Origin of the sequence: Halostella pelagica (assembly GCF_004762015.1) — an archaeon.
GTDB lineage: Archaea > Halobacteriota > Halobacteria > Halobacteriales > Natronoarchaeaceae > Halostella > Halostella pelagica.
Map to the genome: position 1 here is coordinate 110215 of NZ_SJES01000001.1, position 55341 is coordinate 165555.

At 65.9% G+C, this 55341-nt stretch carries 58 protein-coding genes (2 of these 58 cut by a window edge); 37 read left to right on the forward strand and 21 right to left on the reverse strand.

Translation table 11 applies throughout. The features are described from left to right. Positions 1-2525, forward strand: the 3' portion of a protein-coding gene (locus EYW42_RS00620) for a DUF2298 domain-containing protein (protein ID WP_135533324.1). It extends 217 nt beyond the left edge of the window; the window shows 2525 of its 2742 coding nt (coding positions 218-2742); the start codon falls outside the window, past its left edge; its stop codon occupies positions 2523-2525. Positions 2526-2557: 32 nt separating this feature from the next. On the opposite strand, the gene EYW42_RS00625 is transcribed toward EYW42_RS00620, so the two are convergent. Next, the gene (locus EYW42_RS00625) at positions 2558-2824 is read right to left on the reverse strand and encodes an HAH_0734 family protein (RefSeq protein ID WP_135533325.1); all 267 of its coding nucleotides are present in this window, start codon (positions 2822-2824) and stop codon (positions 2558-2560) included. A gap of 229 nt (positions 2825-3053) precedes the next feature. Here EYW42_RS00625 and EYW42_RS00630 point away from each other — a divergent pair, with 229 nt between their 5' ends. The 5 genes from EYW42_RS00630 to EYW42_RS00650 are packed head-to-tail and all read left to right on the forward strand — an operon-like array spanning position 3054 to position 5345. After that, positions 3054-3335: a 50S ribosomal protein L44e gene (locus EYW42_RS00630; protein WP_135533326.1), complete on the forward strand. Its 282-nt coding sequence runs from the start codon at positions 3054-3056 to the stop codon at positions 3333-3335. Between the two features lie 3 nt (positions 3336-3338). Continuing rightward, entirely contained in the window at positions 3339-3557 is a 219-nt protein-coding gene (locus tag EYW42_RS00635; RefSeq protein WP_135533327.1) for a 30S ribosomal protein S27e, read from the forward strand. Further along, on the forward strand, positions 3554-4354 hold the full coding sequence (locus EYW42_RS00640) for a translation initiation factor IF-2 subunit alpha (RefSeq protein WP_135533328.1): 801 nt from the start codon (positions 3554-3556) through the stop codon (positions 4352-4354). The genes EYW42_RS00635 and EYW42_RS00640 overlap by 4 nt, the downstream gene beginning before the upstream one ends. Beyond that, a complete protein-coding gene (locus EYW42_RS00645; protein WP_135533329.1) occupies positions 4351-4533 on the forward strand; it encodes an RNA-protein complex protein Nop10 in 183 nt (60 codons plus the stop codon). The genes EYW42_RS00640 and EYW42_RS00645 overlap by 4 nt, the downstream gene beginning before the upstream one ends. A 5-nt stretch (positions 4534-4538) precedes the next feature. Then, a complete protein-coding gene (locus tag EYW42_RS00650) occupies positions 4539-5345 on the forward strand; it encodes a proteasome assembly chaperone family protein (protein ID WP_135533330.1) in 807 nt (268 codons plus the stop codon). Positions 5346-5378: 33 nt separating this feature from the next. Here the strand turns inward: EYW42_RS00650 and EYW42_RS00655 are convergent, their stop codons facing one another. From EYW42_RS00655 to EYW42_RS00670, 4 genes are all read right to left on the reverse strand, one after another. Continuing rightward, positions 5379-5861, reverse strand: coding sequence for a metal-dependent hydrolase (locus EYW42_RS00655; protein ID WP_135533331.1), 483 nt, complete (start codon positions 5859-5861; stop codon positions 5379-5381). A 45-nt stretch (positions 5862-5906) separates the two neighbouring features. Further along, entirely contained in the window at positions 5907-6428 is a 522-nt protein-coding gene (locus tag EYW42_RS00660; RefSeq protein ID WP_135533332.1) for a CinA family protein, read from the reverse strand. Between the two features lie 25 nt (positions 6429-6453). Next, positions 6454-6810 (reverse strand): nuclear transport factor 2 family protein, encoded by a 357-nt coding sequence (locus EYW42_RS00665; protein WP_135533333.1) that lies wholly within the window; start codon positions 6808-6810, stop codon positions 6454-6456. Positions 6811-6881: 71 nt separating this feature from the next. Continuing rightward, a complete protein-coding gene (locus tag EYW42_RS00670) occupies positions 6882-7940 on the reverse strand; it encodes a Leu/Phe/Val dehydrogenase (RefSeq protein WP_135533334.1) in 1059 nt (352 codons plus the stop codon). A 153-nt stretch (positions 7941-8093) separates the two neighbouring features. On the opposite strand from EYW42_RS00670, the gene EYW42_RS00675 reads away from it, so the two are divergent. Then, the gene (locus EYW42_RS00675) at positions 8094-9236 is read left to right on the forward strand and encodes a pyridoxal phosphate-dependent aminotransferase (protein WP_135533335.1); all 1143 of its coding nucleotides are present in this window, start codon (positions 8094-8096) and stop codon (positions 9234-9236) included. A 95-nt stretch (positions 9237-9331) separates the two neighbouring features. Here EYW42_RS00675 and EYW42_RS00680 read toward each other — a convergent pair whose 3' ends face one another. Further along, positions 9332-10012 (reverse strand): DUF47 family protein, encoded by a 681-nt coding sequence (locus tag EYW42_RS00680; protein ID WP_135533336.1) that lies wholly within the window; start codon positions 10010-10012, stop codon positions 9332-9334. Between the two features lie 131 nt (positions 10013-10143). On the opposite strand from EYW42_RS00680, the gene EYW42_RS00685 reads away from it, so the two are divergent. Next, the gene (locus EYW42_RS00685; protein ID WP_135533337.1) at positions 10144-11886 is read left to right on the forward strand and encodes a septation ring formation regulator EzrA; all 1743 of its coding nucleotides are present in this window, start codon (positions 10144-10146) and stop codon (positions 11884-11886) included. A gap of 38 nt (positions 11887-11924) precedes the next feature. Next, complete coding sequence (locus EYW42_RS00690) at positions 11925-13022, forward strand: ArsA family ATPase (RefSeq protein WP_135533338.1); 1098 nt, start codon at positions 11925-11927, stop codon at positions 13020-13022. 23 nt (positions 13023-13045) lie between these two features. On the opposite strand, the gene EYW42_RS00695 is transcribed toward EYW42_RS00690, so the two are convergent. The 4 genes from EYW42_RS00695 to EYW42_RS00710 all read right to left on the reverse strand — a co-directional run bounded on the left by EYW42_RS00695 (position 13046) and on the right by EYW42_RS00710 (position 17158). After that, positions 13046-14413: a glycerate kinase type-2 family protein gene (locus EYW42_RS00695; RefSeq protein WP_237561253.1), complete on the reverse strand. Its 1368-nt coding sequence runs from the start codon at positions 14411-14413 to the stop codon at positions 13046-13048. Further along, positions 14410-15297, reverse strand: coding sequence for an SDR family oxidoreductase (locus EYW42_RS00700; RefSeq protein ID WP_135533339.1), 888 nt, complete (start codon positions 15295-15297; stop codon positions 14410-14412). The genes EYW42_RS00695 and EYW42_RS00700 overlap by 4 nt, the downstream gene beginning before the upstream one ends. 136 nt (positions 15298-15433) lie before the next feature. Further along, positions 15434-16201, reverse strand: a complete 768-nt coding sequence (locus tag EYW42_RS00705; RefSeq protein WP_135533340.1) for an endonuclease V — start codon at positions 16199-16201, stop codon at positions 15434-15436. Positions 16202-16207: 6 nt separating this feature from the next. Continuing rightward, positions 16208-17158, reverse strand: coding sequence for a rhomboid family intramembrane serine protease (locus EYW42_RS00710; RefSeq protein WP_135533341.1), 951 nt, complete (start codon positions 17156-17158; stop codon positions 16208-16210). Positions 17159-17245: 87 nt separating this feature from the next. Here EYW42_RS00710 and EYW42_RS00715 point away from each other — a divergent pair, with 87 nt between their 5' ends. From EYW42_RS00715 to EYW42_RS00725, 3 genes are read left to right on the forward strand one after another with little or no spacing between them, the layout of a single operon-like run. Beyond that, positions 17246-17686 carry a DUF5788 family protein gene (locus tag EYW42_RS00715; RefSeq protein WP_135533342.1) on the forward strand — a complete coding sequence of 147 codons (441 nt, stop codon included), beginning with the start codon at positions 17246-17248 and terminating at the stop codon, positions 17684-17686. Next, on the forward strand, positions 17683-19425 hold the full coding sequence (polX, locus tag EYW42_RS00720; protein ID WP_135533343.1) for a DNA polymerase/3'-5' exonuclease PolX: 1743 nt from the start codon (positions 17683-17685) through the stop codon (positions 19423-19425). The genes EYW42_RS00715 and polX overlap by 4 nt, the downstream gene beginning before the upstream one ends. 23 nt (positions 19426-19448) lie before the next feature. After that, positions 19449-19886, forward strand: coding sequence for a Mut7-C RNAse domain-containing protein (locus EYW42_RS00725; protein ID WP_135533344.1), 438 nt, complete (start codon positions 19449-19451; stop codon positions 19884-19886). Positions 19887-19896: 10 nt separating this feature from the next. On the opposite strand, the gene EYW42_RS00730 is transcribed toward EYW42_RS00725, so the two are convergent. Next, a complete protein-coding gene (locus tag EYW42_RS00730) occupies positions 19897-20853 on the reverse strand; it encodes a DUF7139 domain-containing protein (protein WP_135533345.1) in 957 nt (318 codons plus the stop codon). 94 nt (positions 20854-20947) lie between these two features. On the opposite strand from EYW42_RS00730, the gene EYW42_RS00735 reads away from it, so the two are divergent. The 3 genes from EYW42_RS00735 to EYW42_RS00745 all read left to right on the forward strand — a co-directional run bounded on the left by EYW42_RS00735 (position 20948) and on the right by EYW42_RS00745 (position 22414). Beyond that, complete coding sequence (locus EYW42_RS00735) at positions 20948-21241, forward strand: DUF5789 family protein (RefSeq protein WP_135533346.1); 294 nt, start codon at positions 20948-20950, stop codon at positions 21239-21241. Positions 21242-21332: 91 nt separating this feature from the next. Further along, on the forward strand, positions 21333-21920 hold the full coding sequence (locus EYW42_RS00740; protein WP_135534010.1) for a CPBP family intramembrane glutamic endopeptidase: 588 nt from the start codon (positions 21333-21335) through the stop codon (positions 21918-21920). A 56-nt stretch (positions 21921-21976) separates the two neighbouring features. Then, complete coding sequence (locus EYW42_RS00745) at positions 21977-22414, forward strand: DUF302 domain-containing protein (RefSeq protein ID WP_135533347.1); 438 nt, start codon at positions 21977-21979, stop codon at positions 22412-22414. Between the two features lie 95 nt (positions 22415-22509). Here the strand turns inward: EYW42_RS00745 and EYW42_RS00750 are convergent, their stop codons facing one another. The 3 genes from EYW42_RS00750 to EYW42_RS00760 all read right to left on the reverse strand — a co-directional run bounded on the left by EYW42_RS00750 (position 22510) and on the right by EYW42_RS00760 (position 26640). Beyond that, on the reverse strand, positions 22510-24054 hold the full coding sequence (locus EYW42_RS00750) for an FAD-dependent oxidoreductase (RefSeq protein ID WP_135533348.1): 1545 nt from the start codon (positions 24052-24054) through the stop codon (positions 22510-22512). A gap of 50 nt (positions 24055-24104) precedes the next feature. Continuing rightward, complete coding sequence (nreA, locus tag EYW42_RS00755; protein WP_135533349.1) at positions 24105-25361, reverse strand: DNA repair protein NreA; 1257 nt, start codon at positions 25359-25361, stop codon at positions 24105-24107. A 316-nt stretch (positions 25362-25677) separates the two neighbouring features. After that, positions 25678-26640 carry a transcription initiation factor IIB gene (locus EYW42_RS00760; RefSeq protein ID WP_121817701.1) on the reverse strand — a complete coding sequence of 321 codons (963 nt, stop codon included), beginning with the start codon at positions 26638-26640 and terminating at the stop codon, positions 25678-25680. A gap of 172 nt (positions 26641-26812) precedes the next feature. Here EYW42_RS00760 and rnhA point away from each other — a divergent pair, with 172 nt between their 5' ends. Both rnhA and EYW42_RS00770 read left to right on the forward strand, forming a co-directional pair. Then, positions 26813-27406, forward strand: coding sequence for a ribonuclease HI (gene rnhA / locus EYW42_RS00765; protein WP_135533350.1), 594 nt, complete (start codon positions 26813-26815; stop codon positions 27404-27406). Then, complete coding sequence (locus EYW42_RS00770) at positions 27399-27959, forward strand: DUF7108 family protein (protein WP_135533351.1); 561 nt, start codon at positions 27399-27401, stop codon at positions 27957-27959. Before rnhA ends, EYW42_RS00770 begins: the two co-directional genes overlap by 8 nt. On the opposite strand, the gene EYW42_RS00775 is transcribed toward EYW42_RS00770, so the two are convergent. Further along, the gene (locus tag EYW42_RS00775) at positions 27956-28315 is read right to left on the reverse strand and encodes a PadR family transcriptional regulator (RefSeq protein WP_135533352.1); all 360 of its coding nucleotides are present in this window, start codon (positions 28313-28315) and stop codon (positions 27956-27958) included. The genes EYW42_RS00770 and EYW42_RS00775 overlap by 4 nt on opposite strands. A 244-nt stretch (positions 28316-28559) precedes the next feature. On the opposite strand from EYW42_RS00775, the gene EYW42_RS00780 reads away from it, so the two are divergent. Beyond that, complete coding sequence (locus tag EYW42_RS00780; RefSeq protein ID WP_135533353.1) at positions 28560-29090, forward strand: inorganic diphosphatase; 531 nt, start codon at positions 28560-28562, stop codon at positions 29088-29090. 67 nt (positions 29091-29157) lie between these two features. On the opposite strand, the gene EYW42_RS20275 is transcribed toward EYW42_RS00780, so the two are convergent. After that, positions 29158-29427, reverse strand: a complete 270-nt coding sequence (locus EYW42_RS20275) for a YgaP family membrane protein (RefSeq protein WP_135533354.1) — start codon at positions 29425-29427, stop codon at positions 29158-29160. 53 nt (positions 29428-29480) lie between these two features. On the opposite strand from EYW42_RS20275, the gene EYW42_RS19605 reads away from it, so the two are divergent. Further along, positions 29481-29645, forward strand: coding sequence for a hypothetical protein (locus tag EYW42_RS19605; RefSeq protein WP_168192901.1), 165 nt, complete (start codon positions 29481-29483; stop codon positions 29643-29645). Between the two features lie 26 nt (positions 29646-29671). Here the strand turns inward: EYW42_RS19605 and EYW42_RS00790 are convergent, their stop codons facing one another. Further along, a complete protein-coding gene (locus tag EYW42_RS00790; protein ID WP_202613777.1) occupies positions 29672-31384 on the reverse strand; it encodes a histidine kinase N-terminal 7TM domain-containing protein in 1713 nt (570 codons plus the stop codon). A gap of 186 nt (positions 31385-31570) precedes the next feature. Between EYW42_RS00790 and EYW42_RS00795 the strand changes: the two genes are divergently transcribed. Continuing rightward, on the forward strand, positions 31571-32914 hold the full coding sequence (locus EYW42_RS00795) for an alkaline phosphatase family protein (protein ID WP_135533355.1): 1344 nt from the start codon (positions 31571-31573) through the stop codon (positions 32912-32914). On the opposite strand, the gene EYW42_RS00800 is transcribed toward EYW42_RS00795, so the two are convergent. Continuing rightward, positions 32911-34317, reverse strand: coding sequence for an HD domain-containing protein (locus EYW42_RS00800; RefSeq protein WP_135534012.1), 1407 nt, complete (start codon positions 34315-34317; stop codon positions 32911-32913). The genes EYW42_RS00795 and EYW42_RS00800 overlap by 4 nt on opposite strands. 107 nt (positions 34318-34424) lie before the next feature. Then, positions 34425-35504, reverse strand: coding sequence for a tubulin/FtsZ family protein (locus EYW42_RS00805; RefSeq protein WP_135533356.1), 1080 nt, complete (start codon positions 35502-35504; stop codon positions 34425-34427). Between the two features lie 93 nt (positions 35505-35597). Between EYW42_RS00805 and EYW42_RS00810 the strand changes: the two genes are divergently transcribed. From EYW42_RS00810 to EYW42_RS00865, 12 genes are all read left to right on the forward strand, one after another. Then, entirely contained in the window at positions 35598-36137 is a 540-nt protein-coding gene (locus tag EYW42_RS00810; protein WP_135533357.1) for a DUF7310 family coiled-coil domain-containing protein, read from the forward strand. Then, entirely contained in the window at positions 36134-36595 is a 462-nt protein-coding gene (locus tag EYW42_RS00815) for a DUF7311 family protein (protein WP_135533358.1), read from the forward strand. Before EYW42_RS00810 ends, EYW42_RS00815 begins: the two co-directional genes overlap by 4 nt. Before the next feature lie 26 nt (positions 36596-36621). Then, on the forward strand, positions 36622-38523 hold the full coding sequence (locus EYW42_RS00820; RefSeq protein ID WP_135533359.1) for an ATPase, T2SS/T4P/T4SS family: 1902 nt from the start codon (positions 36622-36624) through the stop codon (positions 38521-38523). Then, entirely contained in the window at positions 38517-40214 is a 1698-nt protein-coding gene (locus EYW42_RS00825) for a type II secretion system F family protein (RefSeq protein WP_135533360.1), read from the forward strand. The genes EYW42_RS00820 and EYW42_RS00825 overlap by 7 nt, the downstream gene beginning before the upstream one ends. Before the next feature lie 34 nt (positions 40215-40248). Continuing rightward, the gene (locus EYW42_RS00830) at positions 40249-40719 is read left to right on the forward strand and encodes a DUF7283 family protein (protein ID WP_135533361.1); all 471 of its coding nucleotides are present in this window, start codon (positions 40249-40251) and stop codon (positions 40717-40719) included. Further along, positions 40697-41134, forward strand: a complete 438-nt coding sequence (locus EYW42_RS00835) for a DUF7285 family protein (protein ID WP_135533362.1) — start codon at positions 40697-40699, stop codon at positions 41132-41134. The genes EYW42_RS00830 and EYW42_RS00835 overlap by 23 nt, the downstream gene beginning before the upstream one ends. Continuing rightward, positions 41131-41970 (forward strand): DUF7284 family protein, encoded by an 840-nt coding sequence (locus EYW42_RS00840; protein ID WP_135533363.1) that lies wholly within the window; start codon positions 41131-41133, stop codon positions 41968-41970. The genes EYW42_RS00835 and EYW42_RS00840 overlap by 4 nt, the downstream gene beginning before the upstream one ends. Beyond that, a complete protein-coding gene (locus EYW42_RS00845) occupies positions 41967-45020 on the forward strand; it encodes a DUF7286 family protein (RefSeq protein WP_135533364.1) in 3054 nt (1017 codons plus the stop codon). The genes EYW42_RS00840 and EYW42_RS00845 overlap by 4 nt, the downstream gene beginning before the upstream one ends. A 34-nt stretch (positions 45021-45054) precedes the next feature. After that, positions 45055-45483, forward strand: coding sequence for a DUF5791 family protein (locus EYW42_RS00850; RefSeq protein ID WP_135533365.1), 429 nt, complete (start codon positions 45055-45057; stop codon positions 45481-45483). Positions 45484-45610: 127 nt separating this feature from the next. Further along, positions 45611-46507 carry an SDR family oxidoreductase gene (locus EYW42_RS00855; RefSeq protein WP_135533366.1) on the forward strand — a complete coding sequence of 299 codons (897 nt, stop codon included), beginning with the start codon at positions 45611-45613 and terminating at the stop codon, positions 46505-46507. Between the two features lie 37 nt (positions 46508-46544). Continuing rightward, complete coding sequence (locus EYW42_RS00860) at positions 46545-47720, forward strand: DHH family phosphoesterase (RefSeq protein WP_135533367.1); 1176 nt, start codon at positions 46545-46547, stop codon at positions 47718-47720. A 55-nt stretch (positions 47721-47775) separates the two neighbouring features. Next, positions 47776-48864 carry an aldo/keto reductase gene (locus EYW42_RS00865; protein ID WP_135533368.1) on the forward strand — a complete coding sequence of 363 codons (1089 nt, stop codon included), beginning with the start codon at positions 47776-47778 and terminating at the stop codon, positions 48862-48864. 99 nt (positions 48865-48963) lie between these two features. Here the strand turns inward: EYW42_RS00865 and EYW42_RS19610 are convergent, their stop codons facing one another. Then, positions 48964-49131 (reverse strand): HVO_0758 family zinc finger protein, encoded by a 168-nt coding sequence (locus tag EYW42_RS19610; RefSeq protein WP_168192937.1) that lies wholly within the window; start codon positions 49129-49131, stop codon positions 48964-48966. 159 nt (positions 49132-49290) lie between these two features. Here EYW42_RS19610 and EYW42_RS00870 point away from each other — a divergent pair, with 159 nt between their 5' ends. From EYW42_RS00870 to EYW42_RS00890, 5 genes are all read left to right on the forward strand, one after another. Further along, a complete protein-coding gene (locus EYW42_RS00870) occupies positions 49291-50433 on the forward strand; it encodes an MFS transporter (protein ID WP_135534013.1) in 1143 nt (380 codons plus the stop codon). A gap of 39 nt (positions 50434-50472) precedes the next feature. Then, positions 50473-51579: a glycosyl transferase family 2 gene (locus EYW42_RS00875; RefSeq protein ID WP_135533369.1), complete on the forward strand. Its 1107-nt coding sequence runs from the start codon at positions 50473-50475 to the stop codon at positions 51577-51579. A gap of 89 nt (positions 51580-51668) precedes the next feature. Continuing rightward, positions 51669-52118 (forward strand): DUF7109 family protein, encoded by a 450-nt coding sequence (locus EYW42_RS00880; RefSeq protein ID WP_135533370.1) that lies wholly within the window; start codon positions 51669-51671, stop codon positions 52116-52118. A 33-nt stretch (positions 52119-52151) separates the two neighbouring features. Beyond that, positions 52152-52739, forward strand: coding sequence for an NUDIX hydrolase (locus EYW42_RS00885; RefSeq protein WP_135533371.1), 588 nt, complete (start codon positions 52152-52154; stop codon positions 52737-52739). 235 nt (positions 52740-52974) lie between these two features. Then, positions 52975-53763 carry a DUF7388 family protein gene (locus tag EYW42_RS00890; RefSeq protein WP_135533372.1) on the forward strand — a complete coding sequence of 263 codons (789 nt, stop codon included), beginning with the start codon at positions 52975-52977 and terminating at the stop codon, positions 53761-53763. 88 nt (positions 53764-53851) lie between these two features. Here EYW42_RS00890 and katG read toward each other — a convergent pair whose 3' ends face one another. Beyond that, on the reverse strand, positions 53852-55341 hold the 3' portion of the coding sequence (katG, locus tag EYW42_RS00895) for a catalase/peroxidase HPI (RefSeq protein WP_135533373.1). Its footprint extends 646 nt past the window's final position; only the last 1490 of its 2136 coding nucleotides appear in the window; the start codon falls outside the window, past its right edge — the gene reads right to left on this strand; it ends in the stop codon at positions 53852-53854.

A 55341-nucleotide genomic window follows, 5' to 3' on the forward strand; every position in this document is an offset into this window, starting at 1 on the left:
GTGCCGGCGTGGCCGCGCGAACGGACGCGCTCGACGACTGGGTACGGCACCTCCAGCCGGCGCTCGTCGGGCTGGCCGTCGTCGCGCTTATCGCCGGACTGACCGGCGCGTGGCCGGACGAGCGCGTCGCCCGCTACTTCCTCCGTCTAGAGACCGGATACATCGCTCGCTGGTACGTCGCGTTCCTCGGCCTCGGCGCGCTCGCGCTCCCGGTCGCCGCGCTCGTGTTCGACCGGTTTGCCGACCGAGGCGCGGGAATCGCTCTCCCGTTCGCCCTGGCGCTCCTCGGCGTGGTCGGCTACTGGGTCGGACACGTCACGTTCGGGCCGGTCGCGCTGGCCGCCGGGATTCTCGTCATCGGGGTCGGCTCCGCGGTGGCATTGCACCGGGGTGTCACTGTAAACTGGGGGGTGTACGGGGAGATAGTCGTCGTTTTCACCCTGGCTTTCGGCCTCCTCGTCGCTCTCCGGGGGGTCAACCCGGTCATCGAACCCGGCGGCGGCGAGAAGTTCCTCGACTTCGGACTGCTGAAGTCGCTCCTCCGGTCGAGCGCGCTCCCGCCGGAGGACATGTGGTTCGCCGGCGAACCGGTGAAATACTACTACGGCGGCCACATGCTCGCCGCGCTACTGACGGAACTAACGGCGACGCCCGCGCGGTACGCGTACAACCTCGCGCTCGCCGGCGTCTACGGGACGCTCGCGGCGACCGTCTACGGACTCGCACGCGCCATCGCGGCTGCACGCGAACGCTCGCCCCGGACCGCCGGTGCGTTCGCCGTCGTCTTCGTCGCGGTGGCGAGTAATCTCTCGACGCCACTCCGACTGCTGGTGTGGAAACTACCGGGAGCGGCCGGAGAGCTGCTCGCCTCGGTCGCCAGTCTAGAGGTCGCCCAGCGCCCGAGCGTCGCCGCCGGCCCGGATTCGTTCTACTACTGGACGGCCAGTCGGATCATCGACCGGCGGGTCGTCGATGGCGACCAGTGGCATTTCATCAACGAGTTCCCCTTCTTCGCCTTCCGCAACGGCGACCTCCACGCGCACATGGTCAGCACGCCGTTCCTGTTGCTGATCGCGGCGCTTTTGTTCCAGTACTGGCTCACCCCGGCCGCGGAGAAACGCCGTCGCCGCGCGCTGGTCTTTCTCGCCGTGCCCGCGTTCGGCGGTCTACTCGCCGTCATCAACACGTGGAGCTTCCCCGCAGTGGGCGGCCTGACGTGGATAGCGCTGACGTTCGCGCCGGCCGACCCGGCGTCGCTACTCCCCCGGCGCGCCGAGGCGGCGGTCGACCGGCTCCGCGGGGGTTCCCCGCTCCGCTCCGAGGGGGTCCGCGTCGGAACGGCCGTCGCCGCGGCCGCCGCCGTCACGGCGCTGGGCGTGCTGTTCGCGCTTCCGTTTTTCACGGGGACCGCGAGCGGTCGGAGCGTCGGCTTCCTCCCAGAGAACCGGAGCAACGCGGCGGGCCTGTTGGTCGTCCACGGGGCGTTTCTCGCAGTCACCGTGACGTACCTGCTCGCCCGTGACGGCATCGAGGACCGGTTACCGACGCTGTTTGCGGTGACCGTCGCCGTCCTCTTTCTCGTCACGGCTCCGTACGAACTGACCGCCGTGGCGCTGTTCGGTCCGGTCTTGCTGGTCGCCTGGATACTGCTTCGAACCGAGAGCGACGTCGGATACGAGACGGCCCTGCTCGTCGGCGCACTGGGTCTGGCGACGCTCGTCGAGTTCGTCTACGTTGTCGAGGAGGCCGGGCCCGGTCGGCTGAACACTGTGTTCAAGATCTACATACAGGTGTGGATACTCTGGGGGACCGCTGCGGGCGTCATGCTCGCCGAACGGGCACCCTTGGTCGCGGCGATCCGGGCTCTGTGGCACCGTGCGGCGACGGCCGTTCCGAGCGCGGGCCGCTCGGCCGGCGGAGCGGCAGAAAAATCGTCAGACGGCGGCAGCCCGACCGTCGAGGTGACGGCCGGCGGCGCGACGGCGTCGCTGCTCGCCGTCGTCCTGCTGGTGTCGCTGTCGCTGTACAGCGGCTTCGTCGTCGATACCCAGTTCGAGAGCGGCACCGAAGACCCCACGCTGGACGGAACGGCGTACGTCGCCGACCACCACGCGAAAGAAGCGGCCGCCATCGCGTGGCTCGACGAGCGGGAGGGTCAGCCCCACATCGTCTCTGCGCCGGGCACGTCCATCTACGAGTGGGCGAACCCCGCGTCGAGTCTCACCGGACTGCCGACCGTCGCCGGCTGGAACCACGAGGTCGGCTATCGCGGCGCGGAACCGTACCGACAGCGCGTTGAGGAGGTCGAGACGATCTACACTGGGTCCGCCGCCGACCGCGCCGCACTCCTCCGGAAGTACGACGTCACGTACATCTACATGGGCCCGGAGGAGCGCCAGCGCTACGGGACGCGGGACCTCCACGAAGACCCGGGAATCACGAAAGCGAAGGAGTACCCGTTCGTCGTCATCTTCCGGGTGGACCAGTCGGAACTGCAAGAGAGCACTGATAGTTCCGTAGCGTAGAGTGTTGCCGCTGTTTCGACCGAGCGAACGGCTCAGACAGAGAGGTCGCTTTTGGCTTTCACGACGTCTAACGCCTCGGATTCGATCCGTTCGACGTCGAGCCAGTGGGGGATGTAATCGCGCGTCTCGAAGGCCTCTCGCTCGTCCTCGGTTCCGATGATACACCAGATCTGCGGTTCTTCGGGACCGTGCCACTCGCCCTGCCGGTTGATCTGAAAGACGATCTGCTCCTCGCCGTCGTACTCGATGATGGCGTCCTTGCGGATCCCCGGGTCACCCGACACGATGAGTCGCTTCATGCGCACGTGTTCGGAGGATATCCCATTAAGCGCTTCGAAGGGGCGCAATTGTAGGAGCGTTTCCAATTCGTCACACTCCAGACCACACGCAATCGTGCTATCAGTGCGTGAAAACGCGACTGTACGCCCGACACCTGACGGCGACGTGACCGCACGTCTGCACCGTTGGCCGACACGAACCAAACGGGTTTTAAACGACGCTCCGTAACTGCCCGTAAGGTAGATATCTATGGAGATGCCTCGACGTTTCAACACGTATTGCCCGCACTGTAACGAACACAACGAACACGAAGTCGAGAAGGTCCGAGGCGGCCGTTCCACCGGTATGAAGTGGGACGACCGGAAGCAGAAGGAAGGCGAGAAAGGGATCGGGAACCGCGGTCGGTTCTCGAAAGTCCCCGGTGGGGACAAGCCCACGAAGAAGACGGACCTGAAGTACCGCTGCGGCGACTGCGGCCAGGCCCACCTCCGCGAGGGATGGCGCGCCGGACGACTCGAACTTACCGACTAAACCATGCCAGGAAGCTTCCACACCGTACGATGCCCGGACTGCGAGAACGAACAGACCGTCTTCGAGAAGGCCTCGACCGAAGTGTCGTGTGCCGTCTGCGGTCACACGCTCGCACGGCCGACCGGCGGGAAGGCCAACTACGAGGGCGAGGTCGTCGACACCGTCGAGCACCGCGAGTCGAGCAGCAAGTCGGACGCTGACGAGGCGGTCGAAGCACGATGAAGTTCAGCGGCTGGCCCGAAAACGGGGAGCTCGTCGTCGGCAAGATAGACGAGATAGAAGACTTCGGTGTCTTCGTCGACCTCGAGGAGTACGAGGACAAGCGCGGTCTCATCCACATCAGCGAAGTCGCAAGCGGGTGGATCAAGAACGTCCGCGACCACGTCCGAGAGGGCCAGACCGTCGTCTGCAAAGTGCTTGACGTCGACACGGAATCCCAGCAGATCGACCTGTCCCTGAAAGACGTCAACGACCACCAGCACTCCGACAAGATACAGGAGTGGAAAAACGAGCAGAAGGCCGACAACTGGATGGAACTGGCCTTCGGCGAGGACATCGACGACGAGACGTACGGCGCTATCGCCAACGAACTGCTCGCAGCTCACGGCAGCCTCTATCAGGGCTTCGAGCAGGCCGCCATCCACGGCGAGGAGGCGCTCGAAGAGACCGACCTCAGCGACGACGAACTGGACGCGATAGTCGAGACGGCGCGGGAGAACGTCTCCGTCCCCTACGTCAAGGTGACGGGGTACGTCGACCTCGAGTGTCCCGACGGCGACGGCGTTGACGCCATCAAGGAGAGTCTCCAGGCCGCCGAAGGGAACGGAGAGGTCCCCGACGAGGTCGACCTCGAAGTCACCTACGTCGGCGCGCCGGAGTACCGCATCCGCGTTCAGGCCCCGAACTACAACACGGCCGAGGACCAGCTAGAGGCGAGCGCACAGCGCGCCGCCGACAGAGTGTCCGAGTTCGGCGGCACGGGTAGCTTCCACCGCGAGCGTCGCTCCGACGACGAATGAGGTCCGACATCCGGGTGTGTTCGACCTGGGAGACCGAACACGACCGCCCGGTGTACACGCTCTCCGAAACCTGTCCCGACTGCGGAGCAGACGCGGTGAACTCCGCGCCAGCGCCGTTCAGTCCCGAAGACCGGTACGGCGAGTACCGACGCGCTCTTAAGCGGCGCGCCCGCGAGTAAGCCGTATGGACGAACTCGATATCGAGACGGTCGACGAGGTCGAACTATCGGACCCCGTACTCGTCGAAGGGCTGCCCGGCGTCGGGCACGTCGGCAAACTCGCCGCCGAGCATCTTCTCGAAGAGCTCGATAGTACGCTCGTCAGGCAGGTGTACTCCGAACATTTCCCACCGCAAGTCGACATCGACGAGGCGGGCATCGCCGAACTGACCTGCGCCGAGTTCCACGCCATCGAAGTCGGGAACGCGTCGGAGACGCAGGCGGACGATGGTGACGGCGATATCGGGGGCCGGGACCTTCTCGTACTCACCGGCGACCACCAGGCGCAGGACAACATCGGTCACTATCGGCTGTCGTCGGCGTTTCTCGACATCGCCGACGAGTTCGGCGTCTCCGAACTGTTCGCGCTCGGCGGCGTCCCGACCGGCGAACTCATCGAGGAGTACGACGTCCTCGGCGCGGCGGCCAACGAGGACCTGAAAGACGACCTCGAAGGGGTCGGTGTCGAGTTCCGAGAGGACGAACCCGCCGGCGGTATCGTCGGCGTTTCCGGCCTGCTGCTCGGACTGGGCCGTCGCCGCGAGTTCGACGCCGCCTGCCTGATGGGCGAGACGAGCGGCTACCTCGTCGACCCGAAGAGCGCCCGGGCCGTCCTCGAAACGCTCGAAGAACTCCTCGGATTCGAACTCGACTACGAAACGTTAGAGGAGCGCGCCGACGAGATGGAGGAAGTCATCAGCAAGATCCAGGAGATGGAACAACAGCAGTCGATGGACGTCCCGACCGACGAGGACCTCCGGTACATCGGATAGAGCGCCGTTCGCGACGGTCGCAGCCGCCGTTTCTCAGATCCCGATTATCTGTCGCCCCAGCTCTAACCCGGCCTGGGGGACGCGATACAGTATCAGCCCGGCAGCGACGAGTTCGACGCCTGTCACGATCACCGTCGCTATCTCCGCGTGGTCGCTGCTGACGGCGACGCCCGTCGGGAGGCCGTACTCCTTCGTGTACGGGTAGAAGAAGGCGATGCCGCGCTTGCTGCCTGCGAGGTCTAACACGTAGTGCGTGAGGATGCCGATCCAGACGAACTCCAGATTTCCGAAGAAGTACGGAAAGGCGACGAACCCGCCGAGCACAGGGAGGTTGTGCAGTGTCTTGCGGTGTTTTCCGAACGCCGTGTCGACGTCGGGGAAGAGCGCACCGAGTACGACCGGGATGCCGACCTCGACGATAGTGATAAACGTCCGCTCGTCGCCGATCGGTTCGAGCAGGTAGCCGAGACCGATGCTGAGAAGTATCGCGTTCAGTACGTGTCCTCGCTTGTTCATGACGGTACCCGGAGAGTCACAACCGGACGGGCACAAACGTTTCCCTTACTCGACGGATCTGCCGCCCGCTCCGTCGAGTTCCGCGGACAGGTCCGCGAGCGTTTGCTCGACGGTCGACTCGCGGACCGCCGCGCGGTCGCCGTCGAACCGGTGGCGCGTCGCGGTGGCGTACGAGGTTTCCGTCCCCCACTCACCCGCGTAGGCGACGCCGACGTACACCGTCCCGACGGGAGTTTCCTCGGTTCCGCCGGTCGGGCCGGCGACGCCGGTCGTCGAGAGGCCCCAGGTCGCATCGGTCTTATCGCGGACACCGCGGGCCATCTCGCGGGCGACCCGCCCGCTGACCGCGCCGCGTTCGTCCAGTGATTCGCGTGAAACGCCCAGCAAGTGCCGTTTCGCGTCGTACGCGTACGCGACGATTCCGCCCTCGAAGTAGTCGCTTGCGCCGGGGACGGCTGTCAGCGCCGCGCCGACGAGACCGCCCGTACACGACTCCGCCGTCGCGACGGTGTGGTCGGCCTCGCGCAGGCGGTCGCCCAGGCGTTGCTCGATCGACTGCTCGCTCATGCGTGAGTGGTCGGCGGGCGGGCAGTTAAACGGTGTCCCGGTCGGTGTACGTCCATCGCTCGACGATAGTCCCCTGACCGTCGAACCGATGGAAATCCGCGAATCCGAATTCGACGGTGTCCCCGCCCTGTTCTCCCTCGAACCGCCCGCGGACGGCGACTATATCGCCATCGGGAACGACAGCGTGAACGTCGTGGGTCCCGTTTTCCAGCGCTCGCTCGTCGAGGTAGAACCGTCGGAACTCCTCCATCCCCTCGATCGGTTCGTTCCCGGGACGGTCGTATCTGATGTCGTCCGCGAACAGCGAGAATAGGTCCTCGTACGCTTCGTCGTCGACGTAGCGGTAGTACTCTCGGACGCGCTCCGGCCGTGCGTTTCCCATGGTCCGACAGTCGACTGCGGAGGGTAAAGATTCCACGGACGGCCCCAGACCGTGGGTTCTCGGTGTCTCAGTTACTCGGCGGAAATCGACGGCGTCGTCGTCTCGACGGCGTTGATCCGTTCCTCGGCGTACTCCTCGGCGGCGTCGAGCACCGTCGTTTCGCGCGCCTCCGCCCGTTCGATCATCTCCGACAGACGGTCGCCGATAGCGGCCGCCTCCTCGTACGCTTCCTCGCGCGTGCCGCCGAAGTGGTCCTTGGCCACGGTGATTAGCCCGCCCGCGTTGATGACGTAGTCGGGGGCGTACAGGATATCCAGATCCCGGAGGTCGCTCGCGTGTCGTCGTTCGGCGAGGACGTTGTTCGCAGCGCCGGCGACGATGTCGCAGTCGAGTTGCGGGATCGTCTCGTCGTTGACGACGCCACCGATCGCACAGGGGGCGAAGATATCACACGACTGTTCGTACACCGCGTCGGATGCGACCGTATCCACGTCGTGTGAGTCCGCGAACGCCTCGACGTTCTCGCTGTCGATGTCCGAGACGGTCACCGACGCGCCGTCTTCGAGCAACGCCTCGGCGAGCGAGCGGCCCACTTTCCCGAGACCCTGAACCACGACGTCGAGGTCGGCCGTCGTCTCCGTTCCGTAGACGTGTTCCGCGCAGGCACGGATCCCGTGGAACACGCCGTGTGCCGTGATCGGCGAGGCGGTGCCGAGACCGTCGCTCGCGCCGACGACGTGGTCCGTCGTTCGCGCGACGACGTCCATGTCCTCGACCGTCGTGTTGACGTCGACGGAGGTGAGGTAGCGACCGCCCATGCAGTCGACGGCCCGGCCGTACGCTTCGAGGAGGTCCTCGGTCTTTATCTCGTCGGGGTCGCCGATGACCACCGCTTTCGCGCCGCCCAGCGGGAGGTCCGCGGCGGCAGCCTTGTAGGTCATCGCCTCCGAGAGTCGCAATACGTCGGTTAGCGCGTCCTCCTCGGTGTCGTAATCGAGGATCCGTGTCCCGCCGAGACCCGGCCCCAGGGTCGTGTCGTGAACGGCGATGATGCACTGTAATCCCGTCTCAGGGTCTGAGAAATACGACACCTGTTCGTGGCCGGCGTCGCCGATCGAATCAAATACCATATCATATAATCGTTTTGCTTACCGTAAAAATTCTACCGACTTCAGTCGTCTCTCAGATGCGTTCCGGCGATCGTTACTGGGGGGTTCCGCAAGCGGTTTGTCGCCTCTTGGCCTGTATCGAACTATGAACCCGTCGGAGGTGGCATGATCGCTATGGAGTACGAAACGCCGCTGTTTTTCCACATCATGCAGTACGCCGCGGACGCGGAGGCGAGCGACCGGACGTGGACGGCCGCGGGCGATGCCGCGGCCGCCGACGTCATCGACATGGTGAGCGGGAATCCCGACTGGGAGCCGCCCGCGGCGCTCCGCGAGGGCCTGCACGAGTACGCCGACCTGAGCGGCGACCGGTTCCAGTACCCGCCGAGCGAAGGCCTGCGGGAGTTGCGAGAGGAGGTCGCCGCCAGGCGGAACGTCGACGTGGAACAGGTGGTCATCACCAACGGCGCGGGCGAGGCCAACTACCTCGCGATGGCCGCCGCGCTCGAAGTCGCGGACGGGGACGAAGTCCTGCTCACGGACCCGGTGTACCCGTACTACCCCGGCAAGACGACGATGCTCGGCGGGGACGCGACGTACGTGCCGGCGGACGAGGACGGCACCCTCGACCCCGAGGCCGTGCGCGAACGGGCGGGCGAGGAGACGGCGATGATCCTGGTCAACTCGCCGAACAACCCGACTGGGAGCGTCTACGACGCCGAGACGATGGGCGAACTCGTCGACATCGCCGAGGCGGTCGACGCGACGCTGATCAGTGACGAGGTGTACGACCACTTCGACTACTCGGGCGAGTTCACCACGGCGCTCGATTACGACTCCGACCGCCGCATCGTCACTAACGCCTTCTCGAAGTCGATGGCGATCACCGGGTTCCGGGTCGGTTACGCCGTGTTCCCGCACGATATGGTCGATCGGGCCAAGGGACGGCACATGCTTGTCAACGTCGCCGGGAGTCGTCCCGCTCAGTACGCCGTCCTCCACGCCCTCCGGGAAACCCCCGCGGAGTACTACGCCGAGAACCGCCGCACGCTCGAAGGACGGATAGGGACGTTCACCGCGGCGCTCGACGAGGCGGGTGCCGACTACACCCGTCCGGACGGTGCGTTCTACGTCATGGCTCGGTTCGACGGCTTCCCCGGAACGGTCGACAACGTGAAACGCCTGATAGACGAGGCGGGTGTGGCGGGGATGCCCGGTGAGACGTTCGGCACGCGCCGCGAGGAGTGGATCCGCTTCGCGCTGGTCACGCCACACGTCGAGGCGGCCGCGGAGCGACTCGCCGAGTACTTCGACTGAGAGGAACTGCTGGAAACCAGTTCGGTAGTTCGCCGACCCGGCGTCGGCGAATACCGGTACACAGTTCGAACGGCCCTTTGAGAGGGTCGCTCCGATTAGACTGCCTTTGCGCGGAGAGAGGCAAGGTTGTCGGCGGCGTCCTCGGCCGCGTTAGCGACCTCGTCCATCGTCACGACGAGTTCGCGGACCGCTAGCGCTTCGGCCGTGGTCCCGCCGTCGAACGCCCGCCGGATCAGATCGTACTTGGTCGCGTCGCAGTCGCGTTCCAACCGCCGGACGGCGGAGAGCGTGTCTTCAACGTCAGCGACCGAGTTTTTCTCGAACTCCGTCTCGTCGGGTTCGTCGAAGACGGACCCCTCGAACACCGCGGCGAGGTGCCGCGTGGCGTCGTGTGCCTGCCACGACATCTGCCGGAGGCCCGCGAGGACGGCGTCGTCGAGGTCGGGCCGCATCGCCGACAGTTCCTTCGCGACCGTCTCGGCCGTGGAGACGACGCGGTCCGCCGCGACGACTACCTCCACGAGGCCACCGGAGAACAGGTAGGGTCGGGCGAACGACGGCGGCATCTCGTCTGTGACGGACCGCCTGATGTCGGCCACGAGTTCGTCGCACCGCGACTCCAGGCGACACAGGCGATCGACCGCCCGGTCGAACGCCGCCGGGTCGGTGCCGTACGTTTCGGCCGCGGTCCGGAGCAGGTCCGTACCGTCGACCAGTGCGCTCAGGAATTCGGTGACGGTGTCTGCAAGTGCGTCGGCGTGGACGGTCTCAGCCATCACACGAAAGAGCGGCCGGCACGTACCTCGTCGTTTATATTATCAGTCCGGGCCGCACCGGTTGGGAATAGTTGACATCCAAGCCGTCACCGTGACAACGCTTAAGCCCCCGTCCTCGCTGGTTGTATCCGATGCCTGACCCGATCGTAGTGGCGCTTCTGGCGCTCGTTCTCCTCGTCGGTCTGGCCGGTCTCGGCCTCGCGTACCGGACGCACGGTCGACTGGGAGACGTTGCTGAGGCCGACCGGATCGACGAACTGGAAACCCGCATCGCCGACGCGGAGGCGGCCGCGTCCGACGCCGCAGAGACCGACGAATCGCTCGACGCGGTTCGGTCGGCGGTCGACGAGCTGTCGGCGAGCACCGCGGACTTCGACGACGTGGCGGACCGGATCGACGACCTCGAAGCCGAGATGTCACGGGTCGACGACGTGGCGGCGGACGTCGAGCGCATGGACGACCTGTCCGACCGCCTCGCCGACGTCGACGACGGATTCGACGCGTTACGCGAGCGCTTCGACGGATTTGAACAGCGGTTCGACGAGGCGGAGAGGCGGTTCGACGAAATTGACGGACGACTCGGTGATGTGGAAAGCCAGTACGACGAGATCAACGGGCGACTCGGCGAGATGGATGCCCGATTCGACGATGTCGACGAGCGCCTGACGACCGCGGACGACACCGCCGACAGGGTCGCCGACGTGGAGACGGAACTGGCGTCGCTGTCCGATTCAGTGCCCGACGCGACTGCGCTGGGAGAGCGTATTGACGACCTGAACGCGCGTGTCGACGAGGTCAGCGAGGAAGTTGCCGACGTCGACACGGCCGATGCAGACCGTCTCGCCGCGATAGAGGACCGACTCGACGGACTGGCCGACGAGGTCGCGGCCGTCGGGGAATCCGAAAGCGACGGCACCGGCGATGACGCGCTCGATGACCGCCTCTCTGCCGTCGAGGCCGAACTCTCCGCGCTCGACGACCGCTTCGGAGAGGTCGAATCCGCGGTCGCGGAGGCGGAGACCCGACTGGCGACGCTCGACGGGGCGGTAGACGACGTGCGCGAAACCGTCGCCGACGAAACCGCGGCGGTCCGGAACGAGGTCGACACGGTCGCGGACACCGTCGACGAGACGACCGAGCGCGTCGACGCTACCGCCGAACGCGTAGACGGCGTGTCCGACACTGCGAGCGAGGTTTCCGAGCGGATGGACACCGTCTCCGGTCGCGTGGACGACCTCTCCGGCGACGTGGCCGAGGTGACAGATGCCGTGGGCGAAGTGAGCGGCGACGTGGACGAACTCTCAGGTGACGTCGACACGGTGACGGACGCCGTGGATGACCTCTCTGGCGACGTTGACGGCGTGTCCGGGCGCGTAGACGAGACGGCGGACCGCGTCGGGGACCTGACCGACCGGATCGCCGCACTGGAAGAGACCGTCGCCACCGTCGAGGAGAGGGTTGTCGCGGTCGAGGACCGCGTCGGCAACGCGGACGACGAGCGGAGCGTGGCCTCGCTGGCCCCGACCGTCGAGCGCGTCGCGGAGGAGGTTACGGCGCTCGACGACCGACTCGACGAGTTGGAACCGGCCGCGGAAACGGGAGGCGGCGAGTCGGACGCCATCGACCCGGAGCAACTCGACCGCATGGAGAAGACGCTGCTCGAACTCGACACAGAAGTGTCCGCGCTGGGCAATCGCCTCGACGACGTGGAGGCTCGGACCGACGAGACAGCGGCCGAGAGCGTCGATGAGGACGAGCCAGAGAACGACCTGGACGAACAGTTCCAGCAGTTGCTGGAAGAGAGCGACGACGAGAACCCGCTCTCCGGGTCCGGCGGGCCGACGGTAAAGCGGGAGTCGGACCTGGACGAGTAACCGGGAAGTACACAAGCGTTCGACGGCTACCGCCCGGTATGAGTTCTATCGACGTGGAGCCCGTCGACGACGTCGAGGAGGAGGGCGGCGACGTCCGCGAACGCGAGGACGCGACCGCCAGGACGCTCGACCCGGACGCCGACTACGTACTGTACGGCGGTAAGGGGGGCGTCGGGAAGACCACGATGGCCGCGGCGACGGCGCTGGCGAGCGCTCGCGGCGGTACGACGACGCTCGTCGTCTCGACGGATCCCGCGCACTCGCTTTCGGACACCTACGAGGCCGATGTCCCGTCTCGACCGGCGCGGATCCGCGACGACGTGCCGCTGTACGCCGCGGAGATAGACCCCGACACCGCCATCGAGGACGGAACCGCGGCGTTCGCCGGCGGCGCGGGAGGGGACCAACCGCTGGGCGGACTGGGCGAGATGCTGGGCGGAGAGGGCGGCCCGATGGAGTCGCTGATGGGCGGCGCAATGCCCGGCGCGGACGAGGCGGCGGCGATGCAGACCCTTATCGAGTATCTGGACGACGAGCGCTTCGACCGCGTCGTGGTCGACACCGCGCCGACGGGCCACACGCTCCGACTGCTCGAACTGCCCGAGGTGATGGACACGATGGTCGGCCGGATGCTCTCGCTCCGCGAACGTCTGGGCGGGATGATGGACGGCGTCAAGGGAATGTTCGGCGCTGGCGGCGTCGAGGAGGAAGACGTCGAGAACGGCGTGGACGACCTCCGAAAGCTATCGGAGCGGATCGAACGACTGCGCGCGACGCTTCGGGACCCGGAGCAGACCGATTTCCGCGTCGTGATGGTTCCGGAGGAGATGAGCGTCTTCGAGTCCGAGCGCCTGCTGGCACAGTTAGACGAGTTCCAGATCCCCGTCGGAACCGTCGTCGTCAACAAGGTGATGGAAGACCTCGCTGACGTGACGAGCGAGGTGGACGCCGCGCAGTTCGTCTCGCCGGACCTCGACTCCTGCGAGTTCTGCCAGCGCCGCTGGGACGTTCAACAGGACGCGCTCGCCTCGGCACAGGACGTGTTCCGCGGCCACGACATCAAGCGCGTTCCGCTGTTCGCGGACGAAGTTCGCGGAGAGGAGATGCTGCGTATCGTCGCGGCCTGCCTGGACTAGCAGTGGGCCGGTAGAACGACCAGTTACTCGACGACCAGCACCCGCAGGTCGTTCAGGTTCGTCCCGGTCGCCCCCGTCACGAGAAGCGCATCGCGGGCATCGAGATACGGATAGGCGTCGTTCCCGGCGAGGGCCGCCCGCGCGGACGCCGCGTCCTCAACCGTCGCCTCGTCGACGAGCGCGCCGGCCGCATCCGTCGCCCCGTCGCTCCCGTCGGTGTCGACTGCGGCGACAGCGATTCCGCTCTCGCTCTGGGCAGTCGCGACACTGTCGAGTTCCAGCGCCGCGCTGACGGCGAACTCCTGGTTCGGACCGCCCTCGCCGTCACCCCGGACCGTCACCGTGGTTTCGCCGCCAGAGAGGATCGCGGCCGGCGGTTCGACGGGATCGCCGGTCGCCAGCGCCTCCTCCGCGATAGCGACGTGGGTCTTTGCCGCCTCTCTGGCCTCGCCGCGGACCCGGGAGGAGAGAACGAGCGCCCCGTAGCCACGCTCTCTCGCGGCGTCGCGGGCCGCGTCGAGCACCGTCGTCCCGTCCGCGATACCGTGGTTCGTCACGCCGGCGAACAGCGGGTCGTCAGGGCCGGGCGTCTCGGCGGTGTCGCCCGCCGCTCCGCGTTCCAGGCGGGAGGTGACCGCCGTCGGAGCGTCGACGTCGTAACGCGCCAGCACGGACAGCGCCTCCTCGAACGTGGATCCGTCGGGCGAGGTCGGGCCGCTCGCGACGACGCTCGAGTCGTCGCCGACCACGTCGCTCAAGATCAGCGACACGACAGTCGCCGGGGCGGCGCGGCGGGCCAACTGGCCGCCCTTGATCTGCGAGATGTGCTTGCGGACGGCGTTTATCTCGCTGATCGTCGCGCCGCTGTCGAGCAACGCGTCGGTGACGGACCGGAGGTCCGCCAGCGAGACGGCTTCGGCGGGCGCGGGCAGGAGCGCACTGCCGCCGCCGGTGACGGCGACCAGAACGAACGTCGCCTCGTCGGCCTCGTCGGCCAGCGCACACACTTCTCGTGCGGCCTCCACGCCGCGTTCGCTCGGGACGGGATGGTCGCCCTCGCGGACCGTCACGGACTCGGTCCCAGTCGGGTCGTCCGTCACGACGACGCCGCGGTCGATGCGGTCGCCGAGTGTCGTTTCGAGCGCCGCCGCGACGTGCGCAGCGGCGTTGCCGCCGCCGAGAACGACCACTTCGTCGTACTCGCCGATGTCGTACGTTTCGTCGGCGACCCGTAGCGCGTCGCCGTCCAGCGAAACCGCGTCGCTGACGACGGTGGCGGGGTGGCCCGCCTCGATTCCCGCCTCGACGCAGTCGAGAGCGAGGTCGCGAGCCTCCGTCGTCGCCAGACCGTCGCGTCCGCGGATCGCGGGTCGGTCGCCGCCCCCGCTCACGACCGCACTCCGGCCAGTTTCGAAACGAGGCGGTACGCGGCGTCGCGCCACTTGGCCGGCAAGACGCCGGCGTACGCGAAGAAGTTCGCGAACGGCCCGACAGGGTACCGCGCCGCCGGTTCGGTCGAGCTCGCGGCGTTGAGGATCACTTCCGCGACGCGCCGCGGCGGCACCGCTGCCGGGCCGCCGCCGCCGATCGCCGCCGTGTCGTCGAGGATCCGATAGAGGGAGTCGTACGCGCTGGTTCGATCCAGTGTGTCCACTTCGTCCTCGACGCGTTTGGAGAAGTTCGTCTCGACCGGACCGGGTTCGACAAGCACTACGTCGACGTCGAATGACGATACCTCGGCTCGGAGCGCGTCACTCATCGCCTCCAGTGCGAACTTCGACCCGCAGTAGACGCCGTTTCCGGGGTACGAGACGCGGCCGGCGAGGCTGGAGAGGTTGACGATGGTGCCGTCGCCTTGCTCTCGCATGTGGGGGAGCACCTGCCGGGCAAGCCGGTGCGGGCCGTACACGTTCACGTCGAACTGGCTGTGAACGTCCTCGACCGAGACGTCCTCGACCGGCCCCATCTGTGCGTATCCGGCGTTGTTCACCAGACAGTCGATGCGACCCCAGTCGTCTATTATCTCCTCGACGACGGCCGCTATCTGGTCGTCGTCGGTCACGTCGAGGGCGGCCGTCTGGCACCCGGCCTCGGCCAGGTCCGTCACGTCCGTGATGTCTCGCGACGTGGCGTACACTCGCCAACCCTCGTCCAGAAAGACCTTCGCCGTTGCCCGTCCGATTCCGGACGAACACCCGGTGATGAGCACGGTTTCCTCCCGCGTGATGGACTCGTCGACGACTGCGTCGGACTCGTCTACGTCCTCGCTTGCCATGGACGGAGTGTCTATCGGAAAACAGTAAAACTAGGCGGTTTCTGTGGCGCTCGGCCCGGTTGTTCGCGACAGTGCCGTTCGCGTGGCCGCTCCCGGTCCCGTTCCGTCCCCCTCGACGCAGCACATTGCTGACCGCTCACCGAACCTCGTCTTTGACCTCGTCGGCGTACTTGTCGGCCAGTCGCGTCGGTTCCGGAAGTTTGTACTCGCCGCCAACCCCTTCGACGAAGTCGGCGGCCGTTTCGGCGCTGACCCGGTGTCCCGGGCTGACGTACAGCGGATTGATCGACGCGTTTCCGGACTCGTACTGGCGGGACTGGACGGCGTAGCCGACGACCGTACCGTCGGGCGCATCGACGTTCCCGTCGGCCTCGACGGCGACACGGGTCCCCTCCGGAAGGCCGTCGAGTGGTCCGCGCGGCGTGCCACAGAGCAGACTCTTTGCGACGCCGACGCTCGGCAGGTCGAGCATCACCCCGATGTGCGTGGCGAGGCCGGCCTGCCGGAAGTGGATCCGGCCGCTACCGTCGAACAGCGCGAGGTCGGGAGTGACGGACAGTTCCTCGAAGGCGGCGAGGATCGACCGGCCTTCGCGGAAGGAGAGCAGACCAGGGATGTACGGGATTTCAAGCGGCGTCGCGGCGTACGCACGCTCTATGACCTCGCCGCCGCGGAGGGCGACGACGGCGCTGACCGCGCGCTCGTCGAGGAACGCCTGGTCGACGCCGACGACGACAGGTGGCTCCTGTCCGGCGGTCGCCAGCGGCCCCTCGGTGATAGTCGCCGGGTCGAACGGTAGGTCGTCCGCGAAGACGGCGGCGTCAGCGATGTCGCGCTGGAGGGCTTCCATCTCCTCACGGGAGAGCGATGCGTCGGGGACGAACTCGGGGCGAACTGGAGTCATCGTGGGTCAGAACGGGCCGCGACCGCCGCCGCGGCCGGGACCGCCCGGCCCCCCCGGCCCGCCGCCGCCGAACCGCATCCGACTCGGCTGTGTCACACCTTTGCCCTTGACGTGCTGGCCGTACGTCAGGCCGATCGCCAGGCCGACGAGGTGCGCTGCGTTCGCCACGTTCGCGCCGGCGAGACTCGGTCCGACGATGCCGAGAACGCTGATGAGCGCGTAGCCGCCCGTGATCACCCAGATCGGGACGGGGATAAGGAAGTAGAGGTAGACGCGCATGTCCGGGTTCAGGATGGTCAACACGCCCATGATGGCGAGACCGGCACCGCTCGCGCCGAGAACCGCCGTCGGCGTGCTCTGTACGATCCCGAGTCCGACCTGAGCCATGCCGGCGGCGATGCCGCTCACGATGAACAGCAGGGTGAAATCCCTGGAACCGACGTAGCGCTCCACGTGCTGGCCGAAGAAGTAGATCACGATGCTGTTGACCGCGATGTGGTAGAGGCCGCCGTGAGAGAGGATCGAGGTGAACCAGGTCCAGACGTACTCGGGGTGTTGGGAGGTGAGCGTGAATATCGACCGATAGAGTTCGAACTCTTCGGTACCCCGGATCCAGACTGCCGGTCCGAGCATCGCTTCCGTGATCTTCTGGGCTGCGAACATGATCCACATCAGCCCCAGGAAGACGAACGTCATGTTGCCCCGGAAGTAGCTCATCGGGCCGCCGACACCGGTGTTCAGACCGAGTCGGTCGGTGATACTTTTCGAGCCACCGCTCTGGCCCCCCACGCTGTCGTCGAAACCGCTGTCGAAGACGCCGTCCGGATCGCCCCAGTCGTTCAGGCCCGGACAGCCGTGATTCTCCGGCAGGCGGTGGTCGGCGCAGTACGTCCCACCGCAGTGCCGGCAGTTATACGGCATGTTTTCGTCTTTACCACACTGATCACACGTCGCCATTGTGGAGGGGTTAGTCCGGGCCGACAAAAGGGGTTTGGGTACGGCCGAAACGTAGGTTTTTGCCGGTCGCGGCCCCTACGCCAACGTGTGAAAGAGTTCGAGCGTAAACAGCTCCTCGCGACGGTCGACCGCGAGGGAGCGACCGTCGGCGCGGACATTCCGGACCGCATCGCGGTCCAGGGCGAGGAGATAGACCTCCGCGAGTTCGTCTTCGAGATCAAACGCCGCGAGACGATCCCGGCGGGCGAGCGCGAGCGTGTCGACCGCGCGAAGAAGAACCTCCGGCGCGAGCGACTGCAGCGAAAGCAGCGCCTCGAAGACGAGGATATATCCTACGAAGAGGGAGAGCGACTCGTCGAGAGCATCATCGGTATCGACCGGGCGCTGAACGCCCTCGAAAGCCTCTCGCCGACCGACCTCGAACAGGAAGAGGAGACGAAGGAGATGGCCGACCGGAAACGCTGGATGAACTTCCTCAAGCAGGCGTTAGGGCAGAAAGATCCCAACACGCGACGGAGTAACCTATGAGAAACGACGAGATAGCCGCCCGCTTCGAGGAGATGGCGGACCTGCTCGAAGCCAGAGACGTGGAGTACAAGCCCCGCGCCTACCGGCGAGGCGCGGAGAACATCCGAAACCATCCGCGACCCGTCGCGGAACTGGCCGCCGAGGGGTCCGACGCGGTACAGGAGATCGAGGGCGTCGGCGAAGCCCTCGCCGACAAGGTCGTCGAGTACGGGGAGACGGGCAGCATCGAGGAACTAGACGAACTACGCGACGAACTCCCCGTCGAGATGAACGCACTGACGCGCGTCGAGGGCGTCGGGCCGAAAACCGTCGGAACGCTCTACGAGGCCCTTGGCGTACAGACGCTCGACGACCTCGAACGCGCGGCGAGCGAGGTCGGGATACGCGAGGTGAGCGGATTCGGCGAGAAGACCGAACAGAACATCCTGAACGGCATCGACTTCGCCCGGTCGGCGACCGAGCGCCAGCGGGTCGGCGACGCGCGACCGCTCGCCGACGAGGTGCTCGAACTTCTCAGAGACCACGAGGCGACCGGCCGGTGCGAGGTCGCCGGGTCGATCCGACGCTGGAAGGAAACTATCGGTGACGTGGACGTGTTGGTCGCAAGCGAGGACGACCAGCGCGTGGTCGACGCGTTCGTCGACTGGCCCCGCGCCAGCGAGGTCATCGAGGCCGGGTCGATCAAGGCGAGCGTCCGCGCCGAGGGCGTTCGGATCGACCTCCGTGTCGTCGACCCGGCGGAGTTCGGAAGCGCACTCCAGTATTTTACCGGGAGCAAGGAACACAACGTCCGCCTGCGGAACTACGCGATCGACCGCGGCCTGAAACTCAACGAGTACGGGGCGTTCGATATCTCCCAGACCGAGGACGACTCCGACCAGCGAGCGGGCGAACGCGTCGCCGGCGAGACGGAGGAGGGGATGTACGAGTCGCTCGGCCTCCCCTGGATACCGCCGGAACTCCGCGAAGACCGCGGCGAGATAGAGGTTGCGGCGGCAGGTGACCTCCCGGACCTCGTCACCGTCGGCGACGTTCGCGGTGACCTGCACACGCATACGAACTGGTCCGACGGGGCAAACACCGTCGACGAGATGGTCGAGGCGGCCGCCGCGCGCGGCTACGAGTACCACTGCGTCACCGACCACGCCACCGGCGCGGGGATGGTCGGTGGCGTCGGCCTCTCAGATGAGGAACTGCGCGAGCAGATGGCCGAGATCCGGGACGTCGCGGCGGACGCAGAGATAGACGTGCTAGCAGGCGTCGAAGCGAACATCGACGCGGACGGCCGGATCAGCGTCGCGGACGACGTACTCGCGGACCTGGACCTCGTCGTCGCGTCGCCCCACAGCGCGCTCGACCAGGCGAAACCGGCCGCGACGGACCGGATCGTGGCCGCGATCGAACACCCCTCCGTCGACGTGATCGGGCACCCCAGCGGACGGATGATAAACCGCAGAAGCGGCATCGAGTTCGACGTGCCCGCCGTCGTCGAAGCGGCCGCTGAGAACGGCGTTGCGCTCGAAGTGAACAGCAACCCCGCGCGCCTCGACCTGTGGGACGCCGCGGTCAAGCAGGCTGTCGACGCCGGCGCGACTGTCGCGGTCAGCACGGACGCCCACAGTCCCGGCGAGTTCGGCCTGGTCCGCTACGGCGTCCACACCGCCCGTCGCGGATGGGCCGAACCTGGGGACGTGCTCAACGCACGCGATGCGGACGGTCTGCGCGAGTTCCTGGACTGACGCGACGCCGGATCCGATCAACTATGCGACTCGCTCTCGACGTGATGTGTGGCGGTCTCAGGTCCTATCTCCGGATGTGCGGACACGATACGGCCTACGCTCTCGACCGCGGTATCGAGTGCGACGACCGGTTACTCGCGCTTGCCCGGGCGGAGGAGCGAACGCTCGTCACTCGCGATGTCACGCTTGCGGAACGCGCCGGCGACTCCCTCCTGCTTCGCGAGACGGCCGTCGAGAAACAGTTGTGCGAACTAGACGCGGCGGGCGTCGACCTCGCGCTCACGGACGTGCCGGAGCGGTGCGGCCGGTGTAACGGTCGTCTCGAACGAGTCGAGGACGACACTCCCGAGTACGCGCCGCCCCCGGACGAAGAGCGCGTCTGGCAGTGTACGGTCTGTAGCCAGTGCTTCTGGAAAGGGAGCCACTGGGATCGAGTCGAGAACACGCTGGCGTCGCTGTAGGGGACGGGAGCTAGTTGTTCGGTTCCCACTGGTCGCAGGCTTCCATGTCGTCCATCCGCTCCCCGTAATACTGGCAGTACGGCTGCATCCCCTGTCCCGTGCGGACGTACTCGAAGTGCTCGCAGTTGCCGCAGTAGGTGTCCGTCAGTTCCGTCGGCGACGGCCCGTCGTCCATCACTTCGCCGTCGTCGGCCGCGGGACCGCCGGCACGCCCGGAACCGGCGGTAGTCGACCCGCCGTCGAGCGGTGACGTGATATCACTGGCGGCCGACCCGCCGTCGCTCGTGGGGGTCGCGCCGGCACCGGTGCTATTTCGAGTTCCGGACCCCCGAGATCGGGTCGTCTCGCCACCCGTGCGCGTCGAGGCGGTCCGGTTCGTCTGCGTCTCCACGTCGCCGTCCGGTGTCCCGCCGAGCATCCCGACGCCGCCGAGTCCGCCGTCGAGTTCCGAACGGTCGACCTCGACGACTTTCGTCTCGCCCTGTTTCGTCACTTCCAGTTGTACCGTTCCGCCGGGGTCGTTCCGCCGTTTGAGCGTCGCGATACCCGCGAACAGACAGCCGATCAGGGTGATCACGCCCAGGAAGTAGACGGTAGTGACGTGCAGGGTGAGGTCGTCGCCGTACCCGGCCCAGTGGTCCGGATACGCGTACCAGAACAGGGCAACGCCGAGGGCAGTGACGCTCGCGCCGATGGCCGCCGCGGCGCGGATGCGCGTCTCCGCCGGAAGGACGGTGAACACGCCCAACACGACGGTCGGAAAGCCGACACCGCCGAGGACACCGGCGATGAGTCTGCTCTGGAACTGCGAGACGCCGACCCCGGAGAGCGGGTTCGCCGCACCGACGACCATGCCGACGACAGCGAGTACCGCCCCCACGAGAAAGAGTCCCGTCCCCAGATACAGGCGACGAACGCTCTGTACCTCCCCTACGTGCCCCTCGTAGACATCTTCGAGGCTAGCCATATCACCCTATTTACACGCCTCACACAAAACACTACGTCAGACATCTGTCGACGGAAGCGAAAGGACTAATCGCTGCGCTTTCGAACGCAGGAACATGGCTGACGACGACGAGGAAAAAGAGGAAGCGCCCGCCGTCGAAATCGGTGACGGCGAACCCGTGGAAGGCGCTCCGATAGCCCGCGTCGCCTCGCGACTGACCTGGCCGAAAGAGCGTAGCGAGATAGACCGCCTGGAGGGCGAAACCACCATCCGGACGCCGGACGGGCCGCAGACGCTTTCGGACGTCCTTCCAGAGACGTCGACGACGTACTACGACCGACGGCAGGGGTTCGTCGACGAGATAGAGAGCGTCGTCGGTACCGGCCCCGTTCCAACCGCCGACGAGTAACGTGAGCGTCGACGCCGTCCGCCGCTTCGCCGTTTCGCTTTCCTGGGTGCAGAAGTCGTTGCTGTTCGGTGCCGTACTGACTGTCGCGTGGATGCAGACGGTCGAGCCCGGAATAAACAGGCGCGTCGTGCTGGACACGCTGCTTTTCATCGTCGGCCCCCTTGCTCTGGGGCTGAGTCACGGCCGGCAGATCGGCTGGCGCGTCGACCGAACCGCACTTCGAAACACAGCGCTGCTCGCGGCGTTCGTGCTCCCGTTTTACCTCGTCGGGTCCTCGCTCCCATCGATACGCGGGTTCTACCCGATGTGGGAGACGACGACCGCACCGGGGGAGTTCCTCCCGCACGCTATCAAACTGTTCGTCCTGGCGCTGGCCACCGAGACGTACTACCGCGGTCTGCTTTGTGTCGGCGTGCGCGACATCGGATTTGCGAGCGTGTTCATCAGCCCCGTCGTGTACATGATCCATCACTTTCACAAGCCGCCGATCGAGTTCCTCCTCTCCGGACCGACGGACGTGCTGTTCGGTGCGGTCGACTACAAGAGCAACTCCATTCTCCCGTCGGTGGTGGCCCACGGTGCCGGCCTCGTCTTGCTCGACTGGCTGGTGCTTCATCCGCCGCTGCTCCCGCCTGAGACGGTAGTGCGGTGGCTTCGATGGATACCGCTGCCGCTGTAGCCGGGCACCGCGTCGCTCCCGCCGTCGTTTTGCCGGTGGCCCGCCAACGGTCGTCTATGACGCTTCCGTACGACCCAGAGACGCTGACCGACGAGGACATCGGCCGCAAGCGCGCGACACTGGAGATGGACCACGAGGAGGCGGTCGAATACGTCCGCGAGACGTTCACCGACGCCGGGTTCGGGGTCCCCGCGGAGTTCTCGCCGTCTGAGCTACTGAACGAGAAAGTCGATGCGGACCGCGACCCCTACTACGTCCTCGGTGCGTGCAATCCGGAGATGGCCGACCGCGCGCTAGACGAGACGCTGGAGATCGGCGGGCTGTTCCCCTGTAACGTGATCGTCTGGGAACGGGATTCGGGCGTCCAGCAGGTGTACCACGTCAGCATCATGAAGATAGCACGTTTCGTCGGGATGGCTCCCGATGACGAAGCCTGGGCCGACATCGTCGCGGAGACGGGCGAGATGGTCGACGAAGCGTTCGCGAACCTCTGATAGGGATTGGTGTAACCGTAGACCGGGATTCGCCGACGTGACCCGCGAACTATCGAACTGACTTCCAACAGTCCCCGCGGGTTCCGGGCGGACCGCTACTCGTTCCGGTCGGGGCGCGGCAGGTCGCTGTTGGCCGGCCCCTTCATCACCGCTCCGTCGTAGGTAAACCGAGAACCGTGGCACGGGCAGTCCCAGGACCGTTCGCCGTCGTTCCACTCCAGTAGACAGCCCATGTGCGGACAGACTGCGGACACTTTGTACTCCTCTCCGTCTCCGTCGCGGTACGTGCCGACCACCTTGCCGCCCTCTCGCGTGACCGTCGCGTCGCCCGGCGAAAGCGAGACGACGCTCGTCAGCGGTTTCGTCGCCCAGTCGCCGACGAACTCCCTCGCGACATCCGCGTTTTCTGTCACGAGTTCTTTCGCCTGCGAGCGCACGTCGACCCGCGAGGGATCGAAAACGTTGGCCCACGGGTTCGGCTCGCCGGTGATCAGGTCCGAGAGGATCATCGCGGCGACCGTGCTCCCCGTCATCCCCCACCCGCCGAACCCTGTCGCAACGTAGAGGCCGTCGGTGTTCGGTCCGAGCGGGCCGATGTACGGGATCCGGTCCGCGGTTCGGTAGTCCTGTGTCGACCACCGGTACTCGAACGAGCGAACGTCGAACCGCTCGCGCGCCTCGCTAGCGAGCTCCCGGTATCGCTTCTCCGTACTGCCGCCCTGGCCGGTTTTGTGATTCTGTCCGCCGACGAACACGAACGCCTCGTCGCCGCCGGGTTGAGTTCGGACGGAAAAATACGGCTCCTCGTCGCGGTAGTGCATCCCTTCCGGTGGCGATTCATTCAGGCGCGCAGCGAGGACGTACGACCGCTTTGGGAACTGTCGAGCGAAGTAGAAGTTGTGGTCGAAGACGGGGAAATGTGTGGCGACAACGACCGACTCGGCGCGCACGGTTCCGCGTTCCGTCTCGACCGTACAGGGGTCTCCGTCGTTCACGTCGGTGACGCGCGTCTCTTCGAAGACGTGGCTTCCGTCGCCTGGAACGTCCTCGACGAGATCGAGGAGGTACTTCCGCGGATGGAACTGCGCCTGGTCGTCGAAGCGAACCGCACACTCGACATCGTAGGGAAGGGGAGTGTCCTCCACGAACTCGGCGTCGATCCCGGCTCGCCTCGCGGCCGAAACTTCCTCTCGCACTGATCTGCGCTTCTCCGGCGAGGTGACGTAGGTGTAGGCCGACTGTCGCCGGAAGTCGCAGTCGATGTCTCGTTCGTCGACGCGTGACGCGATGTCCTCGACGGCGGCCTCGTTCGCCTCCGCGTAGGTGCGCGCCGCGTCCACGCCGACGTCCGAGACGAGATGGTCGTAGATCAGGCCGTGCTGGGACGTCACCTTCGCTGTCGTGTGGCCAGTTACCGCCTCCACGACACGGTCAGCTTCGAGGACCGCGACCGACTGTCCTGCTTCCTGCAGATGCGTCGCTGTGGTGATCCCTGCAATGCCGCCACCTACGACCGCCGTGTCCACGCGTACGTCGCTGTCGAGCGGATCGAAGTCGGTCTCCGGCGTGGTATCTAGCCATAGCGACAGCGGTTCCCCGGGTAGCGATTCGAGTCCGTCCTCTTCGTCGGTAGCAACCATTGAATCCCCCGAACACAAGAATAGTCCACGTGAACCGATAAAGACCGGTTTCAGAAGTCCGACAGCGTCGCCTGCAGGCCCGCAACCATCTCCGACTTGCGGCGGAGTGCACCGAGTGACACCGGGAGTTGCGACGCGACGGCGGTGACAGCCTCGTGGAAAGTCTGGGCCTCGCCGTGTTCGGTGTCGAAGGCGTTTCGTATGCTCTCACGTATCTGCCAGACGCCGACGGGCGCCCAGTAGTCGTCGGACACCTCGCGGAGGACGAGGCATTTCGCCTGTCTGCCGATAGACTCTAGGTGTTCGAGGACGCCGAGACGGGAAGCGTAGTACGCCCCCGCCGTCTCGTCGACGTATCCCGAGCGGCCCTCGTACCCCTCCGACGCGCTGGCCATCCAGGTGTCTCCTTCGGGATCCGGGTTCCAGATGCTTCCCGGTGCCTTCATCTCGACGAGTTCGAACTCCCACTGACCGGGCGCGAGGAGCACCCAGTACCGGTTGCCCATGTACTCGTTCTCCCAGACCTGCGGCTTGTCGATGCTCGGCGCGTCCCGGATCCGGCCCCGGAGATACTGCCCGACGGTGTCGTCGACGGCCGTGATCGACCATCGGGTCGGGACGAGACGGCGGTTCTCGCCGCGGCCGAGCGCGCCCGCCGAGAGGATCGTGTTTATCTCGTACACGTCGAACCCTCGGCGATAGAGATAGGTCATCGCGCCCTGGGCCTGCCAGTCGTCGTCTTCGAGAGTCTTCTCGACGGCGCGCGGGACGTGCGGGTTCTCCGCGAGGTCGACGGACTCGGCGCTGGCGTTCGGCCCGGTCGGCGTGGCGACGCCCTCGCCGAGGTCGAAATCTATCTCGGGACGGTCGTCGAGGCCAATCTCCACGTCGACCGGTCGGTCCGCGATAGCGACCTCGCGCTGGGTTCCGACGAACCCGTCCCAGACGTCCTCGACGTCGACCTTCGACTGTCGACGGGAGTTGAGCAGGTTGGTGCGGCGCTGGAACACGTCATCGATACCGTAGCGTTGCTCGTACCAGTTGGCGTCGGTGACGAACTCCTCGGCGTCCGTCTCGTGGTCCACGGGCGAGAGTAGCCCAGTCGAGACGCTCGGATAGTTCGAGCGGCCGACGAAGATGGACGGCGAAGTGCTACCGAACATCGCGTCGCCCTGAATCGTCTCCTCGAACCGAGATTCGAACCCCTCCAGATAGTCCGTGATCTCGTAGGACTTCTCCTCGGCGAGCTGACGCTTTCGGACGGCCGCGTCAGGTTCCAGATCCTCGATGAAATCGTCAAGCCGCATTCACCGGTCCTTGGCGACTGACGACCATGAATCTTTACCGTCTGCCGTCAGTCCCTGACCGTAGTCTGGACGGTGACGACGAGCGCGCAGTTACAAGTCGATAGTACTGATGTGGCGAACAGGCGGTGCCATGCTCCGCGAGGCGACGGCACCGCACGACCGCTGATCGCCTCGCGACGACAGTCACGTCACGGGCCGTCTGGTCCCGCCTTCGAAGATAAACCTGTGGTCTGCGCCGACCGACAGCGGGAATCAGCGAGCACTGACCGGCCGGTAGCAAGTCCTTGAGAACTGGAAGCGACGACGATGGGCGAAGTTAGCTGTGGATGCCCATCGCTTCGATCTGCTCTTGATACCGGTTGCGGATAGTGACCTCAGTTACCTGTGCGACGTCGGCGACCTCGCGCTGGGTCTTTTTCTCGTTACACAGAAGCGACGCCGCGTAGATGGCGGCGGCCGCGTAACCGGTGGGCGACTTACCCGAGAGCAGGCCTTCCTCGGCTGTCGTCTCGATTATCTCGTTTGCCTTGGTCTGTACTTCCTCGCTGAGTTCGAGTTCGGAACAGAAACGGGGAACGTACTTCTTGGGGTCGACGGGTTTCATCTCCAGACCGAGTTCCTGGGAGATGTAACGATACGTACGGCCGATCTCTTTTCGTTCGACGCGGGATACCTCCGATATCTCTTCGAGGCTTCGGGGAATTCCTTCCTTGCGGCACGCCGCGTAGAGGGCACTCGTCGCGACGCCCTCGATGGAGCGGCCGCGGATGAGGTCCTCCTTGAGCGCGCGTCGGTAGATGACGCTTGCGACCTCCCGAACCGAGCGCGGCACACCGAGTGCGCTCGCCATGCGGTCGATCTCGCTCAGTGCGAACTGCAGATTGCGTTCGCCGGCGTCTTTGGTCCGGATGCGTTCCTGCCACTTGCGCAGGCGGTGCATCTGACTGCGTTTCTTCGAGGAAATAGAGCGTCCGTAGGCGTCCTTGTCCTTCCAGTCGATAGTCGTCGTCAGCCCCTTGTCGTGCATCGTTTGTGTCGTGGGTGCTCCCACGCGGGACTTCTCCTGACGCTCCTGGTGGTTGAACGCCCGCCACTCCGGACCCGGATCGATCTTCTCCTCCTCGACGACCAGACCGCAGTCCTCGCAGACGAGTTCTCCCCTATCAGAGCTCTTGACGAGGTTTTCGGACTCGCATTCGGGGCACTCTCGTACACCCTCTTGCTCCTCAGATTCCTCCGTCTCAAGCTCGCGCTCCCGCTGGCGGGTGGACCGTGTCATCGCACTTTTATAGTAGTATGACCAACGGACTTAAACCCTCGGTTAGTCCCCTAGATTTCATGAAATGTCTAGATCGATGTATAACGGGAATCGCGGGAATACGACGGGGTGTATTCGCCGTCATCTCTCGATACCGGAACCGTTAAATTCGGGATCGCTTCACCTTCGGTCAATGCCGGTTATCGAGTGTGACGTGGCGGCCGCGCGGGAAAAACTGCTCGACGCGGGTGCAAAAGTCGAAGAGGGAAACACCGATCACGAACGGTGGCGTGCGTCACACGGGGGCGCAACGGCGATCGCGTACGAGGACAAGATAGTCATACAGGGGTCCGACCCACAGGACATCGAAGCGGTCCTGCGCGACGAAGGGGGCCGCGCGCACGTGTACTCGGACGGTGCGAGCCGTGGGAACCCCGGTCCGGCGGCGGTCGGATGGGTGATCGTTACGAGCGACGGTATCGTCGCCGAGGGGAACGACCGGATCGGCGAGACGACGAACAACCGCGCGGAGTACGAGGCACTGATCCGAGCGCTCGAAGCGGCGCGGGAGTACGGGTTCGACACCGTCGACGTGCGCGTCGACTCCCAGTTGGCCGTCAAACAGGTTCGCGGCGAGTGGGATACGAACGACCCTGACCTGCGCGAGCGACGCGTTACGGTCCGCGAACTGCTGGACAGGTTCGAAGACTGGTCGCTCCAGCACGTTCCTAGAGAGGTAAATGAGCGAGCGGACCAACTCGCAAACGAGGCGCTCGACGATGCCTGAACTACCGGATAGCGTCATCGAGAACGCAACGCGGTTGACTCGCCGTGCGCGCGAATCTATCGACGAGAGCGAGGCTGACGCCTACCGCGAGGACCGCGACGAACGACTCGCGGAGCATGACTTCAACGCGCGTATCCGTAACGAGGACGCGCGAGACGTCCTCGTTCTCCACCCCGACGAGTGGGTTTCGGACGGGAAGATCCATCCGGACCGGATCGAAGACACCGACCGCGCAGTGGAGATCCAACTCGACGGCGCGGACCATCCGGACGATTGGGACGCCGTGGAGGAACACAACGCGGAGGTCGTCGAACGGGTCCGTGAAGCACACGGGGACGATCACGCGGCGAACGTTCGTGCGTTTGCGGATTTTATGGGGAACTACTACGCGCGTCCGCTGGAGTCGGCGACGGACGAAGAGATACAGGAGTTCCTCGACGACTACTATCCGCGAAACGTGTGGCCGACTGAGGCACAGGCGGCGGTCGTAGAGCAGTCGCTACAGATCGCGTTCGACGTCGAAGAAAAACGGATGCCCGGAACCGATTTCTAGCGCTTTTCGTCGACGAGATCCTGAATCTCGTTTGCGGTCTCGTCGTCCGTGACGACCTTCGACAGCGTCCAATTTAGCTGGTCGAGGACCGCCTCATGTCCGACGTCTGTCAGACCGTACTCGTTGGTACGTTTGTCGAGTTCGCTCTTTTCGACCAGCCCGATCTCGACTAGTTCGTCGAGGTTGGGGTACAGACGCCCGTGGTTCACTTCCGACCCGTAGTAATCCTCGAGTTCCCGTTTTATAGCGAGACCGTACCGTGGCTCCTCTGCCAGTATTACGAGAATGTTCTGTTGGAATGCGGTTAGGTCGCGAACGATGCCCGAATCGTCAGTGATTGTCTGTGCCTCTGACATAGGTCGGTAAATGTCACACAACTATTTAACACTTCTTAACTATCACCTTTGTTATCATTTAGGACGGACCCACCGCACAGTAAAACGACACGCATCAGTACCGATTACTGGGTATTGTGTCTCTGGGTATCTCTCAGGTCACTCAAACAGTTTGTGAACGCGTCCCGTGGATTTCCGTCGGGTCGTCGGAACTCCGAGGGAGTGTCGAAAGTACTTTTTGGCCACCGGTTCGATTCGCCTCCGTATGACGAATCTCTGGGAAGACATGGAAACCGGACCGAACCCGCCGGAAGAGATCTACGCCGTCGTCGAGTGCCTCAAGGGCGAACGGAACAAGTACGAGTACGACAAGGACGTACCCGGCGTCGTTCTGGACCGCGTGCTCCACAGCAACGTTCACTACCCGTCTGATTACGGGTTCATCCCGCAGTCGTACTACGACGACGAGGACCCGTTCGACGTTCTCGTCCTCGTGGAGGACCAGACGTTCCCCGGTTGTATAATCGAGGCCCGCCCCGTCGCTCTGATGAAGATGGACGACGACGGCGAGCAAGACGACAAGGTCATCGCCGTCCCCACGGAGGACCCGCGCTGGGACCACATCGAAGATATCGAGGACATCCCGCAACAGCGACTCGACGAGATAGACGAGTTCTTCTCGACGTACAAAAACCTCGAGGAGGGCAAGAAAGTCGAGACGCTGGGCTGGGAGGACAAGGCCGCGGCGAAAGACGCGATCGAGCACGCGATGGAACTCTACGAGGAGAACTTCTAAACTCACTGCCGGAACCGACCGGCGATTCTCGGGGACGTTTCTGACGACCGCGAACACACCCGACCCGTTATTCGGCCGTGTCGATGTCGAGGAGTTCGTTCACCATACAGCGACAGGCGACGCCTGAGGCGAGCAGACCACCGCCGAAGAGCGCAACCAGCGCGCCGACGAGCGGCTCCCGGAGCGCGACCGCCGCAACGACGCCGACGAACGCGAACACCGACCCGAACCCGATCCGCGCGAGGCGGTCGTTACCCCCGACGTTTCGTTCGAGCCTACCGTCCCTTCGCTCCGCCGCAACAAAATACGTTCGAGTTATCGCCTCGCGATCCGGGATGTGTTATGATTATGAGTAATTTTTTGAGGGTGGGACCACTGGTATCGAACACGATGGCCACTACTAGCGACGTCGATGCTCACGGCGCTCCGGACGAATCAGACGCCCGGAGCGGCGATAACGTCGGCATGAATCACCCTACCGTCGTTCCCGAAAACTTCGACCTGGAGACGACGGACTGTCCCCGCTGCGGTCGGCCGCTCGCTGACCACGAGTGAGTGCGATAGCCGTCGGTCGTCCGGGATCAGTTTTGTTCGTCTAAACGGGCTGTAACGCCCCGTATTTCGATCCGCGCTCCGCCTCGGTCGCTCTCAGTGGCGCTGCAGTTCCAGCCGTGCGCGTCGGCGATCTGTTTTACGATCGCCAGGCCGAATCCGGTGCCGTCCTCCGCGGTCGTGTAGCCGCTCTCGAACACCTGATCGAGTTTCGACTCGGGGATCCCGGGGCCGTCATCGGCGACGTAGAATCCGGTCGTTCTGCTACTCTCACCCAGAGTTCCGACCTCGATTCCGACGAACTGTTTCTCGTCACTGAGGTCCGAGCATCCGTGTTCGATGGAATTGCGAAAGAGGTTCTCCAGAAGGCGGGCGAGGCGGTCTCGGTCCGCGCTGATCGTCACGTCGTCGACGATGCGAAGCGTTCCGTCCGCCGTATCGACGTTCCCCCACGCCGCCTCTGCAACGGACTGCAGGCTGACCGGGGTCGGGTCAGTAACGCCCTCTCCTTCCCGAGCGAGGGCGAGCACGTCGTCGATGATCGCCTCCATCCGGTCGAGCGTGGCGTCGACCTCTTCTAAATGGGAAACGTCCCCCGTTGTTCGGGCGAGGTCGACGTAGCCGTCGGCGACGTTCAACGGGTTGCGAAGGTCGTGAGAGACGACGCTCGCGAACTCGTTTAGCTGCTCGTTGCGCCGCTTCAGTTCCTGCTCGCGTCGCTTGCGGACCGTGATATCACGGACGAGAAACAGCCAGCCGACGTGGCTACCTCGGCTGTCGTCTATCGTCGTCGCCTCGATGTCGTAGTGGCGGCCGTCCAACGGGAACTCGGTGGTCTGTTCCTCGCCGGTCTCGACGATGTCGCGGTACAGTTCGTACGCTTCGGGTAACGGGCTAAGGAGATCGCTGATGTCACGTCCGACGAGTTCGTCCGCGCCAGACGTCCCCTCGGCGAGTTCCCTTGCGGCCGGATTCACGTCGACGATGCGGTGGTCCCGGTCGACGACGTACACCGCGTCTTCGACGGTGTCGAGGACGCGGTCCCGCGCGATCGGCGCGAGGTCGATCAGTCGGTAGCGCGTTATCGCCAGCGTGAACAGCGCGTTCGACGCGACGAATCCGATCGGCGTGGTATCGAACGAGACGACGTTTAGCAGTGTGGGGAGGTTGGCCGCGGCGGGCGAGAGAACCGCGGCGGCAAGCACCACGATCTGTCCCCGGTAAAGCGCGCGGGACCGGTAGAGCATTTCGAACACGAGGACGGCCACGAACAGCGTGACCCCGTAGGAGTACGCGACGTGGATCCAGAAGCCGATCGCCCGCTCTACCGAGAAGCCAGTCACCGCGGACGGGTCGGCGACTATCGACGCGTAGAACACGTTTCCGGGGTTTACGAACGCGAGGAACACCACGGCGACCGGATGGATCGAGAGCAGGGCGACGGTTCGGCGCGTGACGAGATGCTCGCGTCCCGTGTACTCCAGCGCGAACAGGGCGATAGAGGCGACCATGGTAACGACCCCGACGAAATAGAACCGACCCAACAGGACCGAGAGGTCGGGGTCCGAAACCACGGACGAGAGGAAGAGCCCCGCGGACCACCACGCCGCGCCGGCAATACTGCCGAACAGCGGGATCGCCCCCGGCTTCTCGCGGTGCTGCCAGACGACCCATCCCAAAACCACGGTTAACGACGTCGAAACAGCGTAGAGCACCTTCACGTACGCCGCGTCCGGTACCATAATCAGGTATATATACCCGTTCTGATAAAATTCATGGCCGGCAACGGCCACGCTGTACGCCGACTCTCCGGTCGACGACCGTCGGAACGGCGTGTAGCGCCAGCAAATTTGGACGGTACCGCCGACCGACGGCGGAATTCGCCCTTGAAAAGAAGGTTCTTATGGCCGTGCATTGGTAGAAGAGATATGGGCCTCTTCGATAGAATCCGCGGTGACGACGACCCGCGCGTCGCCTTCTTCGGCATCGACGGCGTGCCGTACAGCATGCTTTCGGACCATTTCGACGAGTTCGAGAACCTGGCCGCGATAGCGGACGAGGGGAGCGCCGGCCCCATCGATAGTATCGTCCCTCCCGAGTCTAGCGCCTGTTGGCCGAGCCTGACTACCGGGAAGAACCCCGGAGAAACCGGGGTATACGGCTTCCAGGACCGCGAGATCGGATCATACGACACCTACGTCCCGATGGGTCGCGACGTGCAGGCCGACCGGGTCTGGGACCGAATTCAGGAGGCGGGCCGCGACGCGACAGTGATGAACGTCCCCGTCACGTTCCCGCCCCAGCGAAACGTCCAGCGCATGGTTTCGGGCTTTCTCTCCCCCGGCATCGACAAGGCGGCGTACCCCGACGATCTGGCCGAGTTCCTCCAGCGCATCGATTACAAGATCGACACGAACGCGAAACTCGGCCACAAAGACGACAAATCGGACTTCATCGAAAACGCACACGCGACGCTCGACGCGCGCTTCGAGGCGTTCAAGAACTACATCGAACAGGACGACTGGGACCTGTTTTTCGGCGTCTTCATGACGACCGACCGCGTCAACCACTTCCTCTACAAACATTACGAACGAGACGGCGAGTACAAAGAGGAGTTCCTCGACTTCTACCGCAAACTCGACGAGTATCTCGGCCGACTCCGGGAGATGCTCGACGACGACGTGACGATGATGGTCGCCAGCGACCACGGGTTCACCAGCCTCGACTACGAGGTCCACTTCAACGAGTGGCTCGAACAGGAAGGCTGGCTGGAGTATGCGGAGACCGACCACGAGGAACTCGACGACATCGCCGACGGGACGAAGGCGTACTCGCTCATCCCCGGTCGCTTCTACATCAATCTCGAAGGACGCGAACCGCGCGGAAGCGTCCCGGAGGAGGAGTACGAGGACGTCCGCCAGGAACTCAAGGAGAAACTGGAATCACTCGAAGGGCCGAACGGGAACCCCGTCTGTGACCGCGTCGTCGAGAAGGAACACGCGTTCCGCGGCGACCACGACGACATCGCCCCGGACCTGACCGTGATCCCCAATTACGGCTTCGACCTGAAGGCCGGGTTCAAAGGCCACGACGAGATATTCGACACGGGTCCGCGCAACGGGATGCACAGCTTCGACAACGCGACGCTGTTCGTCGACGACCCCGAAGCCACCATCAGCGAGGTCGACCTCTTCGACATCACGCCGACTATCCTCGACCTGATGGACGTCGACTACGAGCGCAGCGAGTTCGACGGCGCGAGCCTGGTTTAGCTGGGTTCGGCCGCGCGTGATCGGGCGAATTCGGCGTTCAAGTGGTCGATCGCCGCCCACTTGTGTCCCTCCGGGACGAACACGAACGGGATCGTTCCCTCGAACTCCCGGTCCCCGTACAGTCCGGTTTCGGCGACCGAACGAGTCGACTCTCGATGTGCGATCGGGATGTCCATCAGCGCCCCCGGTTCGTACTCCGGCACGTAGGATTTCTCTATCCACACCTCGTGAACCGGCAGGTCGAGCACCGCCGCGAGGTCGGTTTCGAGCGCGTCGGCGTTGCGGAGCAACCACTCGGAGAACGCCTCCATGTCGTCGGTGACCTCGACTGATTCGTCGTATCCGACGCCGTGTTTCCAGCACGACTCCGGGAAGCGCCTGGCGCGAAACCGCTCGTGGAGATCGGAAAGCACCGAGTCCGGATGCTCGCGGGCCGTCGCACGTATCCGCTCCATCGCATAGTAGTCGTCGACGTAGTCGTCGAGTATCTTGTCCGCGGTGATAGGTCGCTCGTCGACCAGCGTGGCGAACTCGTCGAGCATCGCCCGAAGCAAGACGTTAGCGTACACGGACTTGTGGTGCTGGGTCACCCACATGTACAGCGCCACCCGCCCTTCGAGATAGTTGCCGACTGTCGACAGCGCCTTGTCCCGAAGCGCGAGTCCGGCGTCCGGAACGGCCGTGTAGGCATCGATCATCCGCGCCGTGTCGACGCTCAACACCTCCGCGCCGGTCATCCGACTGTCGCGAATGATGTAATCTAACCTGTCGACGTCGATAGGCGAGTGCAACACTTCCGCCGCGACCCCGAAGTGACGGTCGCCCTCCCGCTCGTAAGTGAGGCTGTATCCAAGAATGTACGCACACACTTCGAACGGGTCGACACCGAGTTCCCGGAGGTCCGCCGAATACGTCGTCAGGATCACGAGACACCCGAGCAGTTCGTGGGGGCTGGCGCGGCGAAACGGCCCGTCCGCCCTGCCCACGTCGATGCCGGCAGCCTCGAACGCGCCGACGAGTCCGGCATCGTCGAGACGGCTCCGGAGGTCGGCAGCGTCCAGATGGTGTTCGCCCAGGTGCGACAGCGGTGGATGCCCCACGTCGTGAAGAAGGGCGGCGCACTTGAGCGTATCCTCGACTGCGTCGAGGTGAGCCTCGGAGGCTCCCGCCGCGAACCGGCGCTGGGAACGGAGGCTCTGGAACACCTGCTTGGCGAGGTGGAACACGCCAAGCGCGTGTTCGAACCGAGTGTGATTCGCGGAGGGGTACACCAGATACGTCGCCGACAGCTGTCGGACGTGTCGCTGCCGCTGGAACGCGGGTGTGTCGATGAGACGCTTCACTATCGGTTCGGCAACCTCGACGTACCCGTGTACCGGGTCCTTGAACTGTTTGCTCGACATGTGGCGGTCCATTCGGTCGCTCTCGGCGGAGAGTGAAGCGCTCACCTCTCCGTTCGACCGTGTATTTCCTGTGTCTCAACAGCCCCCGCCGCTTGAATCTTGTGCGTTCAGAACAGGTCGTCAAGTTCGTCGCTCTGGAAGGCCTCCGCGTGGTCGGCCGTCTCCTGTAGCTGTCGCTCCTGGGCCTCGCGGGCCCGTTCCATGAACTCCTCGATGCGCTGACCGCGCTCGACGCCGCCAAGCAGGACGAGCGACGCGAGATGGTCGCTGTCGAGGGGGAAGTCGCCGCCGCGGACCTGCATGCTTCCGGTCTCCTCCTCGACCCAACTTCGCGCCCGTTCGACACCTTTCCGGGGGATCCGTTCGGACTTTCCGGCGACCACGAGCAGTGCGGAGTCCGCCGTCACCGCCTGGGGAAGACTGGTCCCCGTCAACAGCGCCTTGCGAGTGACGCTCGTGACGGTGTTTACGTTCTCGCCGCTGTCCTCGCTGGCCTCGGCGCTCGCGTAGCCGAGGGCGGCGATACCGCCCTCGCGGAGCGTGTTTATCACCTCGCTGGAGTCGACGACGCTCTCCGCGACGCCGTCGACGGCTTCGCCGGAAGCGAACAGGAGGCCGACGCGCTGTGCGATCGCTTCGTTGATGGCGTCGAACGCCTCCTCGACGCTCTCGCCCGCGCCGTGCCAGGCGTCGTTGTCGACGAGCACCGTCGCGTTGGCTTCGCGGACTAGCGTCTTGAGCGACCGGCCGGCGTTAGCCTGGTACATCGCGCCTTCACCGCGCCCGGGGAGGACGCCGAGCGCGTAGATAGGCATACTGTACACGCGGTTGAGTTCTTTCGCGAGAACCGGCGCACCGCCGCTTCCGGTGCCGCCGCCGAGGCCCGCGACGATGACGACGGCATCGGCCTCCGCGGTGATGCGGCCGTCGATGTTGTCCATCACTTCGGTCACGTCGGTCTGCATGATCTCCGCGCCGAGTTCGTTGTCTCCGCCGACGCCGTGGCCTTTCACGCGGTCCTGGCCGATGAGAACGGTGTCGAGGTCGAGAGACTGGAGGTCCGTCTTCGCGGAGTTGACTGCGAGCGCTCCGCGAACCGCATCGAATCCCATCCGTTGGTCAAACTCGACCAGTGCCTGGGTGAGCTTTCCCCCGGCCTGGCCGACGCCAATCAGGACGACTTTCATACGGTTTCCTTTTGCAGGGTCAATAGTTGAACGTTCCCCCTTCGGCGGCGTCCCGCTACAGGTTTATCCGGGAAGGGGAGACCACCCGTATCCATGCCCGACGACGTGGAAGAACGGCTGGATGCGGTCGAACGCGCACTCACGGAGACAGATGCAGACCTCACCTCGCTCGCGGCCGACGGCGAGGTCGTCGAACAGGTCGACAACCTCGCGGAGCGGTTAGACGCCGCCGAGGACCGGATCGAGGAGCTAGACGCCGCAGTGCAGGCGGTCCGCGGCTACGTCGGAAACGTCCGGTCGGTGAACGAAGACGTCGAACAGCGCGCGAACGCCGCGGTCGCCGGCGTCGACGCGCTGGAAGCCCGCCTCGACGACATCGAGGCGACCCAAAACGATCAGTCGGGCGGCGAGAACCGACGGCGAACACGCAGCGACGGACCACTGATCGACGGTAGCAGTGCGCCGGCTGGCGGCGACAGAGCGCCGCCCCGCCACGAGTGTGAGGGCGGGAGTCGATCGTCGGAACCGGCGGGCACGGCTCCAGCGGGTTCCGCCGAAGACGGCGTCGCCAGAAACAGCGAACGGCGTGGACGCGACAGCGGCATCGTTGCCCGCCTGCGAGACGCACTGTGACGGTTCGAGTCGTTATCGCGGCCGTCCTCGCTACCGCGCTCGTCGCGGCGGCGCTGCCGGCGGTTGACGCCGGTCGCGAGCGAGCGAGCGACACGCATCTCCAGGGCGAGGTCGACGAACTCGAACGGAGCGCCGCGGCGTTGCTCGAAACAGAGGAAACGGCCTGGACCGAGTCGAACGCGCCGCAACGGACCGTCACGGTGCGGATCCCCGAACGAGGCTGGTGGCGTGCGGGCGTCGACTTCCTCGCGATCCGCGCTCCGCCCGACGGCTCGGCGCGCGGGAGAGTCACGTACGAGGTCGACGGCCGGCGGGAACGTGTCTGCACGCTAGACCTCGCGATGCGTCCCCGCAACGGTCCGATAGACATCCGACGGGCGGGCGAACACGACCTACGCCTTCGCCTCGTTCGGGACGACGGGAACCGGACCGTGGTCGTCGACCGTCCGAGGGTTTAGATACCAGACCGCGGGGACGGTGTCGCATGGAAGCGATCTTCGACCGGTTTCGCTCGGACGACGAACGCCCCTGCGGGTGTCGACCGTCGTTCGAGGACGACCGTCTGATCATCGATTCGGGCGAATGCGACGGCGACGGACGTCTCGCCGACGAGACGGACTGTCGCGAGACGGCGGTGACCGCGCTGACGGACCGGGATGCGGAAACAGTCGTGACCAGATCCGACGGCGTCGAACGGGCCTACGAGGACGAGAGCGCGGCCCTGTTGGTCGCAGCCGGTCGCTTCGCGGAGACGGTCGCGTTCCGAGACGGCGCGCTTGCCGACCGTACAACGGCCGATCCGTTGCGAGCGGCGCGAGACGCCGAGGTGCGGACGGACCCGATCAGCGACGCCGCCGCCGAAACCGGTCTGCTCGAACTGGCGACCGGAGTCGAGAGCTACCAGGCCGCCCTTCGCCCGTCCGTGGGCGTCGTCGTATCCGGGTCGCGGGTCCAGTCGCGACCGCCGGGAGGCGCTCGGCTCGACGATGGGTACGGGATAGACACCGAGGGGAGAGTCAGGGTGTACGCTCGGGAGGACGATGCCCTCCGAACGTACCATCTGACGCCGGTCGAGGCCGATCTGTCTTCCGATGCAACGGCGACGCTCGCTGACGCGTACGAGGCGCTGGCGACTGGAACCGTTCGTGGCGGCGACCGCGCACCGGGTCGGGCCGTCAGACGCGTCGCCGGGGAAGACGCTCCGACGGCGACGCTGACCGCGATCCTCCGGAAGCACTCCCGCGGATTCGGCGTCCTTGAAGACCTGTTCGCCGACCCCGCCCTCTCGGACGTGTACGCGACCGCGCCGGTGACCGAAAACGCGCTCCGCGTCGTCGTCGACGGTGAAACGATGCGGTCGAACGTCCGCCTCACAGCGGACGGTGCGGCCGCGTTAGCCTCACGGTTCCGTCGAACCAGCGGCAGAGCGTTCTCGCGAGCCGCTCCGACCCTCGACGCAGCGGCGGAGACGACAGACGGGGAGCAGATCCGGGTCGCCGGCGTCACCGACCCGGTCAGCGACGGCGTCGCGTTCGCGTTCCGCGACCACGGCGAGGACATCTGGACGCTCCCGGGGCTCGTCGCGAACGGAACGTTCACGGCCGGAGCCGCCGGGTTGCTCTCGCTCGCCGTCGCGCGTGGCGGGGCCGGTTTAGTCGCCGGCGCGAGAGGCGCGGGAAAGACGACAACGCTCGGAGCGCTCCTCTGGGAGATAGCGGCAGAGACGCGCGTCGTCGCCATCGAGGACACGCCGGAGTTACCAGCACGCGCCCTCCGGCGTGCCGGGCGTGACGTGCAGGCGATTCGAACCACGGTCGACGACGGTCCGGGGATCACGCCGACCGCAGCGCTCCGAACCGCCCTTCGTCTGGGGGAAGGCGCGCTGGTCCTCGGCGAGGTACGCGGCGAGGAAGCACAGGTGCTCTACGAAGCGATGCGCGTCGGCGCGAACGAAAGCGCCGTGCTCGGCACCATCCACGGAAGCGGCGGAGAGAGCGTCAGAGAACGCGTCGTCTCTGATCTCGGCGTTCCCGCCTCGTCGTTCGCCACGACGGACCTCGTCGTCACGGTCGAAGCGTACCGGGAGGGCGACGGACGCGCCAGGCGAGTGCGAGCGATAGAAGAAGTGATCAACCGCGACGACGGTGTCCGGTTCGCCCCGCTGTACGCCGTCGACGGCGATGAACTTGCCGCGACTGGGCGGATCGATAGGGGAGAGAGCCATCTCGTCTCTGCGCTCGCCCGACCGGACGAGACGTACGCGGATGTTCGGGAGCAGATCGCGACCCGCGAGGGCCTCCTCGCTCGACTCGCGGCAGAAGAGCGAACCCGGCCGGCGGACGTCACCCGAGCTTACGCCCGTCATCGGTCGTCTGGACCATGCTGAGCGAGCTACTCCGAACGCTCGCTCGGTGGTCGCCGTACGGCGGGACCGCGAGCGACGACCTGCGCCGGTCGCTCGGGTTCCTCGATGCGACTGTCGACGCGGACACTGTGGTCAGCGCCGGATACGGCGCGGCGCTCGTCGTTGCGGTCCTCGCAGCGCCAGTAGTTCTTCTGGTTCCACCCTCCGTTCGGCCGGCCACGGTCGTGTTCGGACTGGCGGTCGCGTTGGGCGTGGCCCACGCGGTCCACCGCGGCCCGGTCGTTCTCGCGGCCGCCCGTCGAACGGCCGCGTTAGGAGACGCGCCGGGGATCGTCGGGCGAGCGGTGTTGCGGATGCGGATCACGCCCGCCCCGGAGACGGCGACGGCGTTCGCCGCGCGGACCGGACGTGGACCCCTCGCGACGAGCCTCCGAGCGCACGTCCGGAGTGCGGCGGGGACGCCGCGAGCGGGCCTCGCCGGGTTCGCCGACGAGTGGGAAGAGTGGTTCCCGGCACTGGTTCGCTCGACGCACCTGCTCACGGCGGCGGCGAACGCCCCGCCGGGGGAGCGGTCGCGGACGCTGAACCGCGCCCTGACTGCGGTACTTGACGGGACCAGAGACCGGATGGCGGCGTTCGCAAGCGACATCCACGCGCCGGCGACCGGACTGTACGCGTTCGGCGTCCTGTTACCGCTCGCTCTCGTCGCCGTCGTGCCCGCAGCGAGTGTCGCCGGCGCGCCCGTCTCTCTCCCGTTGTTCGTGGTCGTATACGACGTTGCGCTTCCGCTGGTACTCGTCGGCGCAAGCGGTTGGTTGCTCCTCCGTCGTCCCGTCGCGTTCCCGCCGCCGGCGGTGACGCGGTCACACCCGGACGTGCCGGACCGGCGGTGGCCTCCACTCGCGTTCGGGACACTCACAGGGGTCGCCGCAGCGGTTGCTGCCGCGGCGTTTCTCTCGGTCTGGACCGCCCCGATAGCACTCGTCGGCGTGGGCGTCGGCGCGACGCTCGTCGCCTGGTACCGGCCGATAACCTCGGTTCGAGCGCACGTCCGGGCAGTGGAATCAGGACTCGTCGATGCGCTGTACCTGATCGGGCGGCGCGTCGGTGAGGGCGCTGCGGTCGAGACGGCCATCGAGCAGGCTGGCGACGAACTGTCGGACGAAACGGGCGAGGTGCTGACCGCCGCCGTTCGAAGGCAACGACAGGTCGGCGTGGGCGTCCGCGAATCGTTTCTCGGTGAGTACGGAGCGCTCGCTGACGTGCCGAGCCCGCGGACTCGAAGCACCGCCGCGCTCCTGTCGCTTGCGGCAAGCGAGGGGCGGCCGGCCGGTCAGGCCGTCGTCGCGATGGCAGACCACGTCGAGGAACTCCAGTCGGTCGAACGCGAGGCCCGACACGAACTCGCCCGAGTGACCGGTACGCTCCAGACGACGGCGAGCGTCTTCGGGCCGCTCGTGGCGGGCGTCACCGTCTCACTGGCCGGCGGGATCGGCGGGAGTGACCTCGGAGGGACGGCGCTTCCGCCGGCGGGCCTCGGCCTCGCTGTCGGCGTCTACGTTCTCTTCCTCGCTGTCGTTCTCGCTGCAGTCGGAACAGGTCTCGAACGCGGGTTAGACCGACCGCTTGTCGGGTACCGCGTGGGGAAGTCGCTGTGTGCTGCTACGCTCGTCTATCTCGCCGCGTTCGCTGTCGGGGGACAACTGGTCTGAGGGTTTAAGAGGGATAGGGCGGCGAAGGCGGGCCATGTTCGACACTCCTGTCGACACGTGGTACCTAACTATCGGCGTCGCGCTGGCAAGTCTGGCGTTTTTCGGCGTCGCCACTGAACTCCCGTCGCACGCCCCGCCCGACGCGTCCGGAGCGGCCGACACCGTCGACGCCCTCGCCGCGTCGGACACGTCGGGAACGGCCGAACACCCGATATCTGCCGACCGTGTTCTCCTCGGGCCGTTCAGGATCGCTTTACGCGGAGACGGTGGCACCACCCGTGCGACGTTCACGCACGGGCCCGTGGCTCCAGTGTCCGACGGGTCGAAACTACAGGAGGTGTTACGTGGGGCCGACCCGTCGAAGGTGTTCGTCACACAGGCCGCCTTCAGAGGGGAGGTCGCCGAGAGCAGGAGTCGGGAGGCGACGTGGGAGAGCGCCGACGACCGAATCATCGTCAGAAACGTCACCTGGAGGGGTCTCCATGTCACACTGGTCGGCGCGTAGGGCCCAGACGGAACCGCTGGCCGTCCTCGCTGCGTTGTTCGTCGTCGGCACCGGTCTCGCTTTGTACGCCGGTGCAGTCGACACGACGTTGGGCGTCGAAGAGGACCGTGGCGCCGATCCGACGCTTCGTCGAGTGTGGAACGCCGTCTCGGAGGCTGGCGTACTCGCACCGGCGAACCTCTCGGACGGCCTCGACGCTGCCCCAGACGGTCGGGAGATCCGGATCACCGTGACGGGCGGGGCATCAGTGTCGACGCAGAACAGAACTGACTCGGCCGGCGAAGACGAAGGCGAGATCTGGACTGCTGGCCCCGAAGCCCCGCCGGACGCGGTGTCGGCGTCACGGAGCGCGAGCGTTCGCGTCGGGCCGGGTCGGATCCGGGCTGGTCGCCTCCGCGTGGAGGTGTGGTCGTGACCGACCGCGGCGTCAGTACGGTCGTCGACGCGGTGCTTTGCCTGTTGCTCGTCAGCGGTGCTGTCGCGACGCTCGCCTACGTGCCGGCGGACACCGACCCGTCGCGTCCGGACACCGCCGACGAGACGGCCGACGTTGTCGGATCGAGCACAGCGCGAGTAGACTACACGCTCGCGACCCCGAACGGAGACGTAGAACGGTCCACACAGGGAACACTCGCCGAACTCCTCGCCGATGCGGCGGTGGCGAACATGACCGTCTATGGTCACCAACTTTCGGACGATAGCGACGCGTTCGAGCGAGAGGTGACCGCCGTCGTCGAAAGCGCAGTCGCCCGCCCGAACGTCTCAGTCACGGTCCGGGCGACGTGGGAACCGTACCCGAATTCGCCGGTAAAGGGAACGGTGACTGCCGGCGACGTGCCACCGCCGAACGCGGACGTCCACGTCGCGACGCTCACGGTTCCGTCCGATTCATCTACTAACCGGAACGATGCCGTCAGAGCGGCGAGCGACGGGTTCCGAGGAGTTGCTCGCGTGACGGCACGCGGCGTCGTCGGTGCGCTGTTCCCGCCGGAGGAAGCGTCGGTGTCGTTACAGGACCCCCAGACGAAGCGAGCGACAGCGGAACGGTACCGCCGCGCAGCGACGCTGTTCGACTCACGAGTAGACAATGACGACCCGGAACAGGTCCGGCGCACGAACGAGCGCCTCACCGCTGCGCTGGTCGACCGGACGGTCGGTGATTTCACCGATCAGTTCGACACGCCGCAGTCGGCCGCGGAGGCCGTTTCGGTGGGTGAAGTACGAATCGTCGTCAGGACGTGGGAGCGATGAGACTGGCCGAAGACCGACGTGGCCGCGTTCCGTTCGCGCTGATCGGCGTTCTGTTGCTGGTCAGCAGTGCGACACTCGCCGTAACGATGACGAACCGGGACCGGGGACACTCCGATATCGACGCCGCCGCAGCACTCGATCGCGGAGACGCCGCCACCCAGACCGTTATCAGGGATTCAGTTGCCGATGCGAGCAGACGCGCGGCAGCTAACCCCGTCGTAACGCCAGCCAATACGACGTACGGCCGCGTTCTGAACGACTCCACGCCGTTTCGCGACTACCTCAGAATACGGATCTATCGGACGGTGAACTCCCGTCTCGACACCGTCGACGAACGCGTTCGAAGCGTCGATGTCCGGGCGTCGCTCCCGCCAGTGACCGATGCAAGCACGCTCAGGGAAGCCAAGCGGCGCGTCTCAGTCGAGCGCGACGGGGAAGGGCGACTCGACGTCGTTATCGATGGTGTCACGCTCGTCGCCGAGCGCGACGGCCAAGAGATATCGAGCAGGGTGCGTTCAATCCGAGTGACGGTGCCGACGCCTGCGCTGTTGCTTCACGACAGAGTCGAGCGGTATCAGACCCAACTGAATCGAGGGGCGCTCGACGGGACTGGGTTCGGACGGCGCGTCACTGCGAGGCTCTACGCCATGACCTGGGCCCGCGGGTACGCCCAGTACGGCGGCGGTCCGATCGGTAACGTCCTCGCAAACCGACACGTCGAACTCGCGGCGAACGGCGCGGCGCTGCAGACCCAGCGGGACGTATTCGGACGCACGGATCCGATGGGGCGGGTCGGTCTCGCACGCGGTACGGCGCGGGTCGGAATCACCGATGCTCTGGTTGGAACCGATACGGGGGGCAAAGAGTGGGTGAACTACGTTCTCGGAGAGGGGGACCCGCCGAACAGTTCCATCGCCGGCCAGGTCGACAACGCGTCGAACCGACTGTCCCCGTCTACGGCGATGACCGTCGGCGTGAACCGGACGGCCGACGTAGCGATGTACGACCTGCTAACAGGCACCAGCGGCCCGGATATCGGGACTGTACTCGATGAGAGTTACACGGCAGAGACACGCCTCACGACGATGGTCGACACCACGTACGCGGATGTTCGGCCGCGGACGGAGCCCCGCGGGGAGGGGTGGCAGCTCAACGGTACGTCGACCGAAACGACGTACGACGTCGAAACCGGCCGTGCCGACGCGCCGAACGTGGCGGACGGTTGGCACGAACTGATGACGTACCGGAAGGTAGTGGCCGAGCGCCACGTCGCTCACCGCGAGTGGACGCGCGACAACGAGACGAGAACGACCGTCGACCGGTGGACGACGCGTCATCGCGTCGGACTTCGGGTCGTCGGAACACACGCTGCCGGTGGTCGGGTGCCGGACCGCCCGATCGCTGCCGTCCACGAACGCGGCGGCGCACTGAACGGCCCTAACCTGGGATCCGTTGCGAGACAGGGAGTGGAGCGGCTCGTAACTGATAGCGGCGGTGCGAACGACCTAGCGATAGCGGCTGTCGAGAACGAAGGCGTCGAAACGGGCACCGCTGTCGTCGGCGATAAACCGCCTGGTCTGGGCGACTGGGTGTACGACGACCTGCGGAGCCTTCGCGACCGGATCAGCAACGTCACCGTCACTGTCGAACGAGGGGCGCTCGGCACGCGAGCGAACCCCTCCGGGGATCTCGCCGCGGAACTCCGATCGCGGCGTTCCGACCTCGTCGACGCGCCGAACCGGTACGACGGGGTCGCCGACAGGGCGCGGGTGGCGGCACGCGCCGCGTACGTCGACCGTACAATAGAACTGCTCGACCGACAGGCGGACGCCATCGACGAGACGCAAGGCGAGTTCAACGACGTGCTGGACAAACTGGGTTCTGTGACTGGCGACCGCCTCGACGACCTGATCGCTGCCCGAGAATCGGTCACACGCCCCGGTCGGCATCTCGTTTCGTCGGACGGCGGGGCGATGACGGTGCGCGTCGACGGCGCGCCGTCGTATCTCACGGTCGAATCTATCGACGACGAACGCATACCGGCGATCCGACAGGACGGGTCCTACCACGCATTGGCCGTCCGGAACAAGAACGCGGTGACGCTCCCGTACGACGAGATCGGTGACCGGATCGCCGAGCAGTTCGTCGACGATACGACGCGCGTCAGCCTTCGGACCGCCGCACGGACGCTCCACGAGACGAACCGTGCCCTCGCCGCCGTCGACGACGAGGAACTGAGGGCCCAGCGTGACGACCTCAGAGACGCCGTCGAAACCGCACTGGGGAACGTCACGGACGAAACGGTGGCGGAACTGACGGCGGCAACCTCGCTGGACGAGGAAGCGAGTCGTGAGGTCGTCACGGGCGGCTACGACGAGTGGAATTCGACGGCGACGCTCGCGCTGGCGGTGACGAACGGGTCGGCCGCAAGACCGGTGGCCGACGCCGCCGCTGACCGGACTGCGACGCCTGACAGCGCCGCCTGGGCGGACCGGATCCGTACGCGCCTCGACGTGACGATGACGGACGCGACAGCGGAAACAGCCGTAAGGCCACCGGAAGGCCCGGTTCGGGACACCGCCGATGCGCTCCGTGAGACGGTCCGAACCCGGATCAGCGACGCCGCGAGTCGCGGCCTCGAATCGGCATCCGACCGCGTCGCGGACCGTCTCTCGCGGGCACGCGGAGCGGTCCCGTCGGGCGTCCCGGTCACGCCGATCCCGGGATTCTGGTACGCGACAGCGAACGCCTGGCAGGTCGACATCTCCGGACGGTACGCTCGCTTTACCGTCCGGACCGGTCGCGACGCACCGACCGCGCCCGGCGGCACCGTCGCGTACTCGCGAGACGGGTCGAAAGTTTCAGTCGATGTCGACAACGACGGGCGGCGCGAGCGTCTCGGGCAGTCGACGAGAGTGAACTTCAGCGCGGCGACGACTGTTCTCGTCGTCGTTCCTCCAGGCGGGAGCGGGGTCGGCGACGTGGACGGCGGGCGCGTCGAAGAATCTCCGGGATGGCCGAACGCAGGACACAACGCCACCGCGATGTGATAACCACTTGTACGGTGATCGCCTATCATCGGGCATGTTCTACGAGCAACGGATGGACGTCGACGGACTGACGCCGACGGACCTCCGGGCGGAGTACGAGTCTGACCTCGCCGGCGTCATCGAGACAGCCGGCGTCGACAGCATCGAAGCGGAGACCGCAGTCGAGCGCGCGACCCTGCAGGCGCTCGCAGACGGCGAGTCACCGTCACTGTCGCTGGAGGAGGCGTCAGCGATACTGGCGTTCGCGGACGACGCGCCTGACGCCGAGACCGTCCGGGAAATAGCCTGCGAGCATCTCCTGCTGGGGATGACGACGGGCGTGATGGACGTTGATGCTGTCTCCCGGGGACTGACGTTAGAGCTCGATCCGAAAGAGATCCAGCAGAAGATAGAGCGAAGAGCGCCGATGAGCTTCGAGGAGTTCGTCCACATCCAGCACGTCATCGCGAGCAACCAGCGATAGCGTCAGTTCGGCCGAACCATCCACACAGCAAAGCGATGAGGCCGTCGTGAACCGGCTCTGCAAGTTCGACCGTTCGCCGCGGTCGAGCAGTCGTAGCTTCTACGTATCGGGGCGCGAACTGTCACGCATGAAGGTCGCGATCCTCGGATGCGGATACGTCGGCCTCGAACTCGGTAGACAGTTGCGCGACTCGGGCCACGACGTCCTCGGCGTCAGACGGTCGGACCACGGCATCGACGCGGTCCGCGCGGCGGAACTGGACGCCGTTCAGGCGGACGTCACCGACGCCGGATCGCTCGAACGCGTCCCCGACGTGGACGCGCTCGTCTTCGCGGCGAGTTCCGGCGGTCGGGGCGCGGACGCGGCGCGCCGGGTGTACGTCGACGGGCTCCGAACGGCGATCAAGACGTTCGGCGAGCGACGACAGTCGCCCGAAAGGCTAGTGTACACCTCCTCCACCGGCGTGTACGGCGACCACGGCGGCGACTGGGTCGACGAAACGACGCCGCTCGACCCGACGACGGAGAAGACGAGAGTGCTGGTCGAGGCCGAGCGGATCGCCCGCGAGTTCGCCGACGAGTACGGGATCGACGGAACTGTCGCTCGGTTCGCGGGTCTGTACGGCCCGAACCGGTATCGACTCCGCCGCTACGTCGAGGGGCCGGTGACGGAGGGGTTTCTGAACATGGTCCACCGCGATGACGCCGCGGGCGCGGTTCGACATCTCCTGACGGAAGACCTGGCGCGGGGCGATGCCGTCGTCGTCGTCGACGACGAACCGGTCTCGAAATGGGAGTTCGCGGACTGGCTCGCGACGGAATGCGGCGTCGACCGCCCGGCGAAGCGAACCAAAGCGGAGCGATTGGCCGAGGACGACCTCTCCGAAACCGTTCGACGGCGACTGCAAACGAGCAAACGGTGTTCGAACGACAGGCTCCATGGTCTCGGGTACACGTTCGCGTATCCGACCTTCAGGGAGGGGTACCGGAACGCGGTCGAAACTTACCGGAAGGAGCAACTGTAGGGGAAAGTTCTTGGTCATTCATAAAGAGCCAGAAGATATGAGGTCGCTGAGAGGAAGGCCGTCCGCTCTGCAGGTCGAAGCCGTTCAGGGGTGGGTGGATTCGCTGAGCACGGTCGAACTCGCCCTGATCGCGGTGGGCGTCCTCGTTGCACTGATCGTTGTCGGGTTCGCTATCTCGTGGCTTCGACGGACGCCCGCGGAACGGTTCAAGCGCGCGCTGGCGGACCGCGACCACGTGTCGGTACTGATGCATCCGAATCCGGACCCGGACGCGATGTCGTCCGCGATGGCTGTGGCAGATCTCGCGGACGTGGTCGACACCGAAGCGACGCTGCAGTATCCCGGCGAGATCCGCCATCAGGAGAACCGCGCGTTCCAGACCGTTCTGGAACTCGACTTCGAACGCGTCGAACGCGCCGGCGACATCGCCAGCGACGACGTCGTTCTGGTCGACCACAACGCCCCGCGCGGGTTCGACGGGTCGTCGGCGATCGAACCGTTCGCCGTCATCGACCACCACCCGGGGAACGGCACCGGGGACGAGTTCACCGACGTCCGAACCGACTACGGGGCCTGTGCCACGATACTGGCCGAGTACTTCGAGATGCTCGAAGCGGAGACGAACCCCGATAACGGCGAGAGCGACGCGGACATAGAGGTCTCCGAGCAGTTAGCAACTGGACTTCTCTACGGGGTCCAGTCCGACACGAACCATCTGACGAAGGGGTGTTCTGCGGCCGAATTCGACGCCTGCGCGTACCTCTACCCGGGCGTCGACCAGGGGGTTCTGGACCGTATCGCGAACCCGCAGGTCAGTGCCGACGTGCTGGAGACGAAAGCCCGCGCCATCTACGACCGCGAGGTCCGACGGTCGTTCGCCGTCTGTGACGTGGGCGAGGTCCCGGTCGTCGACGCTATTCCGCAGGCGGCGGACGAACTAACCAGTCTGGAAGGGGTGACCGCTGTCGTCGTCTTCGGCGACCACGAAGGGACCCTCCACCTCTCGGGCCGGTCGCGGGACGACCGCGTCCACATGGGTGAGGCGCTTCGAGCGGTCGTCGATGACATCCCGATGGCAGACGCGGGCGGGCACGCCAGAATGGGTGGCGGACAGGTGTCGATCGAACACATGGCGGGGATCGGTCCGTCGGAGGGCATCTCGCGAGACGAGTTCGTCGACCGTCTGTTCGGTGCCCTCGACGGCGAAGTGTAGGCGTTCAGCCTTCGAAACCAGTGACCCTTTTCCTCGCCCGACCGTACCAGGTGACATGGCCACGGGAAACGGGACCTGGGAGTACCGGGACAGGTTCGGCGATTCGTTCGGGCGGACGTACTTCCGGCGGTACGGTGACGGCGTCGTCTCTAGCATCGGCGTGGGGACGTATCTCGGCGACCCGACCGACGACGTCGACGCCGGCTACCGGGAATCGATCGTCACTGCACTGGAGCGCGGTAGCAACGTCGTCGACACCGCGATCAACTACCGCTGTCAGCGGAGCGAACGCGTCGTCGGCCGAGCGCTCGACGACGCGGACGTCGACCGCGACGCCGTGCTCGTCGCCACCAAGGGCGGGTTCGTCCCGTTCGACGGCGAGAAACCGGTGGACCCGGGTGCGTACGTCCGGGAGGAGTACGTCGACACCGGCCTGATCGAACCGGACGAACTCGTCCGGGGGAGTCACTGCATCGCACCGATGTACCTCGACGACCAGGTGGACCGCTCGCTGGCGAATCTCGACGTGGACACGATCGACCTGTACTACGTCCACAACCCCGAGACGCAACTGCGGACGCGGTCCAGGGAGGAAGTGTACGACCAGTTGGAGTCGGCCTTCCGTCGCCTCGAACACCGGGTCGACGAGGCGGATATCGACGCGTACGGCGTCGCGACGTGGGACGCCTTTCGTGTTCCGCCGGACCACGAGAAGTACCTCTCGCTGCCGGAAGTAGTGTCCCGGGCGCGCGCCGCCGCGGACGACGCGGACAACGCCTCGACGGGGCTGCGCGCGATCCAGTTGCCGTTCAACGTCGTGATGGCCGATGCGTTCACCGTCGAGAGTCACGATTCGCCAGAAGGTCGGCAGAGCGCGCTCCAGTTCGCCCGGGAAGCGGGCCTGAACGTCTTTACGAGCGCGAGCCTCGCTCAGGGGCAACTGGCTGACGATATCCCTGAGGAGGTAGCCGATCAACTGTCCGGAGACACGACGGCCCAGCGCGCGATCAACTTTGCGCGGAGCGCACCGGGCGTCACCTGTTCGCTCGTCGGGGCGAGTTCGCCCGAACACGTCAAGGAAAACGTCGACGCCGGTACGTTCGACCCGCTCGGTGCTGACGCGTTCGACGCGGTCTTCGAGTGACCGTCGCAGTGACCGGAGGTCCGTCAGTGAGAGTTAGATAGAAGCGGTCGGAGTTTCGTCGGACCGGGACGTCCCGTCCGTCGACGGTGAATCAAGACGTTACAGTTCTTTCCACTCCCCGTCACACTCGGGACAGGACCGCACGGTCCCTATCTCGGAAGGGTCGTTTTTCGTCGTGAGGTCCTGCTCACACGCCTGGCACTTCAACCGTCCGTACGTGTCTTTGACCAGGTCACCGTCGCGAAGCGCCTTCCGAACGGATTTCATATTCGGAACGTATGTGACACCCTGTCAAAAAACCACCCCTGAACCATTCGTTTCGAAAGCCTTGAAGCGGCATCTGATGTACTCTCACTCGTGCTATCGAGCCAAGGGAAAGCCCGGTCGTTTTCGGGGCGCGGACGGCTGTTCGGGTCGCTGTGTACCATGGTGTTTCTCGTCAACATCGCCCGCGTGGTGTTCGCACCCCTCGTCGAACCGCTGCGAGCGGCGTTCGGGTTTTCCGGCGGAACTATCGGCCTCGTCGTGACGATGGCCTGGGTGGGAAGCGCCGTCCCGCGGATGCCCACCGGATACCTGCTCACGAAGGTGCCGCGCCACACGGTCGTCCTCGGATCCGGCGCGTTACTCACCGTCGCCGCCGCAGTGACCGCCGTCGCGGATTCGTTCGCGACGCTGGCCGCGGGCGCGTTGCTGATGGGGTTGACGAGCGGCGCGTACTTCATCGCCGCCAATCCGCTCGTGAGCGAACTGTTCCCCGACCGGGTCGGCCGCGCCATCGGTATTCACGGGATGTCGAGCCAACTCGCTGCCGTCAGCGCGCCGCTGGTAGTCGGCGGCGTCCTCCTTGTGACCGACTGGCGCGCCGTGTTCTGGCTCATCGGCGGCGTCGCCGCGGCGACGACCGTCGTCTTCTTCCTGATCGCTCGCCGTGCGGAGATGCCCGAGGCCGGCCGCGACGACAAGGACTTCGTCGGCGCGCTCACCCGGCAGTGGCCGATAATCCTCACCGGCGTCGCGATAATCGGCGCGACGGGGTTCGTCTGGAACGGCGTGTTCAATTTCTACGTGACGTACCTCGTCGAGGTGAAAGGGCTGTCCGAAGCGGTGGCGCGGAACGTCCTGACCGGCGTGTTCGCCGCCGGGGTGCCGGCGTTCGTCCTCACCGGTCGCGTCGCCGAGCGGGTCCCGTACGTGCCGCTGATGCTGACGATCCTCGGGGGGTTCATCGCCAGTCTATTGGCGCTGACAGCGGTCGGGTCGCTGTGGACGGTCGTCGCTGTCAGCGTGATTCTCGGCTACGTCGTCCACAGCCTCTTTCCCGCGCTCGACATCTACCTGCTCGACTCACTGCCGGACGAGAACAGGGCGAGCGCCTACGCGCTGTACAGCGGGACGATGATGCTCGTACAGGCGACCGGGAGCGCCGTCCTCGGCGCGCTGACCGACGCCGGGTTCGCCTTCGACGCGCTGTTTCGCCTGTTTTCCGTCGGCCTGTTGGCTATTCTCGTCGTCCTGTTCGGTCTGTACGTGACCGAACGGTTGCCCCGCGGTGCGTCGCCGGTGTGAGTCGTCGGCGTTTTCATCCCGTAGTCCAAGGCACGTGTGATGGAGTACGTTCAGGAGCGGGTCACGACGCTGCACGCGTTCGACGACCCGTCGCCGGCGGCACCGACCGACAGGGCCGCGGTCGTCGTACCGATGACCGACCGGGAGTACGCGGGCCTCGCCGCCGAGCGCGTGCTGTCGACGCTCTCGACGGTCGACCCCAAGCGTATCGTCGTCGCGCTACGAGCGCCCGCGGAACGCGTCCCGGAGTTCGCCGCGTGGCTGTCGTCGTTCGACGCGCCGGTCGACCTGCTGTGGTGTAACGCCCCCGCCGTCGAGGCGGTGCTAGACGACGCCGGGCTAAACGACGGGTTCGGGAAAGGCCGAGACGTGTGGCTGGCACTCGGCGTCGCGGCACGGTCCGCGGAGTACGTCACCGTCCACGACGCCGACGCGAAGAGTTACTCGGCGTCGCACGTGCCGCGCCTGCTCGCCCCGCTCTCAGACGGGTACGCGTTCTCGAAGGGGTACTACGCCCGGGTGGAGAACGACCGACTCTACGGGCGGCTGTTCCGCCTGTTCTACGCGCCGCTGGTTCGGACACTCGCCGACGCGCACGACGCCCCCGTCCTCGACTATCTCGGCGCGTTCCGGTACGCGCTGGCCGGCGAGTTTGCGCTGACTGCCGACCTCGCCCGGTCTCTGCGCCCACCGCGCGCCTGGGGGCTGGAGGTCGGGACGCTCGGCGACGCGTTCGACGCCGCCGGCTTCGAGGGCACCGCGCAGGTCGACCTGGGTCGCCACGAACACGACCACCGGGCCGTCTCGGGCCCGACCGGCCTCGCCGAGATGTCCCGACAGGTGGGGGACGCGCTGTTCCGCGTCGTCGAGGACCACGGCGTAACGCCCGACTACGACACGCTGGCCGACCGCTACCGCGACGTCGCGGCGGAGTTCGTCCGGCAGTACGCCGCGGACGCCTCGTTCAACGGCCTCTCGTACGATCCAACCGCCGAACGCGAGCAGGTCGCCGACTACGCCGACGCCGTCCGGGAACCCAGCCTGGACGACCGCCTGCCGGCGTGGTCGGAAACGGCGATAGAGCCCGGGACCGTGGCGAACGCGTCCGCTGAGGCGATAGACCGAGTTAGAGCTGAGACCCGCTGATAGGGACCTTCGACAACGTGGGGTGCTGTCCGTACTCACCGCGACGTAAAGCCCGAACGCTCATCCCGGGGTAGCCGCATACCCAGCGTATGGACCTGACGCACGACGAACTCGCCGGTATCGTCGATCTTTTCGGCGCGCTGTCTCGGGACGAACTCCTGAACGCGCTCTCGGAACTCGCCTACCGCGAGGGCAGGGAGTTCGACGAGACAGAGAGCGCAGCGGCGGTCGACGAGGCCGTCGACGGCTATCATCTCGTCGAGTACGACGACCTACTGGTCGCCGGACCGACTGCGTTTCCGACGCTTCCCGCGAACGCCGAAGACCTGCCGCACATCATGGACGTCGAGGAGCGGACGGTCGACCGCGAGGCGCTGGGCGAACGAACGCGAGAGCGACTCCGCGCGGACGCGGACGCCGCGCTCGAGGACGGCGACGGGGACCGACTGGAGACGCTGATCGACGTCAGTTACGACGTCGAGGCGTGGTCGCCGGTGTCGCTCGACGAGATGCGAGCGGACCTCGACCGGCGAGGATAAGAGGGACCGGCCACGTACTTCGGACGAACGGCTATGCAACTGGACCTGGACCGTGTCACAGAGTACACGCCGCGGGCGGTGACCGGCGAGAAGTACGACGCCGCGGTCCTCATTCCCGTCGTCGAACGCGACGGCGAGGCACACCTCCTGTTCACGAAGCGGGCCGAACACCTCGGCGAGCATCCCGGCCAGATGAGTTTCCCCGGCGGCGGCCGCGAACCCGAGGACGAGGACCTGCAGGCGACCGCGCTCCGGGAGGCCCGAGAGGAGATCGGACTGGACCCCGAGGAGACCGAAGTGCTCGGCAGGATCGACGACATCCGGACTGTCACCGAATACTCAGTGACACCGTTCGTCGCCCGGGTCCCGGACCGCGAGTACGAACCCGACGACGGCGAAGTGGCGGAGATCGCGGTCCTCAGCGTCGCCGACATGCTCGACGACGCCAACTACGACTACGAACGCCGGGAACACCCCCACTACGGCGAGGTCGTCATCCACTACTTTCGCGTCGACGGCTACACCGTCTGGGGTGCGACCGGCCGCATCGTCGTCGACTTTTTCGAACTGACCACCAACTGGCGTGCGCCGGAACGGATCGACCCGAGTTCGCGGGTCTGATCTCGTGTCCGATCCGACTCGTGGTCAATCCGGTCCGAGTTCCGACAAAAGAGGATGTGCAACAACGTGGGCGCGTTGGCTGACACCTGACGGCTCCCGTCGCCGGCCAATCTTCGTACGGAACGATACCCTTTTGCGAGTCCCTCTCAGAAGTGGCTACATGGTCTCACAGACGATGGGTCGCGTTCCGCACGGGCGATAGTATTTCTAACCGGCGTTCTACGGGTGATCGACGATGCTGACTGGGTCCGAGTCAGCCACCGCGACGGGACTCGACGCCATTGCGCTCAAGCCGACTGAGTGCGCCGTCGAGCGAGCGAGCGATCTCCCGTTCGAAACAGTCGCGGTCGACTACGAGGGCCGCGAACACCTCCCGGACGCCGAAACCCTTGCGTCGCTCGCCGAGGGTCACGAGGTGTTTCTGACGACACCGGTACGAGCGGACGGTTTCGACCCGCTCGGCGACGACTCGCTGACCGACTGGATACCCGAGGGCGTTCGTCGCGTCCTCGTCGCGGGCCACCCGGCCTACCTTTCGGAAGCGGAGCGGAGTCGGGCCGTCGCTCCTCGCCTCGGAACGGCGAAAGAGCGCGCGAACGACGCCTGGGTCGGGACGGAGAGCGTCGAACGCATCGCACTGGCGGCAGGCGGCCCCCAGTACGAACTCCTCTCGCGGTCGACTACCCGCGACCTCCGGGCGCTCCGCGCGGCGGGACTCGACGCGGACGTGGTCATCTACGCGCCGACCGTACTGACCGACGACGAAGACGCCGTCCTCGACGCTGTCGGCGACTACTCGGCGCGACGCAAACCCGTCGCCCGCGCGCTTCCCGACGGCGCGGCTACCGACAGCGAGGCGACGGGACGCGCTCGGGACGTGTTGCTGCGGGCGACTCGCGATTACGCGCTCGTCGGGACGCCCGAGACGGTTCGTGAGCGCGTCGCCGAGTTGAAAGAGGCTGGTGCGACGACCGTCGTGGGCTATCCCGCCCGCGGGGTCGACGCGTTCGAGAGACAGGCGTAGCGACTCCGGTCGAGAGTCACAGGCCGAGACGAAAGAACGGCGACGCAGTCGGCTCGTTACAGCGATAGCGCGGCGAAAGACCGCGCGTTTACTCGAGGTCGAAGCGGTCGAGTTTCATCACTTTCTCCCACGTCTCCACGAAGTCGCGCACGAACTTCTCCTCTGCGTCGTCGCTTCCGTAAACCTCCGAAATGGCGCGAAGCCGGGAGTTCGAACCGAAGATGAGGTCCACGCGGGTGCCCTTCCACTTGAGTTCGCCCGTGGCACGGTCGCGCCCCTCGTACACGTTTTCGGCTTCCGAGGCAGGCTCCCACTCCGTGCCCATGTCGAGCAGGTTCACGAAGAAGTCGTTGGTCAGCGTCCCCGGCCGGTCTGTGAAGACGCCGAGGTCGGACTGCTGGTAGTTCGCGTCAAGCGCGCGCATGCCGCCGACCAGAACCGTCATCTCGGACGCAGTCAGGTTCAGTAGCTGCGACTTGTCCACCAGCAACTCCTCCGCCGGATGGTCGTACTCGTCTCCGAAGTAGTTACGGAACCCGTCTATCTTCGGTTTGAGCGCGTCGAACGATTCGACGTCGGTCTGTTCCTGGGAAGCGTCGGTTCGTCCCGGCTCGAACGGGACTTCCACGTCGTACCCGGCGTCCGCCGCCGCCTTCTCGACGGCTGCGTTGCCGCCCAGAACGATGAGGTCGGCGAGCGAGACTCGCGTCTGGTCGGACTGCGAGCCGTTGAAGTCTTCCTGAATCCCTTCGAGGGTCTCCAGTACGGTCGACAGCTGCTCCGGTTCGTTCGCCTCCCAGTTCCGCTGGGGTTCGAGGCGGATGCGCGCGCCGTTCGCTCCGCCGCGCTTGTCGCTGTCGCGGTACGTCGACGCCGACGCCCAGGCGGTCTTGACCAGTTGGGGGACGGACAGGTCCGACCCGAGGATCTCCTCCTTGAGTTCGGCGACCTCCTCGTCCCCGATACGGTCGTAGTCGGCTTCGGGGATAGGGTCTTGCCACAGCATCTCCTCGTCCGGAACTTCCGGGCCGAGGAACCGCGTCGGCGGCCCCATGTCGCGGTGAATCAGCTTGTACCAGGCTTTCTGGAACGCCTTTCCGAACTCCATCGGGCTCTCCTGGAACGTCTCCATTATCTCCCGGTAGTCGGGGTCCCGCTTGAGGGCGATGTCGGTCGTGAGCATCATCGGCGTGACCCCTTCGTCCGGGTCCTGTGCGTCCGGTGCGGAGTCCGCTAGCTCTTCGCTCTTGGGGGTCCACTGCCAGGCACCGCCGGGCCCCTTCTCGGGCTCCCACTCGTAGTCGAGCAGGTTGTTGATGTACCCCATGTCCCACCAAGTCGGGGACTGCGTCCAGGGCCCCTCGATACCGCTGGTGGTGACCTCGCCGTCTTCGGTGGCATCGTTCTGCCAGCCGAGTCCCTGGTTCTCGATGGGGGCCGCCTCCGGTTCGGGGCCGAGTACATCGTCGGGGTTGTCTGCGCCGTGGACTTTCCCGAACGTGTGTCCGCCGGCGATGAGCGCGGCCGTCTGTTTGTCGTTCATCGCCATCCGGGAGAACGTCTGACGGATGTTCTTCG

Coding starts and splice junctions, on each gene's coding strand:
- EYW42_RS00665 (WP_135533333.1), bottom strand. CDS start 6,810: ATGGGAAACGCACGGCCGGAGCGCGTCCGAGAGTACTACCGCTACGTC.
- EYW42_RS00805 (WP_135533356.1), bottom strand. CDS start 35,504: ATGAAAGTCGTCCTGATTGGCGTCGGCCAGGCCGGGGGAAAGCTCACC.
- EYW42_RS00655 (WP_135533331.1), bottom strand. CDS start 5,861: ATGAACAAGCGAGGACACGTACTGAACGCGATACTTCTCAGCATCGGT.
- EYW42_RS00870 (WP_135534013.1), top strand. CDS start 49,291: ATGGTGTTTCTCGTCAACATCGCCCGCGTGGTGTTCGCACCCCTCGTC.
- EYW42_RS00675 (WP_135533335.1), top strand. CDS start 8,094: ATGGAGTACGAAACGCCGCTGTTTTTCCACATCATGCAGTACGCCGCG.
- EYW42_RS00750 (WP_135533348.1), bottom strand. CDS start 24,054: ATGGTTGCTACCGACGAAGAGGACGGACTCGAATCGCTACCCGGGGAA.
- EYW42_RS00760 (WP_121817701.1), bottom strand. CDS start 26,640: ATGACACGGTCCACCCGCCAGCGGGAGCGCGAGCTTGAGACGGAGGAA.
- EYW42_RS00880 (WP_135533370.1), top strand. CDS start 51,669: ATGGACCTGACGCACGACGAACTCGCCGGTATCGTCGATCTTTTCGGC.
- EYW42_RS00625 (WP_135533325.1), bottom strand. CDS start 2,824: ATGAAGCGACTCATCGTGTCGGGTGACCCGGGGATCCGCAAGGACGCC.
- EYW42_RS19605 (WP_168192901.1), top strand. CDS start 29,481: ATGGCCACTACTAGCGACGTCGATGCTCACGGCGCTCCGGACGAATCA.
- EYW42_RS00680 (WP_135533336.1), bottom strand. CDS start 10,012: ATGGCTGAGACCGTCCACGCCGACGCACTTGCAGACACCGTCACCGAA.
- EYW42_RS00700 (WP_135533339.1), bottom strand. CDS start 15,297: ATGGCAAGCGAGGACGTAGACGAGTCCGACGCAGTCGTCGACGAGTCC.
- EYW42_RS00635 (WP_135533327.1), top strand. CDS start 3,339: ATGCCAGGAAGCTTCCACACCGTACGATGCCCGGACTGCGAGAACGAA.
- EYW42_RS00795 (WP_135533355.1), top strand. CDS start 31,571: ATGGGCCTCTTCGATAGAATCCGCGGTGACGACGACCCGCGCGTCGCC.
- EYW42_RS00860 (WP_135533367.1), top strand. CDS start 46,545: ATGAGGTCGCTGAGAGGAAGGCCGTCCGCTCTGCAGGTCGAAGCCGTT.
- EYW42_RS00810 (WP_135533357.1), top strand. CDS start 35,598: ATGCCCGACGACGTGGAAGAACGGCTGGATGCGGTCGAACGCGCACTC.
- nreA (WP_135533349.1), bottom strand. CDS start 25,361: ATGCGGCTTGACGATTTCATCGAGGATCTGGAACCTGACGCGGCCGTC.
- EYW42_RS00830 (WP_135533361.1), top strand. CDS start 40,249: ATGTTCGACACTCCTGTCGACACGTGGTACCTAACTATCGGCGTCGCG.
- EYW42_RS00725 (WP_135533344.1), top strand. CDS start 19,449: ATGCGACTCGCTCTCGACGTGATGTGTGGCGGTCTCAGGTCCTATCTC.
- EYW42_RS00865 (WP_135533368.1), top strand. CDS start 47,776: ATGGCCACGGGAAACGGGACCTGGGAGTACCGGGACAGGTTCGGCGAT.
- EYW42_RS19610 (WP_168192937.1), bottom strand. CDS start 49,131: ATGAAATCCGTTCGGAAGGCGCTTCGCGACGGTGACCTGGTCAAAGAC.
- EYW42_RS00890 (WP_135533372.1), top strand. CDS start 52,975: ATGCTGACTGGGTCCGAGTCAGCCACCGCGACGGGACTCGACGCCATT.
- EYW42_RS00645 (WP_135533329.1), top strand. CDS start 4,351: ATGAGGTCCGACATCCGGGTGTGTTCGACCTGGGAGACCGAACACGAC.
- EYW42_RS00820 (WP_135533359.1), top strand. CDS start 36,622: ATGGAAGCGATCTTCGACCGGTTTCGCTCGGACGACGAACGCCCCTGC.
- EYW42_RS00705 (WP_135533340.1), bottom strand. CDS start 16,201: ATGACTCCAGTTCGCCCCGAGTTCGTCCCCGACGCATCGCTCTCCCGT.
- EYW42_RS00770 (WP_135533351.1), top strand. CDS start 27,399: ATGCCTGAACTACCGGATAGCGTCATCGAGAACGCAACGCGGTTGACT.
- EYW42_RS00735 (WP_135533346.1), top strand. CDS start 20,948: ATGGCTGACGACGACGAGGAAAAAGAGGAAGCGCCCGCCGTCGAAATC.
- EYW42_RS00780 (WP_135533353.1), top strand. CDS start 28,560: ATGACGAATCTCTGGGAAGACATGGAAACCGGACCGAACCCGCCGGAA.
- EYW42_RS00685 (WP_135533337.1), top strand. CDS start 10,144: ATGCCTGACCCGATCGTAGTGGCGCTTCTGGCGCTCGTTCTCCTCGTC.
- EYW42_RS00850 (WP_135533365.1), top strand. CDS start 45,055: ATGTTCTACGAGCAACGGATGGACGTCGACGGACTGACGCCGACGGAC.
- EYW42_RS00825 (WP_135533360.1), top strand. CDS start 38,517: ATGCTGAGCGAGCTACTCCGAACGCTCGCTCGGTGGTCGCCGTACGGC.
- EYW42_RS00710 (WP_135533341.1), bottom strand. CDS start 17,158: ATGGCGACGTGTGATCAGTGTGGTAAAGACGAAAACATGCCGTATAAC.
- EYW42_RS00730 (WP_135533345.1), bottom strand. CDS start 20,853: ATGGCTAGCCTCGAAGATGTCTACGAGGGGCACGTAGGGGAGGTACAG.
- EYW42_RS00845 (WP_135533364.1), top strand. CDS start 41,967: ATGAGACTGGCCGAAGACCGACGTGGCCGCGTTCCGTTCGCGCTGATC.
- EYW42_RS00875 (WP_135533369.1), top strand. CDS start 50,473: ATGGAGTACGTTCAGGAGCGGGTCACGACGCTGCACGCGTTCGACGAC.
- EYW42_RS00885 (WP_135533371.1), top strand. CDS start 52,152: ATGCAACTGGACCTGGACCGTGTCACAGAGTACACGCCGCGGGCGGTG.
- rnhA (WP_135533350.1), top strand. CDS start 26,813: ATGCCGGTTATCGAGTGTGACGTGGCGGCCGCGCGGGAAAAACTGCTC.
- EYW42_RS00835 (WP_135533362.1), top strand. CDS start 40,697: ATGTCACACTGGTCGGCGCGTAGGGCCCAGACGGAACCGCTGGCCGTC.
- polX (WP_135533343.1), top strand. CDS start 17,683: ATGAGAAACGACGAGATAGCCGCCCGCTTCGAGGAGATGGCGGACCTG.
- EYW42_RS00690 (WP_135533338.1), top strand. CDS start 11,925: ATGAGTTCTATCGACGTGGAGCCCGTCGACGACGTCGAGGAGGAGGGC.
- EYW42_RS00745 (WP_135533347.1), top strand. CDS start 21,977: ATGACGCTTCCGTACGACCCAGAGACGCTGACCGACGAGGACATCGGC.
- EYW42_RS00650 (WP_135533330.1), top strand. CDS start 4,539: ATGGACGAACTCGATATCGAGACGGTCGACGAGGTCGAACTATCGGAC.
- EYW42_RS00740 (WP_135534010.1), top strand. CDS start 21,333: ATGCAGACGGTCGAGCCCGGAATAAACAGGCGCGTCGTGCTGGACACG.
- EYW42_RS00640 (WP_135533328.1), top strand. CDS start 3,554: ATGAAGTTCAGCGGCTGGCCCGAAAACGGGGAGCTCGTCGTCGGCAAG.
- EYW42_RS00775 (WP_135533352.1), bottom strand. CDS start 28,315: ATGTCAGAGGCACAGACAATCACTGACGATTCGGGCATCGTTCGCGAC.
- EYW42_RS00790 (WP_202613777.1), bottom strand. CDS start 31,384: ATGGTACCGGACGCGGCGTACGTGAAGGTGCTCTACGCTGTTTCGACG.
- EYW42_RS00660 (WP_135533332.1), bottom strand. CDS start 6,428: ATGAGCGAGCAGTCGATCGAGCAACGCCTGGGCGACCGCCTGCGCGAG.
- EYW42_RS00670 (WP_135533334.1), bottom strand. CDS start 7,940: ATGGTATTTGATTCGATCGGCGACGCCGGCCACGAACAGGTGTCGTAT.
- EYW42_RS00630 (WP_135533326.1), top strand. CDS start 3,054: ATGGAGATGCCTCGACGTTTCAACACGTATTGCCCGCACTGTAACGAA.
- EYW42_RS00800 (WP_135534012.1), bottom strand. CDS start 34,317: ATGTCGAGCAAACAGTTCAAGGACCCGGTACACGGGTACGTCGAGGTT.
- EYW42_RS00855 (WP_135533366.1), top strand. CDS start 45,611: ATGAAGGTCGCGATCCTCGGATGCGGATACGTCGGCCTCGAACTCGGT.